Annotated in this window: 54 protein-coding genes and 3 tRNA genes (1 of these 57 running past the window's edge); 14 read left to right on the forward strand and 43 right to left on the reverse strand. The window is 52.7% G+C overall.

Annotation, left to right across the window (positions count from 1 at the left end; genetic code table 11):
• The 10 genes from A6R74_RS22550 to A6R74_RS11760 all read right to left on the reverse strand — a co-directional run.
• Positions 1 to 711: retention module-containing protein (locus A6R74_RS22550; RefSeq protein WP_121499396.1), on the reverse strand; the 711-nt coding region annotated here is incomplete at its 3' end.
• 251 nt (positions 712 to 962) lie between these two features.
• On the reverse strand, positions 963 to 2810 hold the full coding sequence (locus tag A6R74_RS11720) for a hypothetical protein (RefSeq protein ID WP_064234669.1): 1848 nt from the start codon (positions 2808 to 2810) through the stop codon (positions 963 to 965).
• Positions 2807 to 3637: a hypothetical protein gene (locus tag A6R74_RS11725; protein ID WP_240488220.1), complete on the reverse strand. Its 831-nt coding sequence runs from the start codon at positions 3635 to 3637 to the stop codon at positions 2807 to 2809. Before A6R74_RS11725 ends, A6R74_RS11720 begins: the two co-directional genes overlap by 4 nt.
• A 188-nt stretch (positions 3638 to 3825) precedes the next feature.
• Positions 3826 to 7005 (reverse strand): UDP-N-acetylmuramoyl-tripeptide--D-alanyl-D-alanine ligase, encoded by a 3180-nt coding sequence (locus A6R74_RS11730; protein WP_064234671.1) that lies wholly within the window; start codon positions 7003 to 7005, stop codon positions 3826 to 3828.
• Between the two features lie 95 nt (positions 7006 to 7100).
• Positions 7101 to 7733 (reverse strand): response regulator transcription factor, encoded by a 633-nt coding sequence (locus A6R74_RS11735; protein ID WP_064234672.1) that lies wholly within the window; start codon positions 7731 to 7733, stop codon positions 7101 to 7103.
• The gene (locus A6R74_RS11740) at positions 7733 to 9163 is read right to left on the reverse strand and encodes an HlyD family type I secretion periplasmic adaptor subunit (protein WP_064234673.1); all 1431 of its coding nucleotides are present in this window, start codon (positions 9161 to 9163) and stop codon (positions 7733 to 7735) included. The genes A6R74_RS11735 and A6R74_RS11740 overlap by 1 nt, the downstream gene beginning before the upstream one ends.
• The gene (locus A6R74_RS11745; RefSeq protein WP_064234674.1) at positions 9163 to 11340 is read right to left on the reverse strand and encodes a type I secretion system permease/ATPase; all 2178 of its coding nucleotides are present in this window, start codon (positions 11338 to 11340) and stop codon (positions 9163 to 9165) included. Before A6R74_RS11745 ends, A6R74_RS11740 begins: the two co-directional genes overlap by 1 nt.
• A gap of 124 nt (positions 11341 to 11464) precedes the next feature.
• Positions 11465 to 13273 (reverse strand): TolC family outer membrane protein, encoded by a 1809-nt coding sequence (locus A6R74_RS11750; protein WP_064234675.1) that lies wholly within the window; start codon positions 13271 to 13273, stop codon positions 11465 to 11467.
• 284 nt (positions 13274 to 13557) lie between these two features.
• Complete coding sequence (locus A6R74_RS11755; protein WP_064234676.1) at positions 13558 to 14436, reverse strand: DMT family transporter; 879 nt, start codon at positions 14434 to 14436, stop codon at positions 13558 to 13560.
• On the reverse strand, positions 14433 to 14702 hold the full coding sequence (locus A6R74_RS11760; RefSeq protein ID WP_064234677.1) for a SelT/SelW/SelH family protein: 270 nt from the start codon (positions 14700 to 14702) through the stop codon (positions 14433 to 14435). Before A6R74_RS11760 ends, A6R74_RS11755 begins: the two co-directional genes overlap by 4 nt.
• Before the next feature lie 121 nt (positions 14703 to 14823).
• On the opposite strand from A6R74_RS11760, the gene A6R74_RS11765 reads away from it, so the two are divergent.
• The 4 genes from A6R74_RS11765 (at position 14824) to ettA (ending at position 19060) form a co-directional block, all read left to right on the forward strand.
• Complete coding sequence (locus A6R74_RS11765) at positions 14824 to 16137, forward strand: MFS transporter (RefSeq protein ID WP_064234678.1); 1314 nt, start codon at positions 14824 to 14826, stop codon at positions 16135 to 16137.
• A 239-nt stretch (positions 16138 to 16376) separates the two neighbouring features.
• Positions 16377 to 16811, forward strand: a complete 435-nt coding sequence (locus A6R74_RS11770) for a PAS domain S-box protein (RefSeq protein ID WP_035584062.1) — start codon at positions 16377 to 16379, stop codon at positions 16809 to 16811.
• 187 nt (positions 16812 to 16998) lie between these two features.
• Complete coding sequence (locus A6R74_RS11775) at positions 16999 to 17211, forward strand: PA3496 family putative envelope integrity protein (RefSeq protein WP_064234679.1); 213 nt, start codon at positions 16999 to 17001, stop codon at positions 17209 to 17211.
• A gap of 187 nt (positions 17212 to 17398) precedes the next feature.
• Positions 17399 to 19060 (forward strand): energy-dependent translational throttle protein EttA, encoded by a 1662-nt coding sequence (gene ettA, locus A6R74_RS11780; protein ID WP_064234680.1) that lies wholly within the window; start codon positions 17399 to 17401, stop codon positions 19058 to 19060.
• A gap of 134 nt (positions 19061 to 19194) precedes the next feature.
• Here the strand turns inward: ettA and coq7 are convergent, their stop codons facing one another.
• The 6 genes from coq7 to phaR all read right to left on the reverse strand — a co-directional run bounded on the left by coq7 (position 19195) and on the right by phaR (position 23450).
• Complete coding sequence (coq7, locus tag A6R74_RS11785) at positions 19195 to 19836, reverse strand: 2-polyprenyl-3-methyl-6-methoxy-1,4-benzoquinone monooxygenase (RefSeq protein ID WP_064234681.1); 642 nt, start codon at positions 19834 to 19836, stop codon at positions 19195 to 19197.
• A 39-nt stretch (positions 19837 to 19875) separates the two neighbouring features.
• Positions 19876 to 20217 (reverse strand): histidine triad nucleotide-binding protein, encoded by a 342-nt coding sequence (locus A6R74_RS11790; RefSeq protein ID WP_064234682.1) that lies wholly within the window; start codon positions 20215 to 20217, stop codon positions 19876 to 19878.
• A gap of 11 nt (positions 20218 to 20228) precedes the next feature.
• Positions 20229 to 21101, reverse strand: coding sequence for a phosphoribulokinase (locus A6R74_RS11795; protein ID WP_064234683.1), 873 nt, complete (start codon positions 21099 to 21101; stop codon positions 20229 to 20231).
• On the reverse strand, positions 21101 to 21541 hold the full coding sequence (locus tag A6R74_RS11800) for an acyl-CoA thioesterase (RefSeq protein WP_064234684.1): 441 nt from the start codon (positions 21539 to 21541) through the stop codon (positions 21101 to 21103). The genes A6R74_RS11795 and A6R74_RS11800 overlap by 1 nt, the downstream gene beginning before the upstream one ends.
• A 39-nt stretch (positions 21542 to 21580) precedes the next feature.
• Entirely contained in the window at positions 21581 to 22867 is a 1287-nt protein-coding gene (gene purD, locus A6R74_RS11805) for a phosphoribosylamine--glycine ligase (RefSeq protein ID WP_064234685.1), read from the reverse strand.
• A 67-nt stretch (positions 22868 to 22934) separates the two neighbouring features.
• Complete coding sequence (phaR, locus tag A6R74_RS11810; protein ID WP_064234686.1) at positions 22935 to 23450, reverse strand: polyhydroxyalkanoate synthesis repressor PhaR; 516 nt, start codon at positions 23448 to 23450, stop codon at positions 22935 to 22937.
• Positions 23451 to 23586: 136 nt separating this feature from the next.
• Between phaR and A6R74_RS11815 the strand changes: the two genes are divergently transcribed.
• Positions 23587 to 24300 (forward strand): 16S rRNA (uracil(1498)-N(3))-methyltransferase, encoded by a 714-nt coding sequence (locus A6R74_RS11815; protein ID WP_064234687.1) that lies wholly within the window; start codon positions 23587 to 23589, stop codon positions 24298 to 24300.
• Between the two features lie 26 nt (positions 24301 to 24326).
• On the opposite strand, the gene rloA3 is transcribed toward A6R74_RS11815, so the two are convergent.
• The 13 genes from rloA3 to hemH all read right to left on the reverse strand — a co-directional run bounded on the left by rloA3 (position 24327) and on the right by hemH (position 35804).
• Positions 24327 to 24896 (reverse strand): retropepsin-like aspartic peptidase RloA3, encoded by a 570-nt coding sequence (rloA3, locus tag A6R74_RS11820; protein WP_082906661.1) that lies wholly within the window; start codon positions 24894 to 24896, stop codon positions 24327 to 24329.
• A 41-nt stretch (positions 24897 to 24937) separates the two neighbouring features.
• Positions 24938 to 26209, reverse strand: a complete 1272-nt coding sequence (locus A6R74_RS11825) for a lytic murein transglycosylase (RefSeq protein WP_064234688.1) — start codon at positions 26207 to 26209, stop codon at positions 24938 to 24940.
• 68 nt (positions 26210 to 26277) lie between these two features.
• Positions 26278 to 26724, reverse strand: coding sequence for a DUF3429 domain-containing protein (locus A6R74_RS11830; protein WP_064234689.1), 447 nt, complete (start codon positions 26722 to 26724; stop codon positions 26278 to 26280).
• Positions 26721 to 28178 (reverse strand): DASH family cryptochrome, encoded by a 1458-nt coding sequence (locus tag A6R74_RS11835; protein ID WP_064234690.1) that lies wholly within the window; start codon positions 28176 to 28178, stop codon positions 26721 to 26723. Before A6R74_RS11835 ends, A6R74_RS11830 begins: the two co-directional genes overlap by 4 nt.
• An 80-nt stretch (positions 28179 to 28258) precedes the next feature.
• Entirely contained in the window at positions 28259 to 28399 is a 141-nt protein-coding gene (locus A6R74_RS22340; RefSeq protein WP_082906662.1) for a DUF2256 domain-containing protein, read from the reverse strand.
• Positions 28400 to 28620: 221 nt separating this feature from the next.
• Positions 28621 to 29025 (reverse strand): monovalent cation/H(+) antiporter subunit G, encoded by a 405-nt coding sequence (gene mnhG / locus A6R74_RS11840; RefSeq protein WP_064234691.1) that lies wholly within the window; start codon positions 29023 to 29025, stop codon positions 28621 to 28623.
• A complete protein-coding gene (locus A6R74_RS11845; protein WP_008958995.1) occupies positions 29018 to 29287 on the reverse strand; it encodes a monovalent cation/H+ antiporter complex subunit F in 270 nt (89 codons plus the stop codon). Before A6R74_RS11845 ends, mnhG begins: the two co-directional genes overlap by 8 nt.
• Positions 29287 to 29760 (reverse strand): Na+/H+ antiporter subunit E, encoded by a 474-nt coding sequence (locus A6R74_RS11850; RefSeq protein WP_064234692.1) that lies wholly within the window; start codon positions 29758 to 29760, stop codon positions 29287 to 29289. The genes A6R74_RS11845 and A6R74_RS11850 overlap by 1 nt, the downstream gene beginning before the upstream one ends.
• On the reverse strand, positions 29757 to 31358 hold the full coding sequence (locus A6R74_RS11855; protein ID WP_064234693.1) for a Na+/H+ antiporter subunit D: 1602 nt from the start codon (positions 31356 to 31358) through the stop codon (positions 29757 to 29759). Before A6R74_RS11855 ends, A6R74_RS11850 begins: the two co-directional genes overlap by 4 nt.
• Positions 31355 to 31702, reverse strand: a complete 348-nt coding sequence (locus A6R74_RS11860) for a Na+/H+ antiporter subunit C (RefSeq protein ID WP_007113325.1) — start codon at positions 31700 to 31702, stop codon at positions 31355 to 31357. The genes A6R74_RS11855 and A6R74_RS11860 overlap by 4 nt, the downstream gene beginning before the upstream one ends.
• Positions 31703 to 31720: 18 nt before the next feature.
• A complete protein-coding gene (locus A6R74_RS11865; protein ID WP_007113326.1) occupies positions 31721 to 32152 on the reverse strand; it encodes a Na+/H+ antiporter subunit B in 432 nt (143 codons plus the stop codon).
• Positions 32145 to 34496, reverse strand: coding sequence for a putative monovalent cation/H+ antiporter subunit A (locus A6R74_RS11870; protein ID WP_064234876.1), 2352 nt, complete (start codon positions 34494 to 34496; stop codon positions 32145 to 32147). The genes A6R74_RS11865 and A6R74_RS11870 overlap by 8 nt, the downstream gene beginning before the upstream one ends.
• A 228-nt stretch (positions 34497 to 34724) precedes the next feature.
• Positions 34725 to 35804, reverse strand: coding sequence for a ferrochelatase (gene hemH, locus A6R74_RS11875; RefSeq protein ID WP_064234694.1), 1080 nt, complete (start codon positions 35802 to 35804; stop codon positions 34725 to 34727).
• A 131-nt stretch (positions 35805 to 35935) separates the two neighbouring features.
• Here hemH and A6R74_RS11880 point away from each other — a divergent pair, with 131 nt between their 5' ends.
• The gene (locus A6R74_RS11880) at positions 35936 to 37594 is read left to right on the forward strand and encodes a cryptochrome/photolyase family protein (RefSeq protein WP_064234695.1); all 1659 of its coding nucleotides are present in this window, start codon (positions 35936 to 35938) and stop codon (positions 37592 to 37594) included.
• Entirely contained in the window at positions 37591 to 37989 is a 399-nt protein-coding gene (locus tag A6R74_RS11885; RefSeq protein ID WP_064234696.1) for a thiol-disulfide oxidoreductase DCC family protein, read from the forward strand. The genes A6R74_RS11880 and A6R74_RS11885 overlap by 4 nt, the downstream gene beginning before the upstream one ends.
• Before the next feature lie 14 nt (positions 37990 to 38003).
• Here the strand turns inward: A6R74_RS11885 and A6R74_RS11890 are convergent, their stop codons facing one another.
• The 9 genes from A6R74_RS11890 to rnr form a co-directional block, all read right to left on the reverse strand.
• The gene (locus tag A6R74_RS11890) at positions 38004 to 38306 is read right to left on the reverse strand and encodes a DUF6482 family protein (RefSeq protein ID WP_064234697.1); all 303 of its coding nucleotides are present in this window, start codon (positions 38304 to 38306) and stop codon (positions 38004 to 38006) included.
• A 173-nt stretch (positions 38307 to 38479) separates the two neighbouring features.
• Positions 38480 to 38773, reverse strand: coding sequence for a hypothetical protein (locus A6R74_RS11895; protein ID WP_064234698.1), 294 nt, complete (start codon positions 38771 to 38773; stop codon positions 38480 to 38482).
• A gap of 121 nt (positions 38774 to 38894) precedes the next feature.
• Entirely contained in the window at positions 38895 to 40283 is a 1389-nt protein-coding gene (gene dnaB / locus A6R74_RS11900) for a replicative DNA helicase (RefSeq protein WP_007113333.1), read from the reverse strand.
• A gap of 294 nt (positions 40284 to 40577) precedes the next feature.
• Positions 40578 to 41024, reverse strand: a complete 447-nt coding sequence (rplI, locus tag A6R74_RS11905) for a 50S ribosomal protein L9 (RefSeq protein WP_035584127.1) — start codon at positions 41022 to 41024, stop codon at positions 40578 to 40580.
• A 15-nt stretch (positions 41025 to 41039) separates the two neighbouring features.
• Positions 41040 to 41891, reverse strand: coding sequence for a hypothetical protein (locus A6R74_RS11910; RefSeq protein ID WP_064234699.1), 852 nt, complete (start codon positions 41889 to 41891; stop codon positions 41040 to 41042).
• 12 nt (positions 41892 to 41903) lie between these two features.
• Positions 41904 to 42131, reverse strand: a complete 228-nt coding sequence (gene rpsR / locus A6R74_RS11915) for a 30S ribosomal protein S18 (protein WP_008958980.1) — start codon at positions 42129 to 42131, stop codon at positions 41904 to 41906.
• 33 nt (positions 42132 to 42164) lie between these two features.
• Positions 42165 to 42542, reverse strand: a complete 378-nt coding sequence (rpsF, locus tag A6R74_RS11920; RefSeq protein WP_007113338.1) for a 30S ribosomal protein S6 — start codon at positions 42540 to 42542, stop codon at positions 42165 to 42167.
• 249 nt (positions 42543 to 42791) lie between these two features.
• On the reverse strand, positions 42792 to 43577 hold the full coding sequence (gene rlmB / locus A6R74_RS11925) for a 23S rRNA (guanosine(2251)-2'-O)-methyltransferase RlmB (protein WP_064234700.1): 786 nt from the start codon (positions 43575 to 43577) through the stop codon (positions 42792 to 42794).
• A gap of 2 nt (positions 43578 to 43579) precedes the next feature.
• Positions 43580 to 45991 (reverse strand): ribonuclease R, encoded by a 2412-nt coding sequence (gene rnr, locus A6R74_RS11930; RefSeq protein WP_064234701.1) that lies wholly within the window; start codon positions 45989 to 45991, stop codon positions 43580 to 43582.
• 249 nt (positions 45992 to 46240) lie between these two features.
• Between rnr and A6R74_RS11935 the strand changes: the two genes are divergently transcribed.
• The 6 genes from A6R74_RS11935 to A6R74_RS11960 all read left to right on the forward strand — a co-directional run bounded on the left by A6R74_RS11935 (position 46241) and on the right by A6R74_RS11960 (position 51543).
• Positions 46241 to 46327, forward strand: a tRNA-Leu gene (locus tag A6R74_RS11935).
• A gap of 59 nt (positions 46328 to 46386) precedes the next feature.
• Positions 46387 to 46473: transfer RNA gene (locus A6R74_RS11940), tRNA-Leu, on the forward strand.
• Between the two features lie 69 nt (positions 46474 to 46542).
• Positions 46543 to 46629, forward strand: a tRNA-Leu gene (locus tag A6R74_RS11945).
• 323 nt (positions 46630 to 46952) lie between these two features.
• Positions 46953 to 48503 (forward strand): BCCT family transporter, encoded by a 1551-nt coding sequence (locus tag A6R74_RS11950; protein ID WP_064234702.1) that lies wholly within the window; start codon positions 46953 to 46955, stop codon positions 48501 to 48503.
• The gene (locus A6R74_RS11955; protein ID WP_064234703.1) at positions 48500 to 50524 is read left to right on the forward strand and encodes a CocE/NonD family hydrolase; all 2025 of its coding nucleotides are present in this window, start codon (positions 48500 to 48502) and stop codon (positions 50522 to 50524) included. Before A6R74_RS11950 ends, A6R74_RS11955 begins: the two co-directional genes overlap by 4 nt.
• Before the next feature lie 83 nt (positions 50525 to 50607).
• On the forward strand, positions 50608 to 51543 hold the full coding sequence (locus tag A6R74_RS11960) for a LysR substrate-binding domain-containing protein (protein WP_064234704.1): 936 nt from the start codon (positions 50608 to 50610) through the stop codon (positions 51541 to 51543).
• A 4-nt stretch (positions 51544 to 51547) separates the two neighbouring features.
• On the opposite strand, the gene A6R74_RS11965 is transcribed toward A6R74_RS11960, so the two are convergent.
• Positions 51548 to 52408, reverse strand: a complete 861-nt coding sequence (locus tag A6R74_RS11965; RefSeq protein ID WP_205634184.1) for a DNA/RNA non-specific endonuclease — start codon at positions 52406 to 52408, stop codon at positions 51548 to 51550.
• Positions 52409 to 52500: 92 nt separating this feature from the next.
• Positions 52501 to 52776: an Lrp/AsnC family transcriptional regulator gene (locus tag A6R74_RS11970; protein WP_008958975.1), complete on the reverse strand. Its 276-nt coding sequence runs from the start codon at positions 52774 to 52776 to the stop codon at positions 52501 to 52503.
• A gap of 301 nt (positions 52777 to 53077) precedes the next feature.
• Between A6R74_RS11970 and A6R74_RS11975 the strand changes: the two genes are divergently transcribed.
• Positions 53078 to 53392, forward strand: a complete 315-nt coding sequence (locus A6R74_RS11975; protein ID WP_064234705.1) for a high-potential iron-sulfur protein — start codon at positions 53078 to 53080, stop codon at positions 53390 to 53392.
• Between the two features lie 78 nt (positions 53393 to 53470).
• Here the strand turns inward: A6R74_RS11975 and A6R74_RS11980 are convergent, their stop codons facing one another.
• The 3 genes in view from A6R74_RS11980 to A6R74_RS11990 are tightly spaced (at most 53 nt apart) and all read right to left on the reverse strand, a layout consistent with a single transcriptional unit that may run on beyond the window.
• On the reverse strand, positions 53471 to 55039 hold the full coding sequence (locus A6R74_RS11980) for a SpoVR family protein (protein ID WP_064234706.1): 1569 nt from the start codon (positions 55037 to 55039) through the stop codon (positions 53471 to 53473).
• 53 nt (positions 55040 to 55092) lie between these two features.
• Positions 55093 to 56379: a YeaH/YhbH family protein gene (locus A6R74_RS11985; RefSeq protein WP_064234707.1), complete on the reverse strand. Its 1287-nt coding sequence runs from the start codon at positions 56377 to 56379 to the stop codon at positions 55093 to 55095.
• A gap of 35 nt (positions 56380 to 56414) precedes the next feature.
• A protein-coding gene (locus A6R74_RS11990) for a PrkA family serine protein kinase (RefSeq protein ID WP_064234708.1) crosses the window boundary here: on the reverse strand, positions 56415 to 57671 show its 3' portion. 666 nt of this gene lie beyond the right edge of the window; 1257 of the gene's 1923 nt are visible here — the last part of the coding sequence; the start codon falls outside the window, past its right edge; it ends in the stop codon at positions 56415 to 56417.

The following is a 57671-nucleotide window of genomic DNA, read 5'->3' on the forward strand; positions in this document are numbered from 1 at the left end:
GTCGGCATCAGCGTCAGAATCCGCATCAGCGTCAGAATCTGCATCGGCATCTGAGTCGGCATCCGCATCTGCGTCAGCGTCAGAATCCGCGTCTGCGTCTGCGTCTGCGTCTGCATCTGCATCCGCATCGGCGTCAGCATCTGAGTCGGCATCCGCATCAGAATCTGCGTCAGAATCTGCATCTGCGTCTGCGTCTGCGTCTGCATCGGCGTCCGTATCATCTAGTTCATCTGAAGCAGCGGCCGCGCCATCATCAAACTCAACAAACTCAGCGCCCTCTAAGCCTCCTTCAGTCTCGAAACTTAGCGGGTCGGTTTCTTCAGCAATACGTGCAACGCGAACGAAGTCACTACCGCCGCCACCGCCGCCGGCGCCACCACCGGCAGCAGTCGCGTCAAGAAGGTCGAGTAGATCACCCTCCTCGTCGTCAAGAGCGGCAAGTAGCGCGTCAAGGTCGTCGTCTTGGACACTGGCATCGGTGGCGACAATCGCGTCAATATCAAGTTCGGAAGTAACAGCAACTTCTTGGCCACCCTCGACAACGTTAGCGCCTGTTCCGTCGGCAAAGTCTAGCTCAACACGACCGTCCGCAGATGTGATGAGCGTTTCGCCCTCCTGAAGAACGTCGCCAATGCGCAGTTCGCGCAGGTTGCCGTCTTCGCCACGTGCCCAAGCCTGACCTGAAATCGCGATAACTGTTGCCGTTGCCATATGCTGTTCTCCGCCCACCATTTAATAAAAGGGTCGCCGCTTTTTATTGAAGCCTAATGAAAATGGCTATTTGCGGCATTCTGAAGCAAGCCTAGCCTTGATCAAGACGGTTTCATATTGTACCGGTGGACAATAGGGGCAAAGTGGCAGGAAAAAGAATGCAAGTGACTTTCAGGGCTGTCTTGGCAGGCAAGGGGTTGTGTGCGGGGCAACTGTTCAGTAAAACCGATACAGGCATTTATGAGTAGTAGCTACTTTTTCTCCGAGCTCAAAATACGATGCAAGCCTGCAACATGATCTTGGTCAGCAAAAAAAGAATGACGATGTTCTATTGCACCATAAGCTTTTATAAGGCCGGCCATCATATTAAGCGCTCCAGAATCATTATTAGCCTGACAACGCTGACAAAATTCGTGTGCGCGCGCAGCCAAGGCAACGTAATCTGCGGCAATGGCGGGAGTGTCAAATTTAGACCAGGTTAGCTGGACACGCGAGACTTCCCACTGACTTTCCATAACTTCAAGCACTTCGGCATGCAGTTTTGCTGATAATGGCCAGTAGGCCCCCGTCGTGTCATATACCCACCCCTGCCAGTCCATGAGCAGCATGTGGCTGTCTATATTTGCCATACGTGCGCTACTCGGATTTTGCACCGTCAGGCATTTGGGGATTCTTTCCACCTCAGCCACCATTAATGGCCATAAATGCATAAAAAGCTCAACTTGAAAGCTTTCTTTATCCGAGTGCGTCAAATACGCAAAATGCGAAGCCTTTATTTTCTTCATACGCTCGGGTAAAGAGTCGAAAGTTGCTGTGTATTGAGCAATCAGCCGATCAGGTAATGGAACGTGAAACAGGCATTGACGCAGCTCATTCATCCAAGGTTTACGTTCTTCTGAGTTTTTCCATTGAGGAAGTTTGTCGCCCACCTCCAACAATACAAAAGAGCACCAAGGCAAGCGACCGCTTTCCAGTAAAACAGGCACTGTAGGAATAGTGCCATAGCAATACCCGCTTACTTCTTTTAGAAGCGCAGCTTCATGAAGTGCTTCATTCTCCCGAGCAGGCACATAACATTTGAGCAATACATAGCGTGGGGCACCGCCACCATCCGTATCTCGCACCAATACGTGCGCTATCGCCCGCCCATTTAGCAGACGACACTGTAAAACATCAAGATCGCCGTTACAGTGCTGACGCTCAGCCAGCCAGGGTAATAGCCACTGCTTGAGAGTTGCTTGTTCAAAACGTTGAGCAAAATCAGTAATTGAAAACAGAGAGACCTGCTGAGAGCGGGGTAAAAGCAGCATATTAATCTGCTGAAAATACTTGATAATACTTAAGAAATTCACCAGCCCATTAATACTTGCCGCCATGAGCTGGCGCATACTCAGCAACAGTATAAATAGCGTCAGGAGCGGCCGCATAGTGCCATTTAGGTAATCCAAAACTATGATCAAAAAACCCAGTACAAAACTGACATTGATCACGGTAAGCACGTTGCCCTGCAGCATGCCTTGGATTTTCTGCACTCTTTCAAAGCGATAGTAAAAGCAAACTACTATTACCAACCCAAGCACACATACCACTGCCAATAGCGCTAACAGGGGATGCAGAAGTGCGATCAACAGACAAAATAGCAGTGCAATAACCGTTGATGATATGGCGCCTATCACAACACTCAGTACACGGTTGCCAAGTAAGCGGTGATTAGTAACCAAGCGTGTTTTATTTAAGTGCTGCAGTATCGTGGCCGAAAGACTCGCGACGGCCTTTTTAACCAGCCATTGGAGAAGGGCATAGGAGCAAAAACAGAGTACTGCCAAGGCTATCAGCACCGCTATTTTTCCACTGTCATTATCTGCCCCAGGCACCCAGCCATCGATGCGGCTATGGCCGGTTATTAGCACTTGAAGTAGTTGCCAGGGGAGCACTAGGCTTGCCAATAGCATTACTTGGCTGACGATCTGCATCAACAGGATAGCGACCACGCGCCAGCGAAATGGCCACAGCACCGCGCGTGCCAGCGCTACCATTAAGCCGCGAACTTGATCACTATGAATCTCACCCATCTCACTGCGTGCCGCTAGGTTGCTCATCGCTCAGCCATTGGCTCTATAAGTTGCATAAATACGCGTAACTCGTCCGGCTGATTTGCTATCGGCATATAGGTTGAAACGGCATGGTGCACTGCGGATAAAATGACCTCGTTATGGCGCAGACTGCGCTGCTCTGCTTCTGCCCAACCATACTCAGGCCATTGTTCTTGTTGAGACAACGCTGCACCGGCCTCATCCAGGGAAGCAAAAAGTAGCGGCAGGAATGTGCTCCCATAGAATTCGGTCGCTACTACCTGGCTGCCATCATGGTAACGTTTATCACGAAGCGCGTCGGGAATGGATTTAATTGCTTGGGCATCAAGCAGATAAAACAATCGCTGCCAAAATGGCGCTGCGCCATAGCTCTCTTGCAACAACCTCTCAAGTGCCTCGACACTCGCAGGCAAGGGAGGCCCCTCTTGTAAATTTCCTCTCAATAGCGATTCCGACCAGCGAGCCAATCCTTCATGCACCCAACCCTGCTTGAACATCATGTGCGCGTTTTGGTACAGATGAAATAGCTCATGTGCAGGGGTTAGGTTTTGTGCTGCATCCACTTGCCCACCCAGTGCCATGCGAATATGACAACCTGGCGAGGCAGCGCTGCGCACAACTTCGTCATAAGCCTGACCGCCACGTGTTTGATCCGCACGTAAAATCACCATAATGAAGCCCGCACGCTGATAGCGTGGCATATGCAAGGGTGGTGTGAGGCCCAATACTTCGCTATAGAGTGCATCGGCAGCCCTCAGCTGAATTTCCAGATCATCAAGCCGCGTAGAAGGTAGTTCCGCACTCGGTTCAGGGCTCTCGACAAAGAAGTGCATGGCATTAACACCCTTTGCAGGCTTCGGCTCATTTTCCAACGGCTCAAGCAATCTATCACGCTGTAGGTAATAGCATTCGCCGACTTCGGACTGCGAATGAGCAGTATCAAGGGTTAGCAACGCCACACAAAACAGGAGCAGAGCCCCCCACCCATACCGAGCTATCGAGACGTAGTTACAGATAGCCGTCATGATGAAAAAAGCGTGTGCAACCCAATGCCATGGGAAGCCTTAACAAGCACACAATCTTGAGGTTTTAAGTGTCCAGGTAGAGCTGTTTCTAGTGCTTTGACATCCGCAAAGTGAAACACGCCGGCGGCCTCCCCTCCCAGTAATGGGGCTAAGGCTTGGCAATTTTGTCCACATAGCAGTATCTGCCTAACCGGTAGTGCAGTAAGTATGGGAACAAGTTCCAGGTGCAGAGCCTCTGCCTCTGAGCCAAGCTCCAGCATATCACCGAGAATTAATAACTTCTGGTTAGCTTGTACGGACAGCGCGGAGAAAGCCTCCAGCGCCATACGCATCGATAGAGGATTGGCATTATAAGCTTCATCGTACACAGTGATCGCCACTCCGTGGTAATCAATGGATCTCACTTCACCTCTGCCTGCCACCGCCTGAAAAGACGCTAGGCGGGGCACTATTATGTCTAGAGGAAGGTTATCGTGCCTAGCCACTGCCAGTACCGCCATGGCATTGAGCAGCATATGACGTCCAATGGCGCTCATGCAGAGCTCATACGAAGTGCCATCAAGCTTAATGCGCCCGCTGTTGCCTGCAAACTCAAGCATGCGTATGTCAGCGTCAACATGTTCGCCAAAACTGACGACCTTTAGGTGGTAGCTCCTTGCCTGCTCCGCAAGATAAGTATAGTGCGGCATATCACGATAGAGAATGGCGACCCCATTGGGGGGCATACTCTGAAAAATAAGCGCTTTCTTACGGGCAATTTCGTCCAACGAGTGGTGATAGGCTAGATGCGAAGCAGCGATATTCGTAATAATAGCGATATCAGGGCGAGCAAGTTCCGTATTGTAAGCCATGGAACCGATGGCCATTTCAACCACCCAGTAGTGTGCCTCTTGGGGCATTGAAGCAATGTTCCAGGCAATGCCAATAGGAAGATTGGCACTGCCTTGCGTTTGCCCTACTAAACTGTTGTAGCTCAGCGCATGGGCTAGCATTGCCACCGCCGTTGTTTTGCCTGCGCTTCCAGTAATACCAACGACGCGGCCAGCATAACAGCGCCGTTGTCGCTGCCCGATGGCCAGTGTCGCAGCCCGCACATCGCGCACTTTTAACACGGGAATGCCGATATCGCGATACGCCTCGCCATCATCACAAAGCACTGCAGAAGCACCTTTAGTGACTAGTGACTTCACCGCCGCAAATGGCAAAAAACCTTTCTCCATTTCCTTACCCCGAGCGACAACCACCTGCCCAGGTTGAAAGGATTTTGGCCAACAGCATAATCCTCTTGCCAGCCACTTATCCGGTGGTGCTGATACCCATGTTCCCTCAGTTGCCGAAGCCATAGCCTCAGCATCAAGCCTATTCTTTAGCGGGGGCTTGATGCTGGCATATTCGCCTTTGCGAAGCATCTGCTGATAAGCGACCAACCCAGAAAGGTAGTGTTCTACATCGTCAATCCTTACGCGAAAACTGTGGTGGCGAATAAAAAAACCATCCACGATAGTAGCGGGTGCCTTAAAGTACATAGCGACTTCCGGCCAGAAAAAACCATTCAAAAGATAGTTCGCCCTGGTATGCAGTGCCCGGTAAAACGCATTGACATCAAACCCATTCAGCACATCGACTAAATCAGGGCGTGTCTCCAGCTTGAGCAGCGTCTTGTGAAACGCCATTGCCAGCTCAAGCAGCGTGGGAAAAGTGGTGATCCGCTCACGAATAAAATCGACATAGCCCGCGATATTGCGCACCGCAAACGCGAAATATTTCCGCTCTGGTCGATGCGTCACTAACTCATTTGAGCAGTAGGCAAGCCAGTGGTCATGCGCCTTTTCGTGCCCATTGGCGATAAAGTAGTCAAACGCTTTGACCACGCAGTCCAGCCAACGACTATTGCGGGTATGGTCGTAAAGCCGCATCAGAGCAAATGCAGCTTCACCATCGTAATAAATTATTCGTGTCTTTTCCTTGACCGATAAATCTGCAGCGTTGAGTACATGCACAAAGCTACCATCGGCTTCCTGCATTCGTACAATACCCAGCGCTAGCGCATCTGCCAGATCAGCATAACCATCGTCTCCTGTGACCTGGTGATACTTTACCAACGCCAGAATAGCGACCGCGTTGGCTCCCAGCTTGATGATATTGCCTGTATCCACCACATAGGCTGCCCCTTGGCGATGAATAATAAACTGGGAACATATGCCATTAAGCGCCCAAGATATCTGTTGGCGTATCCGTTTAAGCTGCTCATCATTTAAAAGCCGTTGATCCGAGCAAGCCTCATAGCCTTCCAATAACGCATAGGTACTACTGGCGTGGCGCAACACATTGTAGGTATTGATGCGGCGGTCAAAGCAGGGGAAATAGCCATACACATAGCGACCATCCTGCCCCACCTGCTTGCCCAAAAAGCGTGTAGAACGAGCTATCAACTCCCCCGAGGAATCCATTGTCAGAGGTGGAGCCTCTCGCCTACCCCAACGCCTAGGCTGGGTATCCAGAGCATGTACACTTGGCGTTTCACCGCTAACGTCTAGAAACACGCCAGCAGTGGAAAAGCTCCATACCGGCATATTATCGGCAAAATCCGGCATTTGGCTGGAACCATGACGTGCTTTTATAAAACGCTCAAGGTTAGCCTGGTTAACTTCAGCGTGCGCAACCCGATTGCCTGCATACAAACAGGCATTGGCATTGAGCTCCATCTCTGTCAGCAAGAGTCGAGGAAATTTCTTACCCACAAACGCTAAGCCGCTACGACAATAGTTACGCTTGCAGCGCTGAATCTCCTGTTTCAGCGCCTGCCACTGCCACTCGCGCACGGCAAAAGCCCATTCCAACCGACACCACACCAAAGGGTGGGAAAACTTTCGCTCCAGCCGTGTCAATGCTTGCTTCAAAGTGGGTACTAACACCGCCCAGTTGCCTGCCTGCAAGCTATTCAAATCAAGCTGCATAGACGTGACTTGTGCACGTTCATAGCCATCACTTACTGAAATCAACATTACCTGCGAAAATTCCGCAAGCCGTGCGTGCCTGTCCAGCCACATAGGCATCACAACGTCGCCCATATTCTCCAACGCAAGCGAAAGCTCAGCCGATCGGGCAGCAGGCTCAATACTCGACTTACTTAATGGAAGCGAGCTATCCAATGAAGAATTTTTAATACCCGGCATTAAGTTGCTCAATAATGGAGGCTAATGTGAGGGTCAGAAACGTATCGAATAAGCGCTGAAAGATATCGAGATGCTGCCTGCGCTAAGTTATAAAATTAAAAGCGCTCGGGAACACGTTCCATTATCGGTGCCAGCTTTAGAATAAGCTGTAAGCGATCTCGAACGGCCAGTTTTTTGAAAATAGCAGTGAGGTGCGCTTTTACTGTACGCTCAGTAATGTCTAGCTGCCGTGCAACTTCTTTATTTGTTGCGCCCCGCACCACAGCAAGTGCTACGCCTCGCTCACGGTCGGTTAAGTTCCCAAGCTGCGCTGTATTGAAATGGCCGCCACCTTCAGCACGTTGCTGAAGTGCTTTAAAGGAGCCCCCTAACACTTTAGCAAGCAACTCTTGACCAACCCAGACGCCTTGGTTAGTAACCACCACTGCCACCTGCTGAAGCACCTCTGGCGCCGCAAGCGTATGAACATATCCCCGCGCTCCCAGATCCAATGACCTCAACGCTTCACGGTCATCCGGCGAATAACTTAGCACAACGACAATAGCCCCCTTGGCAGTTATAGCACCTATAAGTTCTGACCAAGATTCAACCGTTGTAGACAGCCACACCACATCATTAGGCTGTGCTTTACCAATAAATACATCCGGTCTGGAGGCTATCATCTCGGGAAACGCTTTTTTCCAACGCGCTTTTAAGTTTCCGTCCGTTGTTATGAACCAGTGTTTCATCAGCGTTCCCCCATGGAATCACGCCACGCTCTTAAGACAGGTTTCAGCAAAAACTGCATCACCGTGCGCTTGCCCGTCACTATGTCCACCTGCGCTGTCATGCCGGGAATTACTTGTAATCTATCGGCGACATTTTCATTTGCTAAACTGCGCACACGCACTTGGTAGAAGGTATTGCCGTCATCATCAGTAATGGTATCGGCACTAATACGCTCAAGCTCGGCCTGCAAGCCGCCGTAAATGGCATAGTCGTAAGCCGTGAGTTTGATAGTCGCAGGCTGCCCTGGATGCAGAAAGGCGATATCTTGCGGGGCGATGCGTGCCTCAACCAGCAACTGGTCGTCGGTGGGAACAATTTCCACCACCTCTTGGCCCGGCTGAGCAACGCCACCAATGGTGCTGATGTGAATGCGTTGAACAATACCGTCAACCGGCGAGCGAATCTCTGTCAACCGAACGCGATCCTGTAACCCAGTTCCCGATTGTTGTAATGCATTCAAGTCGCCCAGCGTTTGAGCCAGATCGTTTCGCCATTCACTTCTACGTTCGGCACCTAGCTCTAGTAGCTGTCCCTCGGCTTCTTCCACCCCGGCCTCTAAGCGTGAAACAGCGGCATCAGCTTGATTGCGCTCGCCAGTCGCGCCTGACACATCTCGCTGTAAACGCAGTACTTCAACTTCGGAAACAGCCCCCGAAGCCAACAGCGGCCGTGTCAAGTTAAGTTCCTGACTGGCCATATTGACTTCACGTTGGGCGGTATCACGGCGGGCCTGTGCTTCTCGTAGCTCTTCCCGACGTTGACGAATTCGGTCATTAAGGACGTTTTCTTGCTCGCGCAACTCTTCGCGGCGACTCTCATACACCTCGCGCTCTTGCATCACAATGTCAGGTACTTCTTGACGCAGCTCTTCGGAGGGCTCAAACGCGGTGCCCGTAGCTAGCGCCCGTAGCCTTTCGGCACGCGCTTGAAGCGCATAACGCTGAGCGCGGTTTTCGCGAAAATCAGAGACAAAACGGGTGGGGTCGATTTGCATCAGCACTTCTCCTGCTTCAACAATCTGCCCTTCGCGAATAAAGATTTGTTCAATAACACCACCGTCAAACGACTGAATACGCTGCAACTGGCTGGCGGGAATCACCCGCCCAGCTCCGCGGGTCACTTCATCGATAGACGCGAAATACGCCCACACTAACAGCGCAACAACGGTGAGCAGAACGGTATACAGGAATAGCCGCGCACGAATGGGCTCTTGTTGCATACGCGCCCAATCGGTATCGCTTGCCCAATCACGGCTTAAGTGGGCGGAAGAAACACGCTTGGCAAACAGCCGATCCATAAAAGGCCGAAACGGTTTTTGGCCTTTTTCTGAGAATCGACCAATGGCATCAAAGCCCTTTTGCTCGGTCGTGGATGAGGGTTTACGCGCCATTACGATGCCCTCCCGATCTGGCCTTTACGCAACGCCTCGACCACGGTGTCCCGCGGGCCATCGGCCACGACCTTGCCACCATCCATAACAATGATGCGATCAACCAGTGAAAGTAGCGAGGTGCGGTGTGTGACAACCAAGATGGTTTTTCCTGCTGCCACATTTTTTAAGTTGGCTTTGAACGCCTCTTCGCTGGCGTTATCCATAGAGCTTGTGGGTTCGTCCAACAACAAAATAGGCGGATCCTGCACCAGTGCACGGGCAATGGCGACGGACTGCTTTTGCCCACCAGAAAGCGCTTGTCCGCGTTCGCCAACCTGCAAATCCACGCCATGTGGGTGGTTGTTAACGAGTGATTCTAGACCTGCCAAGTCAATCGCTCTAAGCAACGCCTCATCATCAACGCGGTCGCTACCGCCTCCCGCCACAATATTGTCCCGAAGCGATCCGGAGAAGAGGCTAACGTCCTGGGGAACATAGCCGATATGGCGACGCAGCTGCAGAGGGTCTAACTGGCGAATATCCACGTTATCAACCAGCACGGCACCCGATGACGGCTGATAAAACCCTAACACCAATTTGTTTAATGACGACTTACCGCAGCCAATGCGACCTAATAAGGCCACTTTTTCACCCGATTTAATGGTCACCGATACGTCTTTAAGCGCTTCGCGCTCCTCATTTGGGTAACGCAGCGTGACTTTTTCAAGGCGTATATTGCCAGCGAAACTGGGCTTTTCTACGTAGGCTTTGCCTTCATGTCGCTCTACTTTCTTATCCATCACCGTGTTTAGTGACTCAAGCGCCGTTGAGGACTGATGATATTGCGCCAGCAACGCCGCGGCTTGACTGATCGGCGCCATTGCACGGGAAGAAAGCATATAAGCAGCAATCAATCCACCCTGGGTGAGGTTACCTTCGATGATTTGATAAACACCCACGATAATGACGCACACCGCTACACTGTGCTGCGCCCACTGAGCCACGTTGGAGACCGAAGTGCTGACCATCTTTAACTGCGCGCCGGTACGGGAAAGAAAGGCCGATGACTTTTCCCAATGGCGCTGAATACGGCTCTCAGCTCGTAGGGCCTTAACATTTTCTAATTGGGAAATCGATTCCACCAACAGCGAGTTGCGCTGCGCGCCGACTTCCCAGGTAGTTTGTGAAAGCTCATGAAGCTTACCCTGAGCAGCCAATGCGTAGAGCAACACAAACACAATCCCAACCAACACCGGTAGCACTAGCCAAGGATTAATCAGCGCGATAATCGCCGCAAACATCAGTACAAAGGGCAAATCGACAATGCCTAAAATAGTTGCCGAACCAATAAAGGCACGCACCGACTCAAAGGATTGCAGTGTGGAAGTGAACGCACCGGTTGATGCTGGGCGGTCTTCTAAACGCAAACCTAATGCTTTGGCCATAATAGAAGAAGAGAGCTTCACGTCCGCCCGGCTAGCGGCTAAGTCGACAAAGCTGCTGCGCATCAACCTGAGCACCAAATCAAAGCACAGCACTATAAAGATGCCTATTGCGAGCACCCAAAGTGTTTCCGTAGCCTGATTGGGTACCACCCGATCGTAAACGTTGAGCACAAACAGCGGCATTGCGATGGCAAACACGTTGATAGCCACCGATCCCAATACGATATCGCGATAGAGAGGTCTATTTTCGCGAATAACTCCCCAAAACCAGTGCTGATCGCGGCGTTTCTTAACTCCTGGTTCAGACGCGTTATCCGCAAGAAACTTGGGGCGAACGTAAATAGCTTCGCCACTATAGCCTGCATACAGCTCGTCAAGAGGCAGCTCAACGTTTGATTCAGATAGCTCAGGAAAAATAACGTTGGCTTTTTGCTGTTTGAGATCAATCCCTAACAGCACGCACGCCCTGCCCGGCTCCAGCAATAGGATAGCGGGAAATAGTGCTGGGTTAAGCGCGGACAGCTTGCTTTTAACAATCCGCGCCGTCAGCCCAGCACGGGAAGCGGCCCTACCGAATACGGAAGGCGTTAACTTCCCCTGCTCCAAGGGCAAGCCAGCTCTAAGGGCCTCTGATGACACCTCATGCTGATGAAATGAGGCAACCGCTTTCAAACATTCGAGTAACTCATCGCCTATTGGCTGCTCGCTAGCATCTTCAGCGCTCGGCCTTTCCAGCTTGGTTTGTGTCACAGAGACCTCATTCCCCTAATGCCTATTTAGGCATCTTTTTCCCCAATGATTAGCGAAAGCCGCTAACCCTTCGCCGCCAAACGAAGAACGACGCTATTGTTAAACCGAAAACTATTTAAACATGTCAGCCGTTAGTGACAAATGCATCTCCGTAGCCCATCCCTTGTAGCGTTTGTTGTAGTTCCTGAGCGCTATTTAGAGTAGGGATTGGGCCTATTTGAACGCGGTAATTACCCGTAAATGCGTAGACCCTGGCGTCATTGTCCAGCTGTTCGCTTAGTTGAGCACTTAACTGCTCAGCACGCTCAAGGGCACTTAACGATGCCACCTGAATATAGAGACCGTTCTCGGCAGTAGGAGAATGCATTACTTTGCTGGATATAGCGGTTTCTTGCAGTTGACTAATGACTGGCTGCTCATTAGCGGCATAAGAAGAAGCTGGCATATCAGCGTGAGCAGGCAATGAAGATATTCCGCGTGTAAAGTCATCTAGAGTAAAGCCGCGTGGCCCTTCCACTCCACAGGCCATTTCAGCGCTAAGGGTTATATCGTCATAGCCAAGTTCGTCAAGGCTTGGGATATCCTCGCGTACAACCTCAAGAGTACTCATTAACTGCCCCATTGCCGCTAACGTGCGGGCTTGGGCCAAGGTTAGGTCAAACTCTGCATTCGCGAAGGCACGGCTGGCTTCGAAGTACTCGTTCTCACTATCAAGCACATCAAGCAAAGTACGCTGGCCAATATCAAACTGCTGCTGGTAGGCGCCGCGAACCCGGTTAATTGATTGGCGATGTTCATTTAGGTAGCTCAATTGCTCTCCTAAGCGAAGGGTATCGTTGTAAGCAATTTGAGTGGTTTGACGTACATTTGTACAAGCCGTTTCGCGCTGATTGACGGCTTGTTCGATACGCGTGCTCGCCGCATCAAAGGCTGCACTATCTGAACCGCCTCGATAGAGGTTCATGCTGGCAACCAGCTGAATACTGTGCTCATCACTGCGCCCAGCGATCGAGTCGTCCTGATTATTGGTTCCCGTGCGCCCCTGTATATCCAGGCGAGGCATAAAGGCGGCCTTTGCAGCCCCTTGTTCCGCACGCTGTACGGCAATATTTTCAATCGCAGCGTGGAAATCAGGATTCCCCGCGAACGCCATTTCGACGGCTTGACTAACATCAGTGGGCAGTTCATCGGCCAAGCTAGGTGCAGGCGACATATTCTGAGCAGGAAGCTCGCCTACGATTCGCTGATAGCGTGCCGTTACATCATGCAGATTCGACGCCTCAGTCATCAGGTTGGATTCCGCTAACGCCAAGCGGCCGCTGATTTGTTCCAGGTCAACACCACGGCCCGCCCCAGAAAGTGCTCGCTCTTCAATTTGCGTGAACACCCGCTGGTGTTCACGATAGTTCTCTTGAGCTAAACGCACCATTTCACGGTAGCGAAGCACATCAAGATAGGTCTGAAAAGCTTCAAGCGTCACCTCTTCACTTGCACCCAGCAGCTCGAAATAGGCAATCAACCGAGTGCGATCCAAACGCTCTACTTCGCTGCGGGTGGCAAACCCATCAAACACCATTTGGGTGAGCGTAAGTTCAGCAAAGTCACTGCTGTAGCTTCCGCGCCCATCATTTTGCTGATCTTGCCGACCCACGCCCGCGGAAATATCAATCGTAGGCAAATAATTACCCTGTGCGACCCTAACATCGCTCCCGGAAGCGCTAAAATTCGCCCAAGCAGCATTTACACTGGGATTGGAAATGATCGTTTGTTGAATAGTACTGGGAAGATCAGTGGCGCCTGGGGCATAGAGGCTAGCAGGAAGAGACTGCGCTAATGCCGTAAGCGGGACACATGCCAACGTGGTCACTGTCAGCGGCTTAAAGACATGATGACAAAAGATTTTTTTAAGTCTCGATACGGCATTTTTTTTCATCGACAGCGTTCCCTATGATGTGGCACTCATTGCATGCAGCTCATTATTCGTATGACCCACTGAGCTATGTTGCACTACTGCTTCAAGTATAAGCTCGCGAAATCTCATCGCTGAGTGAGCCTATATCCCTACGAGCGCCCAATTTTTGAAGTAAACCCATAGTAATTAAAACTTAATCAGCTGATCTTAGCCTAATTTAGTTAATTTCCTACTCACCCTGAGGCTATAAAACCAAATGTCACAAAAAATTACAATAAGAACATCATTAAAACACAAAAAAATAATCAGGATGGTTCGCTTTTCTGGGTTTGTTGCAGCCCGAGCCCCAGCAGAATGAGCACTAGCCCAGTCAACGTCGAAGGCAAAATAGGTTCTCCAACGACCAGGAAAAGTAACAGCAGTGACACGGGAGGTGAGAGAAAAATGAGATTAGAAACCTTGGCCGTGCGCGACACCTTATGTACTGCCAATTGCCACAGGATAAACGCGACCCCCATTTCAAACAGGCCCACATAAACGCCAGCACCAAAAGCTGGCCAGCCATGCCATTGGAAACCGGGGCCGAGCAGTAACAACAAAGTCAACACAGGTAGGCCTACGCTAAAATTTTGCCATTGACCAACGAGCGGAGGACGTGGGTCACGGGCGTTGAGCAGCCAGTAAAGCGCCCACAGTAGCGTCGAGGCGAGTGCCAGCACGACCCCAAGCGGGTCGGCGAAAGAAACATTAAAAACCGAGCCTCGTGTAGCGATTACCCACACGCCTGCGTAGGCGACCAGCCCTGCAACAATATCCATGCGCGTTAAGCGCTGCCCAAGCAGTGGCAGGGCCAAAAAGGCCATCGCCAAGGCCCAGGTGTAATTCAACGCCATCGCCTCTTGCCCAGGGAGGCGGTCATAGGCGGCGAAAAGCACCAAATAATAGGCCACCGGGTTCATCAATCCCGCCCACGTGGCTGTTTTCCAACCGGTGCGTAGTGCTGTAGTGATATCTCCCTGCTTAATGACCAGCGCCCCCATCAATGCCCATGAGACAAATGCTGCTAGCCACATCAGCTGCACAGGGCTCATCCAAGCAAGCGCCACTTTAAAAGCCGTTGCCACCGTCGACCATAATGCGACGGCACCTAAACCAAACAGAATCGCTTGCCGATCCTGGCTCATCGGTCGATATGCCCTAAATCTCGACCTGGTTCCAACTTGTCTCGCACTCGCTGCTTGAGAAGTTTGATATCCGGAAAGCCACCATCGCGCTTGCGCTCCCATAACAGCTCATCATCACACCAGATCTCGAAGGTGCCGCCATGGGAGGGAGAAAGCGATACCTCACTCAGTCCTTCACCAAACGTTGAGAGCAATTCCTGTGCATACCAACCGCTACGCAGTAGCCACTGGCATTGAGTGCAATAGCGGATTTGAATACGTGACATCCCTTACCTCCTAGACAAGTTAATATGACATCCTAAGAAGTCATTCTGTCATTTTGAGTTAGCCTGAGATAGATCGATTGAAATAGGTCGATTGAAATAGGTCGATTAAGAAGGAGCCCCAATGGCCGACCATAACGTTTCGCAAACTCGCCTGTATGAGTGGCTAACAGGCGATGACGATAGCCGCATGTGCGACGACATACCTGAAGGGGCTTGTAACGAACAGCCGCGCAATTTTTTTCTGCACATATGGGCTGCTTTGGGTAATAAGCTGGCTGACGAGCTGTCTAGCGCGCGGTTAGTCCTACCCTGGCTGATGGGCATTATTGGTGCCCCAGTCTGGATGGTAGGGCTACTGGTACCCATTCGAGAGGCTGGCGCCCTGTTGCCGCAAATTTTTGTAGCTGGGTTTATCCGCTTAAAACCTAAGCGAAAATGGGTGTGGGTAGCTGGCGCGCTGACTCAAGGTTTCGCTGCGTTAGCGCTTGCCGTGTTTGCGTTATTCACCACCGGCACTTTAGGCGGTGCGTTAGTGCTCGCAGCGTTAATTCTGCTCTCGCTGGCCCGAGGGTTTTCCTCAATTGCCACAAAAGATGTGCTGGGCAAAACCATTGCCAAGCGACGCCGCGGTACGCTAATGGGCTGGAGCGGCAGTATTGCCGGTGCCGCGACGCTAGCGGCAGGGGCTGTGTTAATGCTGTTTGATAGCCGCCCAGGCAATTTAGTAGTAGCGATACTGTTAGCCATTGCTGCTAGCGGATGGATAATGAACGCCATCGCCGCTGCCCGTATTCAAGAAGCCCCCGGCGCGGTTGAAGGCGGCGAAAACGGCTGGGACAGTATTAAATTGGGCCTATCGCTGCTAAAAAAGGATCGCACTTTTTTACATTTCAACCTTGCCCGGGCGCTCCTGCTGTCAAGCGCACTCGCCCTGCCCTACATTGCGCTACTGGGACAAAACCAAAGTGGCACTGACCTGGGGGGCTTGGGCCTACTGGTTGTGGTATCGGGACTTGCCGCCATGATAGCAAGCCCGATTTGGGGTAAACGGGCGGATCAGTCAAGCCGTGGCGTGATGCGCGACGCGGCGATCGGTAGCGCTATTTGCTGCTTACTGGCCGCCAGCCTGGTTTGGCTACCCGGTGAATGGACGCACAGCATATGGCCCTATGCGGCGATTTACGCTCTGTTAGTGATTGTTCACCACGGCGTCCGCTTAGGGCGTAAAACCTATCTCGTCGATATGGCCAGCCAAGATGACCGTGCGCTTTATGTAGCCCTTTCGAATACGTTAACCGGCGTATTAATGCTCATCGTAGGCGCGATTACTGGCGCCTTTGCACAATGGTTTGGTAGCGGCGTATTACTACTCATCCTGGCGGCTACCGCCATAGGAGCGACCCTAAGCACGCATCAATTACCCGAGGTCGAGTGACATGCCGCCAACAAACGATGTAAAACTCAAGGCTGCTTTCGATAGGCCTGCCGACGTTAGGATAGCGTTCTCGATTGCAATACATGACAACGCTCTCCATCATAGAGCCAGATAGCAGTGATGCGCTGGCGCATTTGCTATGCTGCCTATAATAAGTAATTGGGCATTCCGCCGGTTCACAGGTGAAGAAACGGCTGTGAATCATGGAAAGGACTTGGAGCTGTAACAGGAACCACTTAATGAAACGATCGCCTTTGATTAGCCCGGAACTACTTGAGCGTATTGTTGACGCATCAGAAGATGGCATCGTCGTTGCGGAGCAGGAGGGGGATGAAAACATCCTCATCTACGTCAACAAAGGCTTTGAGCGCTTGACGGGATACAGTGCGGATGAAATTTTGTATCGTGACTGCCGCTTCTTACAGAACGAAGATCGCGATCAGGACGCGCTAGTCGCTATTCGCGATGCGCTTAAAGATGGCCGCCCTTCTCGCGAAGTACTGCGTAACTATCGTAAAGACGGCACCATGTTTTGGAATGAACTATCCATTACGCCGGTCTACGACGAAGCAGATGAGTTGATGTATTACATTGGCGTGCAAAAAGACGTAACCGAACGCGTAGAAGCGCAGCTTGCACTGGCGGAGTTACAAAAGCAGCGAGAAAACAGTTAATCATTAACTTTCTCACCAAAAAAAACTATAAAGCTTGAACTTCATCCCAACTGGCGTTATATAGCGGCAAGGCGCTTGAACTGCGCTAGGTGCTTCACTTTGCGAATGGCATGTGTTTTGTGATCTCACATGTGCTCGCGTGAAGCCGTTGATACGCCGGCTCGCCGGCTGGGTTGGAGGACATCACATGAGCCGTGACCCCCTAAGTCGTGAAACTTTTACTACCGATGCACTCGAATCTGACGAGTTCGAAAGCTTAGACGCCGTCAATGATGACCACTACGGCAAAAGTAAACCAAGCAAAGCTGACAGCTTACGCGCGCGACGCCAGGTTGAAGCATGGCTGGAAGAACGCCGCCTTCAGCGTGCCATTGAAGATGACTGGGACGAAGAAGAGTAAGCCTTGAACGGGTCGGCCTTCTCAGCGGTTGAGCGGGCCTGGCTAATGATACGCTCCTAGCCTTTCCTGGCGCAGACCACTATCATCACTTCCTAGTCTGTAACATCAGATAGTAGTAACAGTCTGTAATAACAGCCAGTAGCCCGCTGCTGTCGCTTTATTCTTTTCATCAACTTAACGGATCTCCATGGCGCAATACGTTTTCACCATGAACCGGGTTGGCAAAGTAGTGCCGCCCAAAAAGCAAATTCTCAAGGATATTTCGCTCTCGTTTTTCCCTGGCGCCAAAATCGGCGTGCTGGGGCTTAACGGTTCGGGTAAATCCACACTGCTGCGCATCATGGCCGGTGTCGATAAAGAGTTTGAAGGTGAAGCTCGTCCGATGCCTGGCATCAATGTTGGCTATCTACCCCAGGAGCCGCAGCTAGACGACGAGAAAAACGTCCGCGATACCGTCGAAGAAGCGCTAGGGGAGATTAAACAGGCGCAGGAGAAGCTGGATGGTGTCTATGCGGCCTACGCAGAGCCCGACGCCGACTTTGATGCGCTGGCTAGCGAGCAGGCAAGGCTTGAAAACATTATCGAAGCGGCTGACGCGCACAACCTGGAGCGTAAGCTTGAAGTGGCTGCGGAAGCACTACGCCTGCCCCCCTGGGAAGCCAAAGTTGGCAATCTCTCGGGAGGTGAGCGTCGTCGTGTAGCACTTTGCCGCTTACTGCTTTCCAGCCCCGATATGCTACTGCTTGACGAGCCTACCAACCACCTTGACGCAGAGTCGGTGGCGTGGCTAGAACGTTTCCTTCACGACTACAACGGTACCGTCGTGGCGATCACCCACGACCGCTACTTCCTAGACAACGTGGCGGGCTGGATTCTTGAGCTTGACCGTGGCCAGGGCATCCCGTTTGAGGGTAACTACTCCCAATGGCTGGAACAGAAAGATCAGCGCTTGAATCAAGAAGCCAAGCAGGAAGCTTCGCGTCAGAAAGCCATCAAGCAAGAGCTTGAGTGGGTGCGCAGTAACGCCAAAGGCCGCCAGGCAAAAAGCAAAGCGCGCCTTAACCGCTTTGAAGAGATGCAGTCAGGCGATTTCCAAAAACGTAATGAAACCAATGAAATTTATATTCCGCCTGGCCCACGCCTAGGTGATAACGTCATTGAATTCCGTGATGTAGCCAAGCGCTTCGATGACAAGCTGCTCTACCAAAACCTCTCCTTCACCATTCCCCAAGGCGCGATTGTCGGCATCGTTGGCGGTAACGGTGCGGGTAAATCGACCCTCTTCAAACTGGTCACCGGTAAAGAGCAGCCAGATGAGGGCGAAGTTCTGGTGGGCGAGACGGTTGATATCGCTTACGTCGAGCAGCTGCGCGACGGCTTAGACGACAAGCAGAGCGTCTGGGAAGCCGTTTCCGATGGTCAGGACATCCTGAACATTAACGGCTACGAAGTCTCCTCTCGTGCCTATGTGGGTCGCTTTAACTTCAAGGGTAACGACCAGCAGAAGCGTTTGTCTGAGCTATCTGGCGGTGAACGCGGCCGTTTACAGCTTGCCCAAACGCTCAAGCAAGGCGCTAACGTGCTGCTGCTCGATGAGCCCTCCAACGATCTGGATATCGAAACCCTGCGGGCACTGGAAGACGCGCTTCTGGCCTTCCCAGGTTGCGCCATGGTGATCTCCCACGATCGCTGGTTCCTTGACCGGATCGCCACGCACATTATGGCCTTTGAGGGTGACTCCGAAGTGGTCTTATTTGAAGGCAACTACGCAGAGTACGAAGAGGATCATAGAAAGCGGGTGGGTAACGATACGCCTAAGCGCATGAAGTACAAGCGCATTGACGCCTGATCATCAGCATCACGCTGGCAGTCTGTAATGACAGCAGATAGTGACAGCAAAAGGCCCCGCTTCGCGGGGCCTTTTAGGTTTTTAAACCAAGTTTTTAAACCAGTGCAAAGCCGACTAAGTGCTATCAGAACGCGTCAAAGATGATAAACGCTTTTGGTCACTACTTTTGCGGCCAAACGCACGCCCCACTTAACCGGTGCTGGAAAACGGACACCACCAGCTTCTAAAGCCAGTTGGGCGTGGTGAGCATCATCAACGGCCATTTGGCGCAGTATGGCACGTGAGCGGGTGTCACCGCAGGGTAGCGACTGTTGATCTGATTCAAGCTGCTTACCTGCCTGCTCCTCGGTCGCGGCGGCTAGGCCTAAGCTTAGGCGATCGCTGACCGCCCCGGTGGCTGCGCCAATACCAAAGGAGGCGGCATAGAACAGCGGATTCAAGTAGCTCGTTCGACTCTGCAACTGCTCTAAACGCTCATCACACCAGGCTAGATGATCAATCACCTCCAGTGCCGACTGCTCCAACTGGTGACGCCCATGCGGAAGTTTCGCGGTCACGCCCTGCCCTTGATAGAGCGCCTGAGCACACACCCCTCCGGTATGATTAATGCGTATTAAACCCGCTGCATGACGGCGCTCATGATTGTCGAGTGATACTTCCGCCATCCCATCAGCAGGGCTTGCACGCTGCGAAGAGGCCGCATGTGGCATCAGCGTTCGTAAAACAGTATCAAACTGATGTATCAGGCGATCTGAACGACTCTGTTGACGATCCATGGCAACACTCCGTTGACTTGCGATAGTGGCCTGCTGAGCTTAACCGGCAGGCCATGTGAATGCGCGTCCACCCAATAAATGCATATGAATATGGTAGACCGTTTGTCCGCCCATTTCGTTGCAGTTCATCACCACCCGATAGCCATCCTCGGCAAAGCCTTGCTCCCGTGCAAGCTTGGCGGCGGTAAACTGGAGTCGACCGATGAGTGCCAAGTCAGCTTCGTCAATATCGTTCAACGTGGCAATATGCTTTTTAGGAATAATCAACTGATGGGTAGGGGCCTGGGGATTGATATCATTGAATGCCAACACGTGGTCATCTTCGTAAACGATATCAGCAGGGATTTCGTGGTTGATGATTTTGCAAAAAAGACAATCCATACAACTCTCCTTTAACGGAAGCGTCTCTGTGCGAGAAGATGTCTAACCAATGGGGCAAGAATAAGCTCCATTGCCAGCGACATCCGCGCACCCGGCACAACCAGCGTGTGTGGACGCGTCATAAACGAATCTTTGATCATCGCGAGCAACCAAGGGAAGTCCACGGTCGAAGGGTCCCGAAAGCGGATAACCACGAATGACTCTGCGTCGGTGGGAATATCCTGCACTTCAAAAGGGTTAGAGGTGTCGACAGTCGGCACACGTTGAAAATTGATGTGCGTACGCGAGAACTGCGGCTGGATATAGCGTACATAGTCATCCATACGGCCGAGGATAGTGTCGATGACCGCTTCCTGTGAGTAGCCACGCAGCTTGGTGTCACGGTCAATCTTTTGAATCCACTCAAGATTCATGGTCGGCGCCACGCCTACTAACAGATCCACATGGCGGGCAATATCATACTCTTCGGTAACCAGCCCGCCGTGTAAGCCTTCATAAAACAGCAGGTCGGTGCCACAAGGCAGCGACTGCCACTCGGTGAAGGTACCTACTCGGCAGCCCGCTTCGATTTTCTGCTTATCTTCGGCGTGGATATAGTGCCGAAAAGTACCCGAGCCGTGCTCACCATACTCACTGAACAACCCTTCCAAGCGATCCAGCAAGTTCGCCTCAACGGCAAAATGCGATAGCTCATCCTTACGCTCAGGCTCTTCCCGGAAGATGCGGTGCAAATCATCGCGGGTGTAGCGGTGAAAAGCATCACCATCGACCATCGCCGCATGCACATCTTCGCGCAGGAACATGCGCTCGAAGCTGCGCCGAACAGTGGTAGTGCCCGCTCCCGAAGAGCCGGTCACCGCGATAATCGGATACTCCCGTGACATCAGCCACACCTCGCGTGGGAAAGCGCTTGTTTAACCAGCTCAGGCACCTCGACAGGACGCCCGGTAGCCAAGTCGATCAAGAGCTGACTGACTCTTGCGGTGGCAACTACCTGGTGGGAGTTCGCTTGGTAAACACGCTGATAAATCGTCAATGCTTTACCTTGCGGCTCAGGTACGGCGGTGGCAATCGTTAACGCATCGGGCCAGCGCGCTTCACTTTGATACTGCACAGTGAGATCAGCAACCACCGAAGGATACCCATGCATATCCCACTCAGGCAGATCAAGTGCCGCGAAGGCTTGAATACGCGCCTCGTGGAGCAGCGACACCAGCGCATCATGCCCCAAGTGACGGCCATAGTTCATATCGGTTACCCGCACCGTCAAAGGGTGACGATGAATGACCGCTTCAGCGGGAAAATCCAGCTTGACACGCTCCATGCCTGTTTCCTCGTCAGTATTTGCTAGCGTAAGGCTTGCTTATCCCTCGCGGGCAATTGCCCTAAAGGCAATATCACGGCGACACTCAGCGCCATCCCAGTGAATCACGTTAACGCCTTGATACGCTTGCTGTTGTGCCGCAGAGACGCTATCACCCAGCGCCGTCACGCATAGCACACGACCGCCTGCCGTGGTGATCTCGCCCTGCTCATTGAGTGCTGTGCCCGCGTGAAACACTTTGCAGCCCGTTTCTTCAGCCGCGTCTAAGCCGTGAATCACATCACCTTTGCGGTAGCTGCCAGGGTAGCCACCAGCCGCCAACACCACGCCCACCGCGGCACGAGGATCCCATTCACAGTGCTGCCCCGCCAGCTTGCCCTGGGCTCCTGCTAAACAGAGTTCGGCAAAATCAGAAGTTAGGCGCAGCATAATCGGCTGAGTTTCAGGATCACCAAAGCGGCAGTTATATTCAATAACTTTGGGGTTACCGGCCGCATCGATCATCAGGCCTGCGTATAAGAACCCCGTGTAGGCATTACCCTCAGCGGCCATGCCACGCACGGTAGGCAGAATGACCTGCTCCATGATACGTGCGTCAACTTCCGGCGTGACCACCGGTGCTGGCGAATAGGCCCCCATACCGCCGGTATTGGGGCCGGTGTCACCATCATAAGCACGCTTGTGGTCTTGGCTTGTGGCCATAGGGACGACATTCTCACCGTCCACCATGACAATAAAGCTCGCCTCTTCGCCTTCAAGAAACTCTTCGATGACCACACGGGCACCCGCATCACCGAAGGCATTGGCTTCCAGCATATCGCGGATAGCCGCCTCAGCTTCCGTTTCACTAAGCGCCACAATAACGCCTTTACCCGCAGCCAAGCCATCCGCTTTAATCACAATTGGCGCGCCTACTTTGCTTAGATAGGCAAGCGCTGGGGCTACTTCAGTAAACGTTTGGTAGTCAGCCGAAGGAATATCATGGCGGGCCAGGAAGTCCTTGGTAAAAGATTTTGAACCTTCCAACTGGGCGGCCGCTTGAGTAGGGCCAAAGATAGTTAAACCGGCAGCCTGGAAATGATCAACTACGCCTTCTACCAAGGGGGCCTCCGGGCCCACCACGGTTAAGCCAATCTGCTCATCACGGGCAAAGGCAACTAGACTGCCGAGATCCGTTGCGGCAATCGCTACATTGGTCAGCTTTGCCTCCGTCGCTGTGCCGGCATTGCCAGGGGCGACAAACACCTGCTCAACCTGATTAGATTGCGCCAATTTCCAAGCAAGGGCGTGCTCACGACCACCACCGCCTATCATTAAAACCTTCATGTGCATCCTTCTCAAACGGGAAAGCGTATATCGGCGGCATTATGCCACAGCGAAGCACCAAGTGGGGTCAGGAGGAGGCTTTGTTATCTTCACTGGTATCGCTGGCGTCGCTGCCATTGCCCTCATGCGGCTCTGCATTAACCGACTCGTCGGCCTGGCCAGGTTGGTTCAAGGTCTTTTGCCAAAAGCGCATGTTCTCTTCAGCAAGCTCGCGCATAAACTCCAGCGGTGTGTTGCGCATTGCCTGTTTCCACTGGCTTTGCAGCCGCTTCTGCTGCTCCAGCATTAATTGCGTACCCTGTTCAAGATAACGCGACAGCGGCAGCGGTGAGGTCATATCGTAAACACGAATTAATTGCGCCAATAGATCATTAGAAAACACTTCCGCTTCGCTATCAGCCTGCTCCTGCTCGATAATGATAGAGAGCAAAATAGTACGTGTTAGATCTTCTCCGCTTTTGGCGTCTTCCACCCGAAACGGTTCTTCTTCAATGATTAAACAGCGCAGGTCTTCTAGCGTTACATAACGACTCTGCTGAGTATCGTACAACCTGCGGTTTGCATATTTGCGAATTACGCGCACGGCGCATCTCCTTAAACGCGATAGGGACTTTTTATTCCCGTTACTGATATTGTGCCTGCACTACGCGCCCATGCAAGCCACCTTAATAGTTTAGCAAGGCGTACCGTGCCTGCTTTGTGACCAATAGACCATCATTATGAATTTGATTCTGCTCAATCCCAACGATCTCACCGACGATGGCCACGTCTGCATTACCGATCCACGTCGACTGACACACCTGCGCGATGTCCATCGCTCGGCACCCGGAGACCTGTTAACCGTCGGTGTTCAAGGCGGCGATATGGGTAAGGCGCTGCTAAAAGAACTCACTGCTGAGCGTGCGTATTTTCAATTGGAAGCCCTTAACGAGCCTCCGCCGACGCCACTACCCGTGCATTTAGTATTAGCTCTGCCCCGCCCGCGTATGTTGGCGCGCACGTTAGAGCATGTGACGGCACTAGGCGTCAAAGAGATCACCCTGCTACATACCAAGCGGGTTGAGAAGAGCTACTGGCAGTCACCTGAGTTGCGCACGGATAAAATTCACCAACATTTGGTACTAGGCTTAGAGCAAGCTCGTGACACCCGGCTACCCTCGGTCACCCTTAGTAAAGGTTTTCGGCCTTTTTTAGAGAAGCAATTGCCTGAGTTACTCAGCGAACGCCGCGGGCTGGTGGCACATCCGGGCATGCCCAATGCCTGCCCAAGAGGCATCAGTGACCCCACTTTGCTATTAGTAGGCCCCGAGGGCGGCTTTATTGCTTGGGAGGTAGAGCAGCTAATGCAGGCAGGCTGCGAGGGAATGCATCTTGGCCCACGCATTTTACGCGTCGAAACAGCCGTGACAGCTCTTCTGTCACGGCTGTTTTAAACACCATTATTGATTGGATGAATTAATCAGGAAGGATCATCTTCCGGGTCGTGGGGCACAACGGTCGCGTTTTCTCCACACCCTGGCTCTTGCAAAAAGGTTTCACGCACATCCAACAACCCAAGATGGCTAATGGTGCTGCGACCAAGTAGAAGCGGATAGTTCATATCTTCGCGGTCGCGCAGGCTAAACTGCTCTTCGTAAATGGTATCGCCCATACAAACTTCCATCAGCACCACAGGTCGCTCATCACGGCCGCCTGCGCCGCGCACAGTAAGCTCACGGTAGAGCGGCCGTTCGATTTGATCACTGAAGACTTCGCCACTTGCCTGATCTTCAAGCTTCAATCGAAAGCGTACCCACTCCTCATCGTCCTGTTCGAACATCTCAATATCGCGAGCGTCCAGCGAAGAGGTTAATGCTCCGCTATCAAGCTTCGCTTTCACCTCGATATCCCAAGGCTGCAAGGTCGCTTTTTCAACCCAGCCGAAGACTTGTTCATCTTCCGCCATCGCTGTGGAGGCAGACAGCCCAGCACCTAACAACATACCCCCCAATATCACACTGTTAAAAAAAGTTTTTTTCATCAATTGCATAACATCATCCTTGGAAAGTAAAAGCACCCTGTCAATATGGCTTACTGCGAACGCTGACGAAGCTGTTCTAGCAGCTCCTGGGTCGCAAACCCATCCGGTATTAACCCTTGATCACGCTGAAAGTTCCGCAAACCTTGGCGCGTATTGGGCCCCATGACGCCGTCCGCGCCGCCTACTGAGTAGCCCACACGGTTTAACGCGCGCTGCAGCTCTTGCACATCGTCACGGGTGAGCGACGCTTGATCACGCGGCCAGCTGTGCTGAATGCCATTACGTCCGGCAATGGCATCACCTAAGGTTGCCACGGCCAGCGCATAGCTGGTGGCATTGTTATAGCGTAAAATCGCCCGAAAATTGGCACCTACCAAAAAGGCCGGGCCGTTAGCACCCGCGGGTATCACAATGGCTGCGCTATCAAAGTTTGGCAATGCGCCTTGCAGTGCCTGCACACCCTGACTGCGCCACTCCGCGCTGCTGCGTCGCTCTGTCTGGGCATAGTCAAAGCCTTGGGGGAGGCGTACCTCAACCCCCCAGGGCTGGCCGGCTTGCCATCCAGCCCGATCAAGGTAGTTGGCTGTTGATGCCATAACATCGGGGATACTTTCCCAAATATCACGCCGGCCATCACCATCACCATCGACCGCATAGGCTTCAAAGCTACTGGGAATAAACTGGGTATGGCCCATGGCCCCAGCCCAGGAACCTTTCATCTGCTCAGCGGCGATATCACCTTGGTCAATAATACGCAACGCCGCGAGCAGCTCGCCCCGGGCAAAGTCTCGGCGCCGGCCATCGTAAGCCAGTGTGGCAAGAGACTCCAAGGTTGAAAAATCACCAAAATTGCTGCCGTAATTACTCTCGATGCCCCAAATGGCGACAAGAATTTCGACGGGCACCCCATAACGCTGCTGCATTTGCTGAGCCGTATCGCGGTGTTGAGCTAGCTTTTCCTGCCCGTTATTAATACGTGTGGATGAAACGGCGGTATCAAGATACTCCCAAATAGGGCGAACGAACTCAGGTTGGTAGCCGTCGAGTTCAATCACACGCTCACGGTAACGAACGCCATCCAGGGCACTACTGAGTGTCGCTTCGCTGATCCCTTGGCCAGCAGCATATTGGCGAAAATCTCGCAGCCACTGTTGGAAATTAGCGTAGCTAACTTCTGAAGCAGCCTGAGTGTCGACTTCTGACATCAGCTGAGGGCTCGCTTGCGCCCGGCCACTGCTCAGTGCCAGTGCACCCACAAAAAATAGAAATGTCGCATACAGAGCAGGGCGCCCCTTAGCTGACCCATTTACTTTCAAAGACATAGCATCAATCTCTCGGCAATCCATGGCATTGTTCTGATAATGGCCCAGAAAAGCAACGGATGCTAGCCCTACCCTCTCAAGCGTAGTAAAACGACCAAGTGTAATAGCCCCACTACCACACTAAGCAAGCCACGAAGTGTAAAGTACCAAGTAGGAAAACCCTTCCGACCAACACGACTACAATCGTAGCTGCCAATCAGAATAAATCCGGCCAGTAGCACCCAAAGTCCCGCTACAACGTTAAGCAGCAGTGCAGGCCATGCGATTAAGCTGGGCAACATAGCTAACAGTAAACGCCAACGATTACCTGGCCTCGCCACCTGCAATGCACTGCCCCAGTGCACACCACCCAAGAAAGAGAGAATTACAGCGCTGTAGTAAACAAATCCATCAATGACAGTTGCCTGCCATACCAAGGGCGCTGACCATACCAGCACGCCACCAGTGATGAATGGAACAAGACCAGCGAGTCCCAGACACCACGCGAGGTGGCGCTCGCTACTCCACAGCGTCATAGCGCCTTAGCCCTGACAGCAAGTTCATGACGACTCGCTTCATCACTTGCTTGATGTTCTAAGCAAGGAATCAACCACCGCTCCCACTGCTCGGGCACAACGTAGGGAGCTTCAAACGCAGAGGGGTCTGCCCGCCATGGCTGTTGGCGCGCTAAACCGTAGGGTAGCTTTTCAAGCGGCTTCAGCCAATGAGCAACATAGAGCCCCTGAGGATCGTAATGGCCCGCCTGCTTGAGTACATTAAAGTAGCGGTCTTGGCGTGGATCCCGTCCCACTCCGGCAATATAGCGCCAGTTGCCCCAGTTACTGGCCACATCATAATCAATCAGGCAGTGCTCAAACCATAGCGCCCCCAAGCGCCAATCAACCTTTAAGTCTTTAACCAAAAAGCTGGCCACGTTTTGCCGGGCACGATTGGATAGCCAGCCAGTGTGACGAAGTTCCAGCATCGCGGCATCCACAAACGGCAGCCCCGTGGTGCCATTACGCCAAGCATTGAAAGCGGCACACGGCTTGTCTGTCTGGCGGGCGCCAAACATTTTCTCACCTTCCAATTGGGCAGCGCGGATAAAATACTCGCGCCAGAGTAACTCGAAGGTAATCCAGTAGCTCGATTCATTACTGCCGTTTTCTGCTTCCCAGGCCTTTACCGCATCATTGACTTGGCGAGCCGACAGGCAGCCACGCGCTAGCCAGGGTGACACACGGGTTGAGAAATTAGCCCCCAGCAACCCGTTGCGGGTTTTCTTGTACGTTTCACCGCCTTGCTGGCGCCAAAGGTAATCCTTTAGACGCCCGTGTGCTGCCGACTCGCCCCCCTTGTAGGCATAACCTTGGCGAGGGTCGGGCTGCCAGACGGCACTCTCCTCGCAGACAGCTTTTAGCGGTGGAAACCCTCTGGCTGCTTCAGGCCAGGGAGGCAGCGTCACGGGCGCGCAACGGCTGGCAGGAAAGGTGCATTCACTCTCCACGCTACGCCTAAAGGCAGAAAAACTGCCCGGCAGCGCTTCGCGTTCAAAAGGCAATGACTGTCGATCAATCAGACGCCCGCTCTCTATACAATCAAATGCCGTGTGACGGGGCAAACCTTTCTTAACAGCACGAATATGCGCGATTTCTTCGGTGCCAGCATGGTCGGCCACACGCACCTGCCTGGCGTTAAGCGTTGATGCCAGCTCAATCACCACATCACTTGGCTTACCTATACGTACTAGCAAGTCACTGCCACGCTTCAAAAGCTCACCACGTAACTCTATTAAGCTTTGCCATAAAAAACGCAACCGCGCATGTCCGATACGCGGTGTTGATTCCCCCTCGATCAGCGGCGAGAACCATTGCTCATCTAACACGTAGAGACACAGCAAATAACTAGGAAGGGAAGCAAAGTTTAAAAGAGGATTATCAGCAATACGCAGGTCGTCTTGCAGCCAGACAATATCAATCGTGCTGTTCATGCTTGTGCCTCCTAGAGGTGCTTTGGTGCCCGGTACTTTGGATGCTGGTACTTTGGATAATGGTACTTAGAAGCAAAGCACTATGGCTGCTTAGCACTACGACGACACCGCTCACTGCAGTAGCGCACTTGATTCCAACAGCGCGCCCATTTCTTCCGCCAAGTGAACGGTCGCTGGCATTGAACACAGTTTTTTTGCGGTAGATGTTGTTTGCGTCGCATGCTCACGTCTAATCACACTTTTTACGTAGTAGGGTGAAAAACATGGACGCATTATCTTATACAGTACAATTATTGTACATTATTTTATTGTACACATTTTAATCCGACTGAAATAATGAGCAACGCTTGAACACCTGCCACCCCAAACGTAAAAAAGCCACCCGAAGGTGGCTCAGTAGCGGTGATTCATTAGCTAACGATGCGGCCTGCTCTAATCAAGCCTAGTCTGGATCAGTCTCGCGGGGCTGGCGCTTGGCGTTTTCATGGGTTTCCAAGCCACTTTTCAACTCATGGGTTAAAGGATCGTAGTTAGGGCGTAACTCATCCTTTACAGTACCGCTCCACAGCTTAGAGCCAACAAAGTACCCGGCTCGTCCAATCACGTGAGCCGCCACCGGGGCGGTCATCAGGATAAACACGATGATAGCAAAAGAGCGTGCCACTACACCCACTTCAGCAAAGTGCATAGCTGCCGCCAACATAATTAAGATGACGCCTAACGCCGCAGCCTTGGTGGTGGCGTGCATGCGCGTTAACAAATCTGGCAACCGCAGCAACCCAACTGAGGCAAGCAGTATAAACAGCGCTCCACCGATGATTAACGCGCCCTTTATGAAATCAATCATCCCTTGGGCCTCCCCTTTCCAAAAAGCGCGCGAACGCAATGGCTGCTAAGAATCCCATCAATGCAATCACAATGGCGGCATCCAAAAAGCTAGCCACGTCTGACTTGATGGCATAAACACCGACTAATCCCACCACGGTGGTAGAAAAAAGCTCTAACGCCACAACGCGATCAGGTAGGCTCGGGCCGCGCACCACACGTACAAACGTAAGAATAAGCGCCAAGCTCATAATGACTTGGCTTATTAAAATAACGGTATCCATTATCGAAACAGCTCCAAAGCACGGTGCTCCATCTCTTTTAAGTTGCGCCGTAGCTCCTCCTCGTTGTCTAAAAACATTGCGTGGATATACAATACCTTACGGTCATCCGACACATCTAGGCTCAGTGTTCCTGGGGTCAATGAAATCAGATTGGCCACCATGGTAATTTCCATTTCGGAGCGTGCGGAAAGCGGCATTGCAATGACCCCAGGTTTCATATGCCAAGGGGGAGTGACAATATCGAAAGCGACGCGCAAGTTGGCTTGTACTAATTCTTTTAGAAAAAAGCCAATAAAGCCGATGAAGCGTGGCACACGTGCCGGGTAGCCCTTCAATGAGTCGAGCTGAGGCTCAATCAATACCAGGGTGATATAGCCAAATATTAACCCGACAAGAAGGTTTAAACCGGTGAAATCACCGCTTAACAATACCCATGCGAGCCCTAGCAGTAGATTCCAAATAGCACCGGTCATGGCGTATCCTCCTCGGCATTAGCCTCTGATGCGGTGACGCCCGATGATGATTCCAACAACACATCGTCGGCACTGGCTGCCGCCCCTAACACCGCTTCAATATACCCTGAGGGTTCGAACAACTGATCACCAATACCCATCATCACCCACATGATCGGCTCTGCAAGCACACCAATGAGCAGTGAAAATAACGCCAACACCATGACTGGCAAATACATCATCCACAGGCTGGGTTTTAACAACCGCCCGTCATCGCCAGTAGGCGTGGTCGTTTCAGGCACTTGATTATCTTCCGGGAGAGACTTCCAAAACACCTCATTCCAAATTTTTACCATAGAGTAGAGCGTCATTAACCCCACTGCCAACGCGATACCGATAACGACATAGGCCTCCACTTCTAGACCGGCGCGCACAATCACAAATTTGGCAAAAAAGCCCGATAGCGGCGGTATCCCCGCTAGCGAGAAGGCAGAAAGGAAGAACGCCACGGCAAGCCAAGGTCGCTCTCGGTACAGCCCGCCCATTTTTTTAAGCTGGTAGGTTCCCTGCAATCGATGAGTAATACCACTGATCAAGAAGAGATTGGTCTTCACCACCATATTATGCACGATGGCAAACACGCCGCCGGCGATTGCTAGAGGGGTATACAACGCTAAGCCTAGAATCATGTAGCCGATCTGGCTGACGATATGAAACGACAATATCCGCCTAAATTCATATTGAGCCGCAGCGCCAAGCACCCCCGTTACCATAGTGAATGCAGCACCCCAGAGCATAATGTCCTGGAGATAGCCCATGGTTTGATCGAACATCAGCGTGAAGACACGGAACATCGCATAAACGCCCACCTTGGTGAGCAGTCCGGCAAACAGTGCTGAAACGGCGACCGGCGGCGTGTGGTAAGAGGCTGGCAACCAGAAAAACAGTGGAAAAGCGGCCGCTTTAATCCCAAAGGCCACCATAAACATAACCGCCAATACTTCGACCATGCCAGTGTGCTCAGCTGCATCCATACGCAGCGCAATGTCGGCCATGTTGAGTGTACCCACCATGCCATAAAGCAGCCCCACGGCGGTCAGGAAAATGACCGATGCCAACAGGTTCAAGGTGACGTACTTAATCGCCCCTTCCATCTGCGCGCGCTCACCACCCAGAATTAGCAGCGCAAAAGAGGCCACCAGCATTACCTCAAACCACACATAGAGGTTAAAGATATCGCCGGTCAAAAAGGCGCCCATCACCCCGGCGAGCAGCAAGTGCATTAACGGGTAGTAGCCAAATTTTTCGTGACCGCGGCCAGTGGTGGCCAGCGAGTAAATGCCCATCGCCAAGCCGATAATCGCGGTCATCAACACCATCACCGCGCTCAACAAGTCAGCAATTAAGGTAATGCCAAAAGGAGCTGGCCAGCTACCCATCTGCATCGTGACGTAGCCATCCGACAGCGTCGCTACAAATAACCACAGACTAACCATCAGCAGGGCAATATTGCCTGCTACGGCTACAAAGCGTTGCATGGGGCGTGAACGCCAAAACAGCAAAGAAATTGCCCCTGATAACAAGGGCAAGAGGACGGGAAGAGCTACTTCAGGCCTCACGTATCAGTATCCTTCATCTTATCGAGATCATCGGCCTTAACCACTTCGTAGGCACGTCGAATCAGTACCACTGCAAAGGCAAGCACCCCAAAAGCAATCACAATCGCCGTCAGCACCACCGCTTGCGGCAAGGGGTCGGCCACGCCGCTGGGCGGCTGCATCATCCCTTCAGGGATAAGCGGAGGTGCTCCACGGGTCATGCCCGCCGTGGTAAAAATCAATAAATTGGCGGCATTAGAGAGCAGCATCAAGCCAATCACCAATTTGACGATAGAGCGCCGCAGCATCATAAAAATAGCCGTCGCATACAGCAGGCCAATCGCTACTGCCATCAATGGTTCCATGCGGTGCCTCCTATTAACTCAAGGTTCATCCTTGTCAACCTCCATCAGCGTCATCACCATACCGGTGACCGAACCCAGCACGGCAAAATAAACGCCTATATCGAAAATTAACGGCGTGGAAGCCTTAAAGTCGATCACTGGGATAGTCCACCACTGAGCAGTCAAAAAGGGTTGACCCATAAACCAAGCTGGCACCACCGAGATCATTCCCAGCAATAACCCAACACCGATCAAATCGCGAGGATCGACCATGCGCAGCACTTCTTTGGTGGCGCTTACCCCAAAGGCAAATAGATAGAGCGTAAACGCCCCCGCTGCTACCAGCCCGGCAATGAACCCACCACCCGGCTCGTCGTGCCCCCTTAACAGCAGAAAAACAGAAAACAACAGTTGTAGCGGCATTAAAAAGCGCGCGGCGGTATTAAGAATAATCGTGCCCGACTTAACCATCGTAAGGCTCCTTGGCAGCCACTTTGCTGCTCTCGGCGGTTTTTGCGTCGCTGTTTTCTCCATGACGCAGCTTTAACATGGCGATAACACCGATCGCGGCGAGGGCTAACACGAACATCTCGCCTAGCGTATCCAAGGCACGGTAATCGACCAAAATGACGTTGACGATATTGCGGCCATAAGCCAACGGTGCGCTGTTCTCAATCATATAGGTCGAAATGGGTTCAAACTGTTGTATGCTCCATGAGGTCATAATCAGCAGGCATATCAAGATACCCATCATCGTAGCCACCACGCCATCGCGTATGCGCTCGAGGCTGGTGGAAAGGTTTGAAAAGCGCGGCAGACGGAACAGCACGAGCACCAGCAAAATGACGGTTAAGGTTTCTACCAGCAGCTGGGTAATTGCCAAGTCCGGCGCACTAAACAGAATGAAAATCAGCGCGATAGAAAACCCCATTATCCCGACCGACACCACGGCTCCCAGCCGAGACCGAGAAATAGTCGCGAACAGTGCTCCCATCACCATACTCCCTGCCACCACCACTTCATGAAAGCGCACATCCAGATCAAAGGCGAACTGCGGTGAGTGGCGCAGCAGAATTGAATTACCGATAAGCGCGATGAGCGTGATCAACATCACCAGGATATAGTTACGCATATAACCGTTTTGCAGTAGTCGTGTTTGCCACTCTGAGAAGTGCACAATGCCATTCATCATGCTTTCATAGCCTGCCTCGGGACCATGGCGCATCACCGGAGCCAATACTGCAAGCTTGCCACGCACGCTGTCCCAGCGCTTAAACAGCAAAAAGCCTAGGCCAAGGCTAATGATCGACATGATCAACGCGACGTTGATGCCATACCAAAGCGACAGCGCCACCTCTATCGTTTGACCGGATATAGCCGTGGCGGTTGCCGTTAGTAACGCATCGGCGCCCAGCACAGCAGGCATTAGGCCCAGCAGTAACGACCCTAATGCGAGCAGCGCAGGCCCTATTAGCATGCTAAACGGCGCTTCATGAGGCTCAAGTGGGGTGTGATGACGTTTACCGTAAAAAGGGCGTAACGCCACGATAAAGGCAACGGCGATGGTCAAGATAGAGGCAAGGAAAGCAAACAGCACCAGTAGCGTTCGGAAGCTATCAGCGCCTAGCACTGATTCAAGCATTAACTCCTTACCGATAAAGCCAAGTAGCGGCGGTAGACCGGCAAACGATAGCGCTGCAACCAGAGCAATTATGGCGGTTACTGGCATCAGCGAGCGCAGTCCGCCCATCTGAGTGACATCTTTGGTGCCGGTTTCGTGATCAAGAATACCGGCGACCATGAACAGCGCGCCTTTATAGAGAGAGTGTGCCAGCAGAAACGTCACAAAGGCGGTCATCGCGTACTCGGTGCCAATGCCTAGTAGCATCGTCAGCGTACCCAGCGCCATAATGGTCGAGTAGGCCAGCAGCTTTTTGATATTGGTGTGGTGAATCGCTAAAAACGCCCCAACCAGCATCGTGGTCGCACCGACCACGGAAAGAACGCCGACCCACATCGCCGTGCCACCCAGTTCTGGGTGTAAGCGCGCCAGCAGATAAATACCCGCTTTCACCATGGTGGCAGAGTGCAGATAGGCCGAAACCGGCGTTGGCGCCGCCATAGCGTTGGGTAACCAGAAGTGAAACGGAAACTGAGCCGATTTAGTGAAGGCGCCCAGCAACAAACAGATCAGCATAGGCGTGTAAAGCGCATGTTCACGCAGGTCGGCTTCCTGTCCAAGAATCTCCGCCAGCGACCAGCTACCGCTGGCAATCCCTAACAGCACCAACCCAGCCATTAACGCTAATCCGCCCGCCACAGTGACGAATAAGCCCTGCCGTGCTGATTTACGCGCATTAATGTCAGCGTGATTAAAACCAATCAGCAAATAGGAGGTAATACTGGTAAGTTCCCAGAAAATAAACAGCGTAAACAGCCCGTCTGCTAACACCAACCCCAGCATCGAGACCATGAAAGCAACTAAGGCGATATGAAATCGACCAACATCAGGATGGTCTTTAAGGTAGCCTCCGGCATACACCAGCACGCAGGCACCCATAACGGTAATCAGCAGCCCAAACAGCAGCGACAAACCGTCCAGCAGAAAGGTAAGACTTATCCCCAGAGAAGGCACCCACTGCCATTCTAAAAGCAGGCTGCCGTTCTCAATGACCTCAGGGGCTTGGAGTGCCAACCACGCCGCCAGCCCAGCAGGAAAAACCGCCAGAACCAAGCTGGTGCGCTGGCCGAACCAGCCGTTCAACATAGGCGACAACGCCGCCAGCACGAACCCCATTAAAACGGCGAATTGAATCAAGCGAAACCTCCTGAATAACGAAAGGCTCACCATCAGACAGCGGCTAAAGCCCAGGCATCGTGCCTTATCACTGGCAGGCCAGCGTTGAATAATAGTGATTCTAAAGTTGTACACCTTATAACAGACAGTTTTGGCTGACCAGTCAAACCCTTAAACGCAAATAGCCGCAGGCGTATTGATACGCACTGCGGCTATTGTGAGTGAGTATTTACAGTCAATAGTACGTTAGGGAACCGATAGCCATCCGGCTAATTCATTATTGATAACGGCGAGCAAGGCATCGATATGGTCATCTCGATCATTCAGGCAAGGTATATAGCTGAACGTTTCACCACCCGCTTCCATAAAGCTATCGCGGATCTCCTCTTCGATCTCCTCCAGGGTTTCGACACAGTCGGAAGAGAAGGCAGGCGACATAATGGCAATGTGTTTATGCCCCTGCTCAGCGAGTTCCGCCACATGCTTAACGGTTTGCGGTCCCACCCATTTTTCAGGGCCAAACTGTGATTGAAAAGCGGTATCCACTTCTTCTTTGCTGAAACCAAGTTTCTCACGCAGCAGGCGTGTGGTTTTCTGGCACTGACAGTGATAAGGATCGCCTTCCATCAAGTAGCGTTCAGGCACACCGTGATAGCTGGCCACTAACTTTGTAGGACGCGTAGGCAAGCCGTTGTAGACCTCCTCTACCGAATTAGCCAGCGCCTGAATATAAGCGGGATGGTCAAAATAAGCAGGCACCGTGCGAATATAAGGCTGCCACTTCATCTTCATCAGGGTGCGAAACGCCTGATCGTTCGCCGTTGCCGTTGTTGGCGAGCCGTACTGAGGATAGAGCGGAAAAAATACAATACGCTCACAGCCCTTCTCTTTTAATCGCGTCAGTACGCTTTCGGTTGATGGATTGCCGTAGCGCATGCAGAAATCGACTTCGACGTCATCACCGTAAAGCGCTTTTAACCGAGCGGTCATTTTTTCAGTCTGAGCGCGCGTGGTTGTCAGCAGCGGGCTTTCGTTTTTTTCGTTGTTCCAGATACTTCGGTACGCTTTACCCGATGAGAATGGCCGCTTGGTCAAAATAATCAGCTGTAGCAACGGCTGCCATTTCCAACCGGCATAGTCGACCACGCGCTTATCAGACAGAAATTCATTCAGGTAACGACGCATTGACCAATAGTCAGTGGCATCCGGGGTTCCCAAGTTCGCTAACACCACGCCCACTTTAGCACGCGGCACAGGCGGATGATTGTTGGGTGCATGGGCCAAGCGGCCCTCGCCCGGTTGATCCTTAACGACATTCTCGGTCATTAGTCATGCTCCTGAAAAAAAAACGATGGTGCTCAGTAAATCTATCAATTAATTAAATCCTATCACTTTTCGGCAAACTGGCGGCATAAAGTTATACTATCAGCATCATTTGTATAACCCTGAGGCAATTCATGTCCAAGCCTTTGCTTTTGGTTCTTGGCGACCAGCTCTCTTTTTCACTAACAACGCTGCATGATGCCCCCGCTAATGCCGTGGTTGCCCTTTGCGAAGTTGCTGAAGAAGCGCGTTATGTGCCCCACCACATACACAAAATTGGCCTCTTTTTGGCCGCCATGCGTCACTTTGCCCATGCGCTACGTGATAAAGGCTTTCAAGTGCATTACAGCGCTCTGGACGACGCAGATAACTGTCACTCTCTCATTGATGAAGCTGAACGCATCGCCCAACAGTATGGCTGCGATGAGATACGCGTTGCCCGACCGGGAGAATGGCGGCTGTGGGAGGCAATGCGGCAGCGCAAAGACGCAACAATTCCATGGCGGCTACTTGAAGATGAGCGCTTCTTTACCACGCCAGAGGATTTCGCCAACTGGGCCAAAGGCCGCAAGCAGCTGCGTCTAGAATACTTTTACCGCGAGCAGCGCAAGCGTACCGGACTTTTGATGGAAGGCGACGAGCCCGCTGGCGGCAAATGGAATTTTGACCATGATAATCGCGAGCCTATCAAGGCAGCGCTTGAATTTCCTGAGCTGCCACAACACCGCTTTGACACGCTGACAAAAGACGCTTTAGCCGATGCGAAACGCCATTTTGATGACCACATGGGCTCTGTGGAAAATTTCAACCTGCCAGTCACTCGCCAACAAGCGCTGGTGGATTTAAATCACTTCATTGAGCATGGGCTGGCTGACTTTGGCCGCTATCAAGATGCGATCAGCGATTCGGCGCCCTATCTATACCACTCGCGACTATCTGCGGCGATGAACATCGGCTTGCTGACGCCCCATGAAGTCTGCGCAGCAGCCGAGCAGCGCTACTACGACGGCGATGTGCCGATCAACGCCGCCGAAGGCTTTATCCGCCAAATTCTTGGCTGGCGCGAGTATGTGCGCGGGCTCTACTGGACACAGATGCCCAGCTACAAAAGCGCCAATCAGCTCGGTTTTGAGCGCGATTTGCCAGCGTTTTACTGGGACGCCAATACCGATATGCGCTGCCTGCAGCGCGCCATACAGATGACCATCGATAACAGCTACGCCCACCATATTCAACGACTGATGGTCACGGGCAATTTTGCCCTGCTGTGTGGGGTTAAGCCCGAGGCGCTGTGCGACTGGTACCTGGCCGTTTATGCCGATGCCAGCGAGTGGGTAGAACTGCCCAATACATTGGGCATGGTACTCCATGCGGATGGCGGCCTAATGGGCTCCAAACCTTACTGTGCATCGGGTAAATATATCGACAAGATGTCAGATCACTGCCAGCACTGTCGCTATTCGCCTAAGCAGGTCACAGGGCCAAAGGCCTGCCCTTTCAACAGCCTTTACTGGCACTTTCTTGAAACTAACGCCGAACAATTGAACAAGAATCCGCGCATGAAGCTGATTTACGGCTCGCTTAGCCGAATGTCCGATGACAAGCGAGAAGCAATGCGCCAACAGGCAGAAAGCTTCTTGGCTCAACTGGACGTGTCACCAAGCTACGGGCAAGTCTGTCATACCGCGGGCTATGCCACTGCCCCAAGCGATGCCGATACGACCGATAGCGATACGAACAGCACCAGTACGGACAGTACCAACACGAACACTACTAAGAAGGAGTCACAATGAGCCGCTTCACACCGCTAAACGCGTTACCGCCGGTCACGCTCTTTCACGACGGCCACTGCCCCTTTTGCCAGCAGGAAGTAGCCTGGCTGGAAAAACATCGCCATCGGGAACAGATAGCGCTGGTAGATATTCAGGCTCAGGACTTTAACGCCCATGAGTATGGAAAAGAATTTAACGCCATGATGGGCCAACTGCACCTTCTCGACAGCCAAGGAGAGTGGTATATCGGTATGGATGCCAGCCGTGCCCTCTATGCCGTGTTGGGTTATCGGCGGCTGGTGAGGTTTTCGTGCTTACCGGGAGTAAGCGGCATAATGAATGCCGGTTACCGATTTTTTGCCCGGCGCCGAATTCGACTTGGGCAGTGGTTTGAGAAGCGGCAAGCTAAACGTTAAGGATGAGTGTAGTGTCAAAAAACAAGCGGCATACGCGATGTCAGCGGCTCACTGTAGTGGGCATCACGTCCGATCACTTCATCGTGAGGCACGTGCTGAACCAAGTATGCGCGATGAATTCCAGCGCGCTTGAGATCCATATAGGCATCATCCAATGAGCGAAATAGCATCGGCTTATTACGCTGCATCAGCATATGGCGTTCGCCTTCAACGTCTTCAAGCTCAACCTGATAAAAACGACTGCCCGAATGGGTAATCACGCGGATTTCAAAGTTGTCGTGACTGGCGACAAACTGCTTAAGATCCTTCAGCTCCATGGTTCCCTCCTGTTATTTACTTAGGCCATTAGGGCACAGCATGACTGTGCCCCATGACATTTCTGTTGCCCTGTTATTACAGTGTAATGACAACAAGCAATAACCAGACATTAATAGTTAGGAGGCCATTAGCGCAAGGGAATTTCTGACCGGAAGGTCAAGACATCAATCGATCATTGATATTCAGAGGGATCGATAGCTTTACCAAGCGAATTGCGGTCAATCCAGTTCCCGCCTTTAGTCTCCTTATAGCGGAACACAACGTTATCTCCCACTGTTACAGGCAGCTCGCCATCTTCAGTTTGGTAACTATATTTCTCGCCCGCGACCACCAAATGGTAGCGATAAAGGTCTGGCATACCCAGCCACTCTTTAAAAGGGCCTTCGCGCTCTATCGCCTCTAGTTCACCGCGACCTTCTAACTTAGGAAGACGCTGTCGGTTACCGCGCCGAAATCCACCTGCCATTTGTTGCTCCCGTTTTTACATATCGTGGGTGGGGCATTATACGAGCTAGCCCCTCATCCTCAAGTGACTTATCACTCACCTGTCACCACAAACCTGTTTACAAAAACCTGCTTACAAAAACCTAGTCACCGAAGGCTTGACCGTAACTATCCGGCGCCAAATCCTCAAAGCGAGTATATTTGCCGATAAACGCCATATGTACCGTGCCGATAGGCCCATTACGCTGCTTACCGATAATTAATTCGGCAATCCCCTGATTGTCGGGATTATCTGGATTATAGACTTCATCGCGATAAACAAAGGCAATGACGTCCGCATCCTGCTCGATCGCTCCAGACTCCCTCAGATCCGACATGACAGGGCGCTTGTTGGGACGCTGTTCCAAGGAGCGGTTCAACTGAGAAAGTGCCACAACGGGGCAGTTAAATTCTTTCGCCAACCCCTTCAAGGAGCGCGAAATCTCGGAAATCTCCCCGGTGCGGTTTTCACTAAAACCGGGAATCTGCATCAACTGAAGATAATCGATCATCACCAACGCGATATTGCCATGTTCACGCACCACACGGCGCAGCCGTGAGCGCATCTCGTTAGGTGACAAGGCCGCGGTGTCGTCGATAAACAGTTGCTTGTCTTTGAGCAGATTGACGGCAGAAGTAAGGCGCGGCCAATCCTCATCTTCCAATTGACCGGTACGCACGCGAGTTTGATCAATCCTGCCCAGCGACGACAGCATCCTCAACATTAGCGATTCTGCTGGCATCTCCATGGAAAACACCATGACCGGCTTATCGCTGGAGATAACCGCATGTTCCACCAAATTCATAGCAAACGTGGTTTTGCCCATTGAGGGCCTTCCGGCGATAACCACCATATCTGAAGGCTGTAACCCGGTAGTCATTTCATCCAGGTCGCGAAAGCCGGTCGAAAGGCCGGTCATTTCACCTTTCAGGTTAAACAGCTCATCAATACGATCAACGGCTTTGGTCAGCAGATCGCTCATGCCAATAGGGCCGCCCGTTTTGGGACGCTCCTCGGCAATCTGGAACACTAACCGCTCGGCTTCGTTAAGCAATTCATCAGCCGGGCGCCCCTGGGGTGTAAACGCACTATCGGCAATTTGATTAGCCGCACGGATCAACTTACGTAGCGTTGCCCGCTCGCGCACGATATCTGCATAGGCGCGAATATTACTGGCAGAGGGCGTGTTACGGGCAAGCTCGGCCAGAAACGCCAACCCGCCGACCGTATCTAAATGATCCCGAGCTTCCAGCGCTTCGGAAAGCGTCACCACATCCAGTGGTTGACCGGCTTCAGCTAGATGAATCATCACGTTGAACACCAAACGGTGCTCATAACGGTAGAAATCATCAGCAACTAACCGCTCTGAGACGTTATCCCAGGCCTGGTTGTCCAGCATGAGCCCGCCTAGTACCGATTGCTCCGCCTCCAACGAGTGCGGCGGCAGCTTTAACGCTGCCGTTTCTTTATCAGCAGAAGGCTGGTCCTGCATAGCGAGCTCCTTTAAACACGACTGCGTAGCCAGTGAAGATGCTTATATTAGCCGCCGACATGCAGCGCGACTAGCAGCATGTTCAAGACGTTGTCTTAAAATACCCAGCTGTGGTGCGCTTGATAACTTAGGCAACACCCTGAAATAGCTAAATTTAGAAACAGTGAGCATCCAGAAAAAACAAAAGGCGCGGGAGAAAACCCGCGCCTTTTGAGGCAGCTGTATTAGCTGCAGCTAGTGACTACTTTACGTCGTTACTAGCTCAATTACTTACTTTCTCAATTACTTTCTCACTTACTCTGCAACTACCACTACGCGTACAACGGCATCCACTTCAGCGTGCAAGTGAATAGCGATGTCGTATTCACCGGTCTGGCGAATCGGGCCAGTCGGCATACGGACTTCACTCTTGGCAACATCGATGCCAGCAGAAGAAATCGCGTCAGCCAGGTCGCGCGGACCAATAGAACCAAACAGCTTGCCTTCGTCGCCTGCTTTGGAAACCAAAGACAGTTCGATGTCGTTCAACTGTTCAGCGCGCGCTTCGGCTTCTGCCTTACGCTCAGCGGCTTGCGCCTCGAGCTCAGCACGCTGCGCTTCAAACGCTTCGATATTGTCTTTGGTGGCCGGTACGGCTAAGCCGTAAGGCACCAAGTAGTTACGACCATAACCAGGCTTCACGGTGACCTTGTCACCCAGGCCGCCCAGCTTACCAATGTTGTCGAGCAGAATGACTTCCATCTCGTAAACCTCTTGTCAGTTGCTGCGGGCAAGGCGTGCGCGAACGTTCGCGAATGTATCAATCAGCCCCAACAGCAGCACAATGAGAATCGTGGGCCAGGTCGTGATCAGTAGCACATAAAATGCTACCAGCCACAGCCCGTTCATCCCCTTTATTCCAATAAACCCGTGCACTAACGCAACGCCAGCTACCAATAGCGGAATCCAACCAAGCATCACCAACGCATGAGCGCCTAGCAGCATACCTATCACCCCAAGAACGACCAGCACGGCCAGCTCTTTAGGGGTCAAGCGCAGTGCGTGGAACTCTTCACGAAAGCCACCAGGGTTGTACAAGCCAGCCTGCCAACTACGCGCAAGTGCCAAGCACACAATGGCTGCCAAAAGCACCACAAACCCGGTCACCCCACCCACTACCAGTGCGGCAATGGTTTGAGTATCGTAGCCTTGATTGGCAAATTCCGTGAGCATGCGATCCACTTCTTCTGAACCTTCTCGCAATTGCTCAAGCATTAACTCAGTGCCACCTGGCGGACTGAAGATGCCAAGTTGAACCATGACGGCGGCAACCAAAGTTCCCACAATCAAGGTTTCCCCCCAACGCATCCTCTCGCGCAGAATGACGGCCATCAGCGTTACCAGCAATATGCAAGCAAGCGGAATCACATCACCCTGAGCCCACCACCAACCGGCCGGTAGTGCTGCGGCGATGATGACTGGCAGCGCAGGTGCAAAACCTTTGCGTAGAGTCATCAGCGCGGCGATGGCTGCTCCTAACCAGAACAGCCAAGGCACTAGCGTTGCTAAGGCCGCCCCGCCTGCAGCGTAAGGCGTGCCCCGCATTAGCCATCGGGCTAGTGCCAGCATCACGTTAAACGCTTACTGGTGGCTATCGGAGTAGGGCAGCAGTGCCAGATAACGCGAGCGCTTGATAGCAGTCGCCAACTGACGCTGATAGCGTGCTTTGGTGCCGGTAATACGGCTTGGAACGATCTTGCCGGTTTCGGTGATGTAAGCCTTCAGCGTGTCCAGATCTTTGTAATCGATCTGCTTGATGCCTTCAGCAGTGAAGCGGCAAAACTTACGGCGACGGAAAAAACGTGCCATGGACTAGCTCCTTAAAACGTGCAGTGAATAAAATCAGGCAGTTTCTTCTTCTTCAGCGCGCGGTTTTTCTTCGCGACGCGGACGTTTTTCTTCTGCCGGTTTCATCATCGGTGAAGCTTCTGTAACAGCTTCTTTGCAGCGTACAACCAAGCTGCGGATAATGGCGTCGTTGTAACGGAAGATGTTCTCGATCTCGTCGAGAGTCTCACCGGAACATTCAACGTTCATCAGCACGTAGTGGGCTTTGTGGATCTTGTTGATCGGGTAAGCCAAGTGACGACGGCCCCAATCTTCTAGACGGTGCACAGTGCCGCTGTTTTCGGTAACGATGCTGGTGTAGCGCTCGACCATCGCCGGCACCTGCTCGCTTTGATCCGGGTGGACCATAAACACGATTTCGTAATGACGCATGGGATCTCCTTGCGGTTTGACAGCTTCCGTTGTGTGCCACTGCTAAACGCAATAAACGACGACAGGGAAGCAAGGAGTTAACTGAAGTGCTCCGCCACCGCGCTAGGCGGTCACCGGGGCATCAAACAGAACTTTTATTTCAACAACTGTTTTTAACGACAGTTTTTCAACAACAGTTTCAATTACTAATTCTCACAGCTAACGCCCGCTTGCAGACAAACGGGCGCGTGTATCTTAGTAGTACAGCGATTAACTTGCAAGCTGACGCTGACGAACAGCCTCGAACAGGCAAATACCAGTGGCCACCGAAACATTAAGGCTAGAGACTTCCCCCGCCATAGGTAGCTTGGCAAGATTATCGCATGCCTCGCGAGTTAAGCGCCGCATCCCCTTGCCTTCCGCCCCCATCACCAGGGCGGTGGGACCAGTCATATTAATGTCAAAGACGCTGGTGTCAGCCTCGCCGGCCGTACCGGTTATCCAGACACCGGCATCTTTTAGCTTTGCAAGGGTGCGCGCCAGATTAGTCACTTGATACACCGGCACCACCTCGGCAGCGCCACAAGCGACCTTGCGCACCGTTGCATTGAGCGGCGCGGCCTTATCCTTCGCTACAATCACACCGTGAGCACCAGCGGCATCCGCGCTGCGCAGGCAGGCACCAAAATTATGCACGTCCGTCACGCCATCCAGAATCAGTAACAGCGGCGGTGTATTTGAGGGCCAGGCGCGCAGTTTAAGCCAAAGCGACTCTTCCCCCTCAGGAGTCAACGGCGGACAAAACGCCACCACTCCTTGATGGGCAGCGCCTTGAGTTAACTGATCAAGCAAGTCGCGGGGCTGCTCCTTGACTCGGGCGCCCTTCGCCTGAGCATAGGCGACCAACTCTTTCAAACGACTCCCTGCCCCCTGCTGCACCCACAGCTCCCGGGGCGCTTCACCTCGGTCTAGCAGGCTTTGCAGCGCATGAACACCATATACCTGGTCCAGGCCATCAGGAGTTTTAGGGCCCCGCCGAGAAGACGCCGATTTCATGCTCAACCCTTATTCGGTGATGGTTTGCGCGGGCCATTGCGCGTACGCCGGGGGCCACGGCGCGTAGCGGGCTTTTCACTATTGGCTTTCTTGTCACCAGCAGTTTTGGCACCACTACCTTTAGCGCCCTCTTCCCCACCGCGACTCTTACGCGGCTGGCGGCGCGGACGCGGCTTCTCATCATTTAGACCGAAGTCAATCTTACGATCATCCATATCGACACGCGCGACTTGTACGGTAAGACCATCGCCTAAGCGGTAGGTCGTGCCGGTGCGCTCGCCTTTAAGACGGTGCTTCTCAGCCTCGTAGTGGTAGTAGTCCGAGGGCAGTGACGTGACATGCACCAAGCCTTCGACATAGAACTCATCCAGGCGCACAAACAGGCCGAACTGGGTGACTGAAGCAATGGTACCTTCGAAGGTCTCACCGAGCTTGTCAGACATAAACTCGCACTTCAGCCAACTCTCTACATCGCGTGTGGCCTCATCGGCGCGGCGCTCAGTCATTGAGCAGTGTTCGCCCAGCTCAAGCATCTGCTCGAAGGTGTACGGACACCACTTGCTGGGCGGCTCAACCGGCGCACCCTCTACGCGCACTACCGTGTTAGTCTGACGCGGCCCGCGGATCACTGAACGAATGGCGCGGTGTACTAACAGGTCGGGATAGCGGCGAATCGGTGAGGTGAAGTGGGCGTAGGCCTGGTAGGCCAGACCAAAGTGGCCTTCGTTTTGCGGCGAGTAGACCGCCTGATTCATCGACCGCAGCATCACTGTCTGGATGATATCGAAGTCGGGACGGTCGGCTATCGTTTCACGCAGTGCCTGGTAATCCTGCGGGGTGGGCATATCACCGCCGCCAACCGCAAGGCCTAACTCGTTCAAGAACAGGCGCAGCTTATCAAGCCGCTCGGGTGTCGGGCGTTCGTGAATACGGTAAAGCGCCGGCAGGTCATGCTTATCCAGGAAACGCGCGGTCGCCACGTTGGCTGCCAACATGCACTCTTCAATTAACTTGTGAGCGTTGTTACGGCTACGCGGAACGATTTTTTCGATTTTGCGCTCATCGTTAAAAATGATCGCCGTTTCAGTAGTATCAAAATCAATAGCACCACGTTCAGCACGCGCTTCGCGCAACAAGTAGTAAAGCTCTTCCAGATTTTTCAGCGGCTTCACTAGCTCGCTGTGTTCTACCCGCAGTGCCTCGCCCTCTTCGCTCTTCTCGTCAAGAATCGCGGCTACCTTGTTATAGGTAAGGCGAGCGTGAGAATTCATGACGGCTTCGTAGAAGCGGTAGCGGCTAATCGCACCGGTTTGCGAAATATTCATCTCGCACACCAGCACCAAGCGATCCACATGGGGATTCAGCGAACACAGCCCGTTAGACAGCAGCTCCGGCAACATGGGAACCACTTGGCCGGGGAAGTAGACTGAGTTACCCCGGGTGCGACCTTCATCATCCAACGGCGTACCGGGACGCACATAGTGGGAAACATCCGCAATGGCAACAAGCAGCTTCCAACTGCCGGATTTGGTTTTCCATGCACATACTGCGTCATCGAAATCTTTGGCGGACTCGTCGTCAATAGTGACCAACGGCACATCGCGCAGGTCGACGCGATGCTGTTTATCCTCTTCCAGCACTTCGGCTGAAATACCGCCAATTTGGTCGAGTACTTCCGGCGGGAACTCAGCGGGAATATCGTAACTGCGAATCGCAATATCAATTTCCATACCGGGATCCATACGATCACCCAGCACTTCGATCACTTCACCCACGGGCTGAATCCGAGTCGCCGGTTGCTGGACAATCTTAGCCGAAATGACCTGACCATCTTTAGCGCCACCGGTAGCACTATGGGGAATAATCACTTCCTGGGTAATACGCGGGTTTTCCGGTATCAGAATGCCAAACTCAGGGGTATTACTGCGGTAAACGCCAACGATGGTTTGCGTGTTGCGTGCGATGACATCAGCAATGGTTGCCTCATCACGGCCGCGACGATCACGACCACTAACGCGCGCCAGCACGTGATCGCCATGGAACACTCTCCGCATTTGGCGCGGCGGCAACACTAGGTCTGGCTTTTTACCGTCGTCGCGCAGCAGAAAACCAAAGCCGTCACGGTGCCCAAGCACCTTGCCTTTGACCAGGTCGAGCTTGTCGATCAGCGCATAGGCGCCTCGACGGTCACGCAGCACTTGGCCATCGCGCTCCATCGCGGCTAAACGACGTCTAACGGCTTCTATCAGCTCTTCGTCTTCCAGCCCCAGCATGCGGCTCATATTCTCGTGAGTGATCGGCTTGCCATAGCTTTCCAAAGCAGCCAACAGATACTCCCGGCTCGGCGCTGGGTTGCCATATTTATGTGCCTCACGCTCGGCGTGCGGATCATCACTTAACGTCCAATACTTCATGCGATCAACATCCTTGATGGCGTCATTTGCGGGAGGCATAAAAAAGGCGCAAACGCGGTGCGTTGCGGGTTGGATATTTCAATGCTTGATAAGCTGAAATGAATAGGGTTTTGTTTAGTCATAGGCGCAGTATAGCGCTGCACGTTCAATCACCCAACCGTCTTAGACGTTGTTTATACAATTTGCTTTATAAAAAGCGCCTGCTGGGTCTTGCATTTAACCATCACCCCGGTATTATACGCGCCACTTGCCCAGATGGCGGAATTGGTAGACGCGCTAGCTTCAGGTGCTAGTGTCCGTATGGACGTGGAGGTTCAAGTCCTCTTCTGGGCACCAAACTGCTTTTATGCTACCTATTAGTATAAGCAGTACGGTGCACGGCAAGGTTTGTGTTCGCCCAGGTGGCGGAATTGGTAGACGCGCTAGCTTCAGGTGCTAGTGTCTGTATGGACGTGGAGGTTCAAGTCCTCTCCTGGGCACCATACGAACACAAACGGTAAAAAGTCAGTTGATACTGACTAAGTTGCAAATGACTAAGCTGTAAATGATGCGCCCAGGTGGCGGAATTGGTAGACGCGCTAGCTTCAGGTGCTAGTGTCCGTATGGACGTGGAGGTTCAAGTCCTCTCCTGGGCACCATGAGTTATATGGGCCAGTCCGCATCATTGTATACTCTTCCTATGTTCTCGCCTCGCTATAGCCCAGCTCCCTTCTTTCTCTCCTATACAACTTTTTTCCTTTCTCATAATTTACGCCAACAGCCGTGTAGTCTTGCTGCTCCTTCTTCTTTTAGATTTTAACTTCAAGAAACTTCTATCTATATGGCCAGCTAATCTATCGATGGCCTATGCATCTAACGCATACCCCCATTCCGAGTCTTCGCTTTATGTCAGGATTAGAATGGCGTTAGGTTGTTATGCCATGAGATTCATGCATAGCAATAACGATAAAGGGAGAGCGGTATGCCGATAAAAACGCTACGACCGTTGGTTTTCTGGCCAACTTTTCTGGTTCTATTTGCAGCAGTCATTGCCAGTTATATCAATTTAGATGCCTTTCTAGCCGTTGCGAGTGGGCTAAATACAGCAATCCTGAATAATTTTTCATGGCTGTTCAGTATAGGTAGCCTCTACCTTCTCGTTATGGCGGTTATCGTGTACTTCTCTCCAATCGGCCATGTTCGCATTGGCGGCCCTTCCGCAAAGCCTCTTTTATCACCTTTGCGCTGGTTCTCTATCACCTTGTGCACCACCTTGGCCGTGGGGGTTCTTTTCTGGACTACCGCGGAACCGCTTTATCACTTCATGAGTCCGCCAAGTTCAAGCGGTCTGGAGGCGGGCTCAAGTGATGCCATGGTATTTGCAATGTCAACCATGTTTTTACACTGGACGTTCACGCCTTACGCTATTTATGCCGTACCGGCGCTAATATTTGCCCTGGCGTTTTACAACCTGCGCCTTCGTTTTTCTATTTCCAGCATGCTGGAACCTCTTTTCGGCTCGAGAATCAGACGCTTCGCAGGCCTTATTGATGCAGTATCTCTCTATGCCCTGGTGGCAGGAATGGCTTCTTCGCTGGGCACCGGCGCCCTCACGCTTGCGGGTGGCGTGGGCCAATATCTGGGAGGCGAAACCAGCCCTCTAAGGCTCGGCGTTATTGTTGCCATTATCGTAACAACGTTTGTTCTTTCCGCCGCTAGTGGACTGCAAAAAGGCATTGCCCGATTTTCATCTCTAAATGCCGGCCTGCTGCTTATTCTAGGCGTGTTTGCTTTCATCGCAGGCCCTACCATTTTTAGCCTGGCTCTCGGGGTAGAGTCGTTCGGCGTGTTTATCGATAACTTTCTTACCAAGAGCCTGTTTACCGGTGCGGCTGGGGAAGACCAGTGGCCTCAGTGGTGGTCTATATTCTATTGGGCTGTCTGGTTCTCCTGGGCTCCTGTCGCCGCCCTGTTTCTCGGCAAGATATCCTGCGGCTACACCGTGCGAGAGTTTCTTCGCGTTAACCTGCTTTACCCCGCGCTATTCGCCAGCATCTGGATTGTCATTTTCTCGGGTACCGCGCTTTACTATCAGGCCCACACCGGGGTCGATCTTTACGCCACCCTCAATGACCGCGGGGTGGAAAACGTCCTTTATGCACTATTCCAGCAGCTACCCTTTTCAGGGCTTTGGATACCGATACTGCTGTTCATTGCGTATATCTCTTATGTGACGGCCGCCGACTCGCAGACCGATGCCATCGGCAATCTTTGCACCCGTGGGCTAACAGCTGATTCAGACCTCAACGCTGGGATTACCATGAAAGTAACCTGGGGGGTGATCGTGGGTATCGTCGCCTGGGTGATGGTGAGCTTCGTAGGCATTGACGGCGTCAAGATGCTGTCCAATCTAGGCGGACTTCCTGCCCTGTTTATCGTACTAATAGCAACCGGTTCGCTTTGGGTCTGGCTTAAAAACCCTGATCGGCTTAATCGTGTGCCTACATCCACCGGCAATAAGCGTCAATCATGAAGATAAAGCAGGATTTTCCGCATCGAACCCGCGAAATAGAGAACACTTGGATTCCTCTGGCTGATGGTACCCGCTTAGCTGCGCGCATTTGGCTGCCGATTGACGCTGAAAAGCGGCCCGTCCCGGCCATCCTTGAGTATCTCCCCTATCGCAAACGAGACGGAACCGCAATTCGCGATGAATTGACCCACCCCTACTTCGCCGGCCACGGCTACGCCTGCATTCGAGTAGATATGCGTGGAAATGGCGAATCTGATGGCCTGATGGAGGATGAATACGCCCCCCAAGAGCAGGCAGATGCCCTTGAAGTCATCGAGTGGATTGCCAGCCAACCTTGGTGTAACGGCCAGCTAGGCATGATGGGGATATCCTGGGGCGGCTTTAATAGCCTGCAAGTAGCAGCCCTGCGGCCCGAACCGCTCAAGGCCATCATCACGCTCTGCTCGACCGATGACCGCTACGCGGACGATATTCACTACAAAGGCGGCAATATGCTGCTGGAGAATCTTGGCTGGGCGGCCACCATGCTGAGTTTTTCCGCGGCCGTACCAGACCCCGCGCTAGTAGGAGATCAATGGCGCGATATGTGGAAGTCTCGCCTCGACAATATGCCGCTGCTCGCCGAAACCTGGCTCACTCACCAGCATCGCGATGCGTACTGGAAGCATGGCTCCATCTGCGAGGAGTATGCCGACATTGAAGCGGCCGTTTACATGATAAGCGGCTGGGGCGACTCCTATATCAATACGATCCCAAGAATGATGGAGCACCTTCAATGCCCGAAAAAAGCCCTGCTAGGCCCTTGGATGCACAAGTATCCTCACTTTGCGCTGCCTGATCCGGCGATTGGCTTTTTGCAGGAAGCGCTGCGCTGGTGGGATTACTGGCTCAAGGACATTGATACAGGTGTCATGGACGAACCTACCTGCACATTTTACCTTCAGGATGGCGTGCCTCCCGCCCCCAAGTATCGAGAACGGCCGGGGCAGTGGGTACACACCCATGGCTGGCCAGCTCCTGCCAATGAAAGTGAATCTATCACCCTAGCCCTGGGTGACCATGGCCTTTCACCTGGCACCCGCCTCAGCCAGGATCAACTGATTGCATCCCCCCTTACTACTGGCGCGCTGCAGGGGGAGTACATTCCGCTGTGGTTTGGGGCCGACTTCCCGCCTGACCAGCGCCGTGATGATGCTCTGTCACTGACATTTGACTCCGAACCTTATGCACACGGGCTCGACATACTGGGGCAGCCTTGCGTTTCACTGACACTGACTAGTAACGAGGCGTGCGGCCAACTGCATGCACGCTTGTGCGACGTATCGCCTAGCGGCGAAAGCGCTTTGATCACCTACGGCACACTTAACCTGAACTTGCGCGACGACGCAGGCACTATTACTCCCCCCATACCTGGTGAGCCCATGCAGATAAGGCTTGCCATGGATCTTATTGGTTATCGGTTGCCCAAAGGCCACCGTTTACGGGTCGCGCTCTCCAGCGCCAGTTTTCCACTGGTTTGGTCGCCAAAGAAACGCGCTGATCTGACCCTCAAGTCAGGTACGCCGAGCCTGGAGCTGCCATTATCCAAGGCGCCCTATATTCCCATGCCGTTCGAGCCGCCAGAAAGCGCACCACCCTGCTCAGTGAAAACACTGCGCACCGGCCACCCCAAACGCACGATCAGCGAAGATGTGGGCAGCGGCGAGGTAAGCGTCATCATTGAAGATGATATGGGGGATATCAAATTTCTTGATCACAGCTTGCAGGTTGAACAATATGCCAAGGAGACTTACACCAGCCATCCTGACGATGCCACCCGGACACGTGCCAATATCGAGTGGGTGTACCGTGCTCGCCGTGAAGGCGAAAAAGATAGCTTTGCCGTCAGCGTAGTCAGCCGCTACTACCTACACTGCGATGAAAGCATGTTTTATTTGAATGCAGAGCAGCATGCTTACGAAGGCGACAAGCTAGTGAGCGATAAAGCTTGGCAGCGAGAGATTCCTCGCACAGCCATCTAGTCTCTGCAACCCAGCCGGGCGGCACTAGCCGCTCGGCAGTGGTATGCTTGAAATCCCTGATTCCCTACTGTAAGGCTTGATCCATGCGTGATGCTTTACCGCCGCTATCTTGTCTGCGCGCCTTTGAGGTTGCCGCACGGCACTGTAGCTTCACGCAAGCTGGAAGCGAGCTAAACCTCTCGCAAAGCGCGATTAGCCGGCAAATCAAGCGCCTTGAGCATGACCTAGGCCGCCTCCTTTTTGAACGACATCACGAAGGGCTGCGGCTCACTCCAACCGGAGAGCGCTACTTTCGCGTTGTACAACGGCTATTACGCGATCTGGGCGATGAAACAGCACGCCTCAGACGGCGTGGAGATGACCGGCAATTGACCCTCGCTTCAAGTCCAACCATCGCCTCGATCTGGCTGGCACGCCAGTTGCCCGCCTTCCAGCGCGCTTACCCCAATATCGAGATACGCATCCTAACGGTAGAAGACCCACATCGCCTTGATCTGGCGGAGTTTGATCTGGGTATCTATTACCATGTTCCCCATGAAGTCGATCCCCCAGGTCTTTTAGCGAGTGCCATTTTTGAACATGAGAAGGTAGCGGCCGTTTGTAGTCCGATTTACCTGGAGCGTCACGGCAATACCATCAAGCCTGAACAGCTGCTAGTGGATCACACACTAATGGTTGTAGAAGACCACTACCATGACTGGCTTACCTGGGAAATATGGTTCCATGAACTTGGGTTAGAGTGGCAGGCACCGCTGCATACGCTGCGCGCGAACAGCTTCCAGCTACTGATGAATGCTACTTTGGCTGGGCAAGGCGTTACTTTAGGCTGGATGCGACTTTTAGATGCCGAGCTACAACAGGGGAACCTTGTTCAAGCACTGCCGCTTGCCATACCCAGCCGAGGAAAACTTTCGCTCTTTACGCCACAGCATCGACACCTGACAGATCCCATGCGCGCCTTCCGCCACTGGGTGCTGGATAAAAACGAGTCCCAGATATATCAGCCGCTAAGTACTTAAACTACTATTGATAACGCCCCGGCCGCTTCGCTACTTCCTCAAGCGCCCATCCTTGTATACGTAACTCACCTTCCAGTACAGCCTCAAGCTGTGGTTTCAGGTCTGGGAAGAAGTTAAGCCCTGTACGTGCCTCAATTTCATCGATAGTCACCAGGTAATCATCCAGTGGCTCATTGCCGCGCACGTCCTGGGGCATAATAAACGCCAGCGCTAAGGGTGCATCACTATGGGGGGCGACGATAATCTTATAAAACGCCTCGGGGACTTCTACCCAACCCACGCGATTAAACACGTTATCCATAAAGTGTTCAGGAAACACCGGCCCGGTGATCACCTGCAAACGATCAAAACGCGGTGCGAAGTGATCCATGACCGCCTCTTCCAACCGCTGCCAGAGCTGCCGGTTCAGGTTGGGCCGCTGCGGGGTCATATTACTCATCAGAAAGGTATCAACCTGGGCGCTGCGCCCATGCACTGCGGCGATGGCGTAGTTGGGTGCCAAGTGGCCTCGGTCGTAGCCGCTACCCGCGTAGCTGTCGGTACCCACCGGCCATAGCGTGCGCCAATCAGCTTGAAAATTTGGCCGCGGGCCAATGCTCGAATCATCAACTGCGGCAACCTGATAGCTGACCCATAGCGGATTGACCCGCACATCGGACCAGCCGACTAAGTAGCCATCATTGCGTAATACACGGTGCATTGTCGTCGGGCGAAATTCCTCCCAGGTGGGTACTCCCATCCAGGTATAGGCATCTTTATGCTGGCGCTCCTGAAACTCCCACAGCCCTGTGCCGACCACCACAAACAGCACGGCAATGCCTAAGCGTCGCCCCTGACGACGCCAGCTCAAAAGCGATGTGCCCAACAGACTTTCCCCTTTTTTAAATGCTTATTTAGCGCTTTGCATTTTTTTAATACGCTAGTGAGTATTATGCGGATTATCCAACCAGCAAAACGTTACCACCCCAGCGAGAACATGGTTTCAAGATCATGACGGGAGTGAACCTGCATGGCATTCAGGGTTTCTGTATCGCTGATACCTTCTACGGCGTTTAAACGCTCAGTTACCAGCTCGGCCAAGCTTTCAAAATCGCGGGTGCGGGCAATCGCCACAAGGTCATAGCGGCCGCAGGTGGAATAAACTTCGCTAATACCCTCTACATCAGCCAAGCGCTCGGCCACCGCCTTGACTTGGCCTTTATCGGTGTTGATTAAAATGACTGCGTTTTGCATGGCACGCCCCTTAGAAAAAATGGTCATAAACAGTAATGTCCATGATGCGCAGAGTATAGCAGTGACGAGGAAGCGAGCGCAGCACCCAGCCATAGCGTGACCAATTGTCGCTATACCAGCAGCAGTATTCGCACAACCCTTGTACATCCGCTAGCATGTAGTGGAAGAAAAGAGCTGAAAATGTAGCTGCCCAAAAGATGTAGCAGAGAGCTCCGGCTTTTAAAATCATGCGGAGCACAAAGAGGTGGATAACCACCCGATAACGTGACCAAACGTCAGACCGTGACGATAAGGAGAAATCATGGCTAATAAGAGCCGTCGTGACTTTATGCGCAACAGTATGTTGGGCCTTGCTGCCCTTCCACTGGGTGCTGGCATTCTTTCCAAGACTGCTTTCGCCCAAGAACTGCCGCGTCTTGATCCTTCCGCAACCAATGCCCAAGCGCTTAACTACGTAGAGGATGCCAGTGAAGCCAGCGATCACCCCGCTTACGAAGAGGGCGAACGCTGCGACAACTGCATGTTCTACAAAGCAGATAACGAGGGTTGTCAGCTATTCCCAGAGAACAGCGTAGCGCCTGCTGGATGGTGCCAGTCTTGGACCGCCCAAGCGTAAGCGTCTCATGCTTAATAGCTGTATCAATACCACTACCCCGCCATCTGAGCGGGGTAGTTTTTTAACACAAACGGATGACTAAGATACCGCGCTTTCATCCTCTACCGGCCAGTGAAAACGCCGCGTTACCCGTCCCTCTTCCAAAGAGACAAGATGGACAGGAAATCCCCACAGCTGCTGTAAATGGCGAATCACCGGATAAACGCTGCGGCCTAATGGTCGGCGGCTATCTTGAACGTGGTGAAGCGTCAAAGATCGATCCCCACGAATAGCCGCTTCAACCACCTGTATATTAGGCTCCCGAACAGAGAGCGCGTACTGGGTGGCCAGCGCTTCACGTACCTGACGGTAGCCCTTTTCGTTATGAATCGCTGCGACTTCAAGGGTCTCTAGTTGATCGTCATCCACGACCAAAAACAGCTTATGGTCGCGCATCACCTTCGGCGATAAAAACTGCTGAATAAACGACTCGTCCTTAAAATTGCGCATCGCAAACTCCAGGGTTTCCCGCCACGGGGCGCCCGCTATATCAGGAAACCACTCGCGATCCTCATCAGTGGGTGCTTCACAGATCCGCTTAATATCCATAAAGATTGCAAAGCCAAGCGCATAGGGGTTAATGCCACTGAAATGCGGATTATCAAACGCAGGCTGGTTGATAACCGCCGCGTGAGACTGCAAAAACTCCAGCATTAACCCCTCGTCGACATTGCCATCGTCATAGAGTCGGTTCATCAGCGTGTAGTGCCAGAAGCACGCCCAACCCTCGTTCATTACCTGGGTTTGCCGCTGAGGGTAAAAATACTGCGCCAACTTGCGCACAATACGCACGATTTCGCGCTGCCATGGCGCCAACAGCGGGGCGTTTTTTTCGATAAAGTAGAGCAAGTTCTCCTGCGGTTCTGGTGGGTAATGGCCACCGCTGTGTAGCCCCAGCGGGTCATCTTCTTCAGGCGATAAACTTCCCGGCAGCCGTTCGCCACCCTCAGCGTTATCGGGAATTGTTCGCCACAGCAGATTCACCTGGGTTTGCAGGTAGCTTTCACGTTCCTCCTGACGCTTCGCTTCCTCTTCGGCAGAGATTGGCGAGGGTCGTTTGTAACGGTCTACCCCATAGTTTTGCAGCGCATGGCAAGCATCCAGTAGCTGCTCAACGGCCTGCACGCCATGGCGTTCTTCACACTTGGCGATATATTTGCGCGCAAAAACTAAGTAATCAACAATTGAAGAAGCGTCGGTCCAAGTACGGAAGAGGTAGTTACCCTTAAAGAAAGAGTTGTGACCGTAGCAGGCGTGGGCCATCACCAGCACCTGCATCATCAGCGTGTTTTCCTCCATTAGATAGGCAATGCAGGGGTCGGAGTTGATCACCAGTTCATAGGCCAAGCCCATTTGACCGCGTTTATACGCCTGTTCCACGGCCAGGAACTGCTTGCCGAATGACCAGTGGTGATAGCCCACCGGCATGCCCACACTGGCGTAGGCATCCATCATTTGCTCGGTAGTGATCACTTCTATCTGATTGGGATAGGTATCCAGCCGATACTCGTCGGCGAGTCTAGCCAACTCCGCATCAAAACGCTCCAGGACACTGAAGTTCCAATCAGAGCCGGTCGCAATCGGCTTACGCTTGCGGGTCGCACTCATAGCCTACTCCTCTACTAACCTATACGCGGTCACTAACCTGTTATACAAGGTCACTAGGACTGGCTTAAGCGACGCTTAAACAGTTCACGAAAGACCGGATAAATATCACCCGCCTCCACAATTTGGCGCATGGCAAAGCGTTCAGGGAACTCTTTCACCACACTTTCGTACTCATGCCACAGTGACTGATGGTCGTGGGGCGTAATCTCTACGTAGGCGTAGTACTGCAACTGCGGCATTAGCTGTTTGACCAGTAAATCACGGCAGATATTCGAGTCATCGTCCCAGTTATCACCATCGGAAGCCTGGGCCACATACAGATTCCATTGGCCAACCGGGTAGCGCTTTTCGATGATTTTATTGACTAGGTTCAGGGCACTGGAAACAATCGTGCCGCCGGTTTCCCGGGAGTAGAAAAACTCCTCTTCACTGACTTCCCGAGCGGCGGTGTGGTGACGCACAAACACCAGCTCAACTTTCTCGTAGTGCTTCTCCAAGAACAGATAGAGCAGTAGGAAAAACCGCTTAGCAATATCCTTGTGGTTTTGGGTCATCGAGCCGGAAACGTCCATGACACAAAACATCACCGCTTGATTGGAGGGCTGCGGCTGTGCACTTAGCTGGTGATAGCGCAGGTCGTAAGTGTCAATGAAAGGTACGCCCGCGATACGCTTTTCCAGGCGCTCAATTTCGGCTTTGAGTTCGGCAATGCGAGCAGGGTTGCGCAGCACCGTGTCTTTGCGTTCTTCGGCCTCCAGGGCATCAATCGCTTCTTTTAGCGCTCGTTTGATTGGCGCACGCATGGCAATACGCCGGGCGTAGGCTTCGCGCATCGAACGGGTAATGCTAATCCGCGACGGCACACCGTCCCGGGAGAGCCCTGCCCGCACCATTTTGACCTCTTCCAGCGATTTCAGCGGCTTACGCTGCAGATGCGGCAGCTCCAAGCCATCAAACACAAACTCCAAGAACTCCTCGCGGCTCAGTGTAAAGGCGAACTCGTCGACGCCCTCCCCCTGATTGGAAGCGCCACCTTCGCCTGTGCCACTGCCGCCCCCCTGCCCACTGGGGCGGCGGATTTTGTCACCGGCGACAAACTCTTTATTGCCGGGGGAAACGATATTACGCGCCCCGCCCGGCCCATGCTGGAAGACCGGCTCAGAGATATCCTTAGCCGGTATCGAGATTTTCTCGCCGCGCTCCATATCGGTAATCGAGCGGCGGTTAACGGCCTCTTCAACCGAGCGCTTGATATGCTTTCGATAACGTTCTAAAAAGCGCTGCCGATTTACCGCGCTCTTATGTTTAGCGTTAGGCCTGCGATCAATAAAGTAGGTCATACGACCTCCTTAGCTCTTGTCTTAAACGCGGGCCGCTACTGAGACTTGCGCACGCGCAGGTACCATTCAGAAAGTAGCCGAACCTGCTTCTCGGTGTAGCCACGATCGACCATCCGCGCCACAAAGTCTTCGTGCTTTTTCTGATCTGACCGGGAAGCTTTGGCATTGAACGAAATCACCGGCAACAGCTCTTCGGTATTGGCGAACATCTTGTGCTCGATAACGCCTTTGAGCTTTTCATAGGACTGCCAGCTCGGGTTCATACCGTTGTTTTGCGCCCGTGCCCGCAACACAAAGTTGACCACTTCGTGGCGGAAATCTTTCGGGTTTGAAATACCCGCAGGTTTTTCGATTTTCTCCAGTTCTTCGTTGAGTGACTGACGGTTTAGCAGCTCGCCAGTTTCGTGATCACGGTACTCCTGATCCTGAATCCAGAAATCCGCATAAGTCACATAGCGGTCAAAGATGTTTTGGCCGTATTCGCTGTAGGATTCGAGATAAGCGGTCTGGATCTCCTTACCAATAAAGTCGACATAGCGGGGCGCCATATACTCTTTGATAAAGCCCAAGTAGCGCTCAAACACTTCCGACGGCAGCTGTTCGCGCTCCAATGCTTGCTCCAACACATACAACAGGTGAACCGGGTTAGCGGCCACCTCGGTGCTGTCGAAGTTGAAGACCTTGGAAAGAATTTTGAACGCAAAGCGGGTAGAGAGTCCCTGCATCCCCTCGTCTACACCTGCCGCATCGCGATACTCCTGAATCGACTTAGCGCGTGGGTCGGTGTCCTTCAGGTTTTCACCGTCGTAGACGCGCATTTTCGAGTAGATATTCGAGTTTTCCGGCGCTTTTAGCCGTGATAGCACTGAGAACTGGGCCAGCATACGCAGCGTATCCGGTGCGCAGGGCGCGGCGTTTAGCGAAGAGTCTTCAAGTAGCTTTTGATAGATATTGATCTCTTCGGTGACTCGCAGACAATAAGGCACTTTGACGATATACACTCGGTCAAGGAACGCTTCATTATTGCGGTTATTGCGAAACGCCTGCCATTCTGACTCATTGGAGTGGGCCAGAATCACGCCATCAAAGGGAATCGCCCCCATGCCTTCGGTGGGGTTGTAGTTGCCCTCTTGCGTGGCGGTTAACAGCGGGTGCAGCACCTTGATCGGTGCCTTAAACATCTCCACAAACTCCATCAGCCCCTGGTTGGCACGGCATAAGCCGCCGGAGAAGCTGTAGGCATCCGGGTCGTCCTGAGAGTAGAGCTCTAACTGGCGAATATCGACCTTACC

Origin of the sequence: Halomonas sp. ALS9 (assembly GCF_001651035.1) — a bacterium.
Taxonomy (GTDB): domain Bacteria; phylum Pseudomonadota; class Gammaproteobacteria; order Pseudomonadales; family Halomonadaceae; genus Vreelandella.

What these genes read in the sequence shown, in the direction of transcription:
- A6R74_RS11760 (WP_064234677.1), bottom strand. Translation starts at nt 14,702, where the DNA reads ATGTCACGTATTCAAATCCGCTATTGCACTCAATGCCAGTGGCTACTG.
- hemH (WP_064234694.1), bottom strand. Translation starts at nt 35,804, where the DNA reads ATGACCGAGAATGTCGTTAAGGATCAACCGGGCGAGGGCCGCTTGGCC.
- A6R74_RS11830 (WP_064234689.1), bottom strand. Translation starts at nt 26,724, where the DNA reads ATGACGCTGTGGAGTAGCGAGCGCCACCTCGCGTGGTGTCTGGGACTC.
- A6R74_RS11815 (WP_064234687.1), top strand. Translation starts at nt 23,587, where the DNA reads ATGAATTTGATTCTGCTCAATCCCAACGATCTCACCGACGATGGCCAC.
- A6R74_RS11770 (WP_035584062.1), top strand. Translation starts at nt 16,377, where the DNA reads ATGAAACGATCGCCTTTGATTAGCCCGGAACTACTTGAGCGTATTGTT.
- A6R74_RS11865 (WP_007113326.1), bottom strand. Translation starts at nt 32,152, where the DNA reads ATGGTTAAGTCGGGCACGATTATTCTTAATACCGCCGCGCGCTTTTTA.
- A6R74_RS11725 (WP_240488220.1), bottom strand. Translation starts at nt 3,637, where the DNA reads ATGCACTTCTTTGTCGAGAGCCCTGAACCGAGTGCGGAACTACCTTCT.
- purD (WP_064234685.1), bottom strand. Translation starts at nt 22,867, where the DNA reads ATGAAGGTTTTAATGATAGGCGGTGGTGGTCGTGAGCACGCCCTTGCT.
- rloA3 (WP_082906661.1), bottom strand. Translation starts at nt 24,896, where the DNA reads ATGCAATTGATGAAAAAAACTTTTTTTAACAGTGTGATATTGGGGGGT.
- A6R74_RS11970 (WP_008958975.1), bottom strand. Translation starts at nt 52,776, where the DNA reads ATGCAAAACGCAGTCATTTTAATCAACACCGATAAAGGCCAAGTCAAG.
- A6R74_RS11765 (WP_064234678.1), top strand. Translation starts at nt 14,824, where the DNA reads ATGGCCGACCATAACGTTTCGCAAACTCGCCTGTATGAGTGGCTAACA.
- coq7 (WP_064234681.1), bottom strand. Translation starts at nt 19,836, where the DNA reads ATGGATCGTCAACAGAGTCGTTCAGATCGCCTGATACATCAGTTTGAT.
- A6R74_RS11955 (WP_064234703.1), top strand. Translation starts at nt 48,500, where the DNA reads ATGAAGATAAAGCAGGATTTTCCGCATCGAACCCGCGAAATAGAGAAC.
- A6R74_RS11880 (WP_064234695.1), top strand. Translation starts at nt 35,936, where the DNA reads ATGTCCAAGCCTTTGCTTTTGGTTCTTGGCGACCAGCTCTCTTTTTCA.
- A6R74_RS11975 (WP_064234705.1), top strand. Translation starts at nt 53,078, where the DNA reads ATGGCTAATAAGAGCCGTCGTGACTTTATGCGCAACAGTATGTTGGGC.
- A6R74_RS11800 (WP_064234684.1), bottom strand. Translation starts at nt 21,541, where the DNA reads ATGGAGCGTGTCAAGCTGGATTTTCCCGCTGAAGCGGTCATTCATCGT.
- A6R74_RS11790 (WP_064234682.1), bottom strand. Translation starts at nt 20,217, where the DNA reads ATGGATTGTCTTTTTTGCAAAATCATCAACCACGAAATCCCTGCTGAT.
- A6R74_RS11775 (WP_064234679.1), top strand. Translation starts at nt 16,999, where the DNA reads ATGAGCCGTGACCCCCTAAGTCGTGAAACTTTTACTACCGATGCACTC.
- rpsR (WP_008958980.1), bottom strand. Translation starts at nt 42,131, where the DNA reads ATGGCACGTTTTTTCCGTCGCCGTAAGTTTTGCCGCTTCACTGCTGAA.
- rlmB (WP_064234700.1), bottom strand. Translation starts at nt 43,577, where the DNA reads ATGAAATCGGCGTCTTCTCGGCGGGGCCCTAAAACTCCTGATGGCCTG.
- A6R74_RS11885 (WP_064234696.1), top strand. Translation starts at nt 37,591, where the DNA reads ATGAGCCGCTTCACACCGCTAAACGCGTTACCGCCGGTCACGCTCTTT.
- A6R74_RS11735 (WP_064234672.1), bottom strand. Translation starts at nt 7,733, where the DNA reads ATGAAACACTGGTTCATAACAACGGACGGAAACTTAAAAGCGCGTTGG.
- A6R74_RS11835 (WP_064234690.1), bottom strand. Translation starts at nt 28,178, where the DNA reads ATGAACAGCACGATTGATATTGTCTGGCTGCAAGACGACCTGCGTATT.
- A6R74_RS11860 (WP_007113325.1), bottom strand. Translation starts at nt 31,702, where the DNA reads ATGGAACCATTGATGGCAGTAGCGATTGGCCTGCTGTATGCGACGGCT.
- rplI (WP_035584127.1), bottom strand. Translation starts at nt 41,024, where the DNA reads ATGGAAGTCATTCTGCTCGACAACATTGGTAAGCTGGGCGGCCTGGGT.
- A6R74_RS11910 (WP_064234699.1), bottom strand. Translation starts at nt 41,891, where the DNA reads ATGCTGGCACTAGCCCGATGGCTAATGCGGGGCACGCCTTACGCTGCA.
- rpsF (WP_007113338.1), bottom strand. Translation starts at nt 42,542, where the DNA reads ATGCGTCATTACGAAATCGTGTTTATGGTCCACCCGGATCAAAGCGAG.
- A6R74_RS11750 (WP_064234675.1), bottom strand. Translation starts at nt 13,273, where the DNA reads ATGAAAAAAAATGCCGTATCGAGACTTAAAAAAATCTTTTGTCATCAT.
- A6R74_RS11895 (WP_064234698.1), bottom strand. Translation starts at nt 38,773, where the DNA reads ATGGCAGGTGGATTTCGGCGCGGTAACCGACAGCGTCTTCCTAAGTTA.
- mnhG (WP_064234691.1), bottom strand. Translation starts at nt 29,025, where the DNA reads ATGATTGATTTCATAAAGGGCGCGTTAATCATCGGTGGAGCGCTGTTT.
- ettA (WP_064234680.1), top strand. Translation starts at nt 17,399, where the DNA reads ATGGCGCAATACGTTTTCACCATGAACCGGGTTGGCAAAGTAGTGCCG.
- A6R74_RS11795 (WP_064234683.1), bottom strand. Translation starts at nt 21,101, where the DNA reads ATGTCACGGGAGTATCCGATTATCGCGGTGACCGGCTCTTCGGGAGCG.
- A6R74_RS11730 (WP_064234671.1), bottom strand. Translation starts at nt 7,005, where the DNA reads ATGCCGGGTATTAAAAATTCTTCATTGGATAGCTCGCTTCCATTAAGT.
- A6R74_RS11825 (WP_064234688.1), bottom strand. Translation starts at nt 26,209, where the DNA reads ATGTCTTTGAAAGTAAATGGGTCAGCTAAGGGGCGCCCTGCTCTGTAT.
- A6R74_RS11845 (WP_008958995.1), bottom strand. Translation starts at nt 29,287, where the DNA reads ATGGATACCGTTATTTTAATAAGCCAAGTCATTATGAGCTTGGCGCTT.
- A6R74_RS11890 (WP_064234697.1), bottom strand. Translation starts at nt 38,306, where the DNA reads ATGGAGCTGAAGGATCTTAAGCAGTTTGTCGCCAGTCACGACAACTTT.
- A6R74_RS11850 (WP_064234692.1), bottom strand. Translation starts at nt 29,760, where the DNA reads ATGACCGGTGCTATTTGGAATCTACTGCTAGGGCTCGCATGGGTATTG.
- A6R74_RS22340 (WP_082906662.1), bottom strand. Translation starts at nt 28,399, where the DNA reads ATGCGACGCAAACAACATCTACCGCAAAAAAACTGTGTTCAATGCCAG.
- A6R74_RS11740 (WP_064234673.1), bottom strand. Translation starts at nt 9,163, where the DNA reads ATGGCGCGTAAACCCTCATCCACGACCGAGCAAAAGGGCTTTGATGCC.
- A6R74_RS11720 (WP_064234669.1), bottom strand. Translation starts at nt 2,810, where the DNA reads ATGAGCAACCTAGCGGCACGCAGTGAGATGGGTGAGATTCATAGTGAT.
- A6R74_RS11985 (WP_064234707.1), bottom strand. Translation starts at nt 56,379, where the DNA reads ATGACCTACTTTATTGATCGCAGGCCTAACGCTAAACATAAGAGCGCG.
- rnr (WP_064234701.1), bottom strand. Translation starts at nt 45,991, where the DNA reads ATGAAGTATTGGACGTTAAGTGATGATCCGCACGCCGAGCGTGAGGCA.
- A6R74_RS11755 (WP_064234676.1), bottom strand. Translation starts at nt 14,436, where the DNA reads ATGAGCCAGGATCGGCAAGCGATTCTGTTTGGTTTAGGTGCCGTCGCA.
- dnaB (WP_007113333.1), bottom strand. Translation starts at nt 40,283, where the DNA reads ATGCAGGACCAGCCTTCTGCTGATAAAGAAACGGCAGCGTTAAAGCTG.
- A6R74_RS11980 (WP_064234706.1), bottom strand. Translation starts at nt 55,039, where the DNA reads ATGAGTGCGACCCGCAAGCGTAAGCCGATTGCGACCGGCTCTGATTGG.
- A6R74_RS11950 (WP_064234702.1), top strand. Translation starts at nt 46,953, where the DNA reads ATGCCGATAAAAACGCTACGACCGTTGGTTTTCTGGCCAACTTTTCTG.
- A6R74_RS11960 (WP_064234704.1), top strand. Translation starts at nt 50,608, where the DNA reads ATGCGTGATGCTTTACCGCCGCTATCTTGTCTGCGCGCCTTTGAGGTT.